This window comes from Brenneria izadpanahii (assembly GCF_017569925.1).
GTDB classification, from domain to species: domain Bacteria; phylum Pseudomonadota; class Gammaproteobacteria; order Enterobacterales; family Enterobacteriaceae; genus Brenneria; species Brenneria izadpanahii.
The window spans coordinates 1,321,568-1,379,238 of record NZ_CP050854.1; the positions used below are offsets into that span (position 1 = coordinate 1,321,568).

General features: G+C 53.8%; 51 protein-coding genes and 1 pseudogene (1 of these 52 cut by a window edge). 35 read left to right on the forward strand and 17 right to left on the reverse strand.

Going from position 1 to position 57,671, the window contains the following annotated elements; genetic code table 11:
• A pseudogene (lapD, locus tag HC231_RS05865) lies at positions 1-896 on the reverse strand (cyclic di-GMP receptor LapD); it reaches 1,049 nt to the left of the window's first position.
• 9 nt (positions 897-905) lie between these two features.
• Positions 906-1,592, reverse strand: a complete 687-nt coding sequence (gene lapG, locus HC231_RS05870; RefSeq protein ID WP_208230131.1) for a cysteine protease LapG — start codon at positions 1,590-1,592, stop codon at positions 906-908.
• A gap of 232 nt (positions 1,593-1,824) precedes the next feature.
• Here lapG and yfhb point away from each other — a divergent pair, with 232 nt between their 5' ends.
• Together yfhb and tadA are read left to right on the forward strand one after the other, a co-directional pair.
• A complete protein-coding gene (gene yfhb / locus HC231_RS05875) occupies positions 1,825-2,463 on the forward strand; it encodes a phosphatidylglycerophosphatase C (protein ID WP_208230132.1) in 639 nt (212 codons plus the stop codon).
• Positions 2,464-2,574: 111 nt separating this feature from the next.
• Positions 2,575-3,042 (forward strand): tRNA adenosine(34) deaminase TadA, encoded by a 468-nt coding sequence (tadA, locus tag HC231_RS05880; protein ID WP_246494795.1) that lies wholly within the window; start codon positions 2,575-2,577, stop codon positions 3,040-3,042.
• A gap of 120 nt (positions 3,043-3,162) precedes the next feature.
• Here tadA and mltF read toward each other — a convergent pair whose 3' ends face one another.
• Complete coding sequence (mltF, locus tag HC231_RS05885) at positions 3,163-4,608, reverse strand: membrane-bound lytic murein transglycosylase MltF (RefSeq protein WP_208230133.1); 1,446 nt, start codon at positions 4,606-4,608, stop codon at positions 3,163-3,165.
• A 351-nt stretch (positions 4,609-4,959) separates the two neighbouring features.
• On the opposite strand from mltF, the gene purL reads away from it, so the two are divergent.
• From purL to glnB, 5 genes are all read left to right on the forward strand, one after another.
• Complete coding sequence (purL, locus tag HC231_RS05890; RefSeq protein WP_208230134.1) at positions 4,960-8,844, forward strand: phosphoribosylformylglycinamidine synthase; 3,885 nt, start codon at positions 4,960-4,962, stop codon at positions 8,842-8,844.
• Positions 8,845-9,671: 827 nt separating this feature from the next.
• Positions 9,672-11,108, forward strand: a complete 1,437-nt coding sequence (locus tag HC231_RS05895) for a sensor histidine kinase (protein WP_208230135.1) — start codon at positions 9,672-9,674, stop codon at positions 11,106-11,108.
• A 3-nt stretch (positions 11,109-11,111) separates the two neighbouring features.
• Entirely contained in the window at positions 11,112-11,960 is an 849-nt protein-coding gene (qseG, locus tag HC231_RS05900; protein WP_208230136.1) for a two-component system QseEF-associated lipoprotein QseG, read from the forward strand.
• A 20-nt stretch (positions 11,961-11,980) separates the two neighbouring features.
• Positions 11,981-13,318 (forward strand): two-component system response regulator GlrR, encoded by a 1,338-nt coding sequence (gene glrR, locus HC231_RS05905; protein WP_208230137.1) that lies wholly within the window; start codon positions 11,981-11,983, stop codon positions 13,316-13,318.
• A 93-nt stretch (positions 13,319-13,411) separates the two neighbouring features.
• Positions 13,412-13,750, forward strand: a complete 339-nt coding sequence (gene glnB, locus HC231_RS05910; protein WP_048637865.1) for a nitrogen regulatory protein P-II — start codon at positions 13,412-13,414, stop codon at positions 13,748-13,750.
• 177 nt (positions 13,751-13,927) lie between these two features.
• Here the strand turns inward: glnB and paeY are convergent, their stop codons facing one another.
• Entirely contained in the window at positions 13,928-15,589 is a 1,662-nt protein-coding gene (paeY, locus tag HC231_RS05915) for a pectin acetylesterase PaeY (protein ID WP_208230138.1), read from the reverse strand.
• A gap of 526 nt (positions 15,590-16,115) precedes the next feature.
• Between paeY and glyA the strand changes: the two genes are divergently transcribed.
• The 4 genes from glyA (at position 16,116) to HC231_RS05935 (ending at position 20,476) form a co-directional block, all read left to right on the forward strand.
• Entirely contained in the window at positions 16,116-17,369 is a 1,254-nt protein-coding gene (gene glyA / locus HC231_RS05920; protein WP_208230139.1) for a serine hydroxymethyltransferase, read from the forward strand.
• 206 nt (positions 17,370-17,575) lie between these two features.
• Complete coding sequence (locus HC231_RS05925) at positions 17,576-18,724, forward strand: 3-phenylpropionate MFS transporter (RefSeq protein WP_208230140.1); 1,149 nt, start codon at positions 17,576-17,578, stop codon at positions 18,722-18,724.
• 16 nt (positions 18,725-18,740) lie between these two features.
• The gene (locus tag HC231_RS05930; protein ID WP_208230141.1) at positions 18,741-19,403 is read left to right on the forward strand and encodes a DUF1007 family protein; all 663 of its coding nucleotides are present in this window, start codon (positions 18,741-18,743) and stop codon (positions 19,401-19,403) included.
• Positions 19,394-20,476, forward strand: a complete 1,083-nt coding sequence (locus HC231_RS05935) for a nickel/cobalt transporter (RefSeq protein ID WP_208230142.1) — start codon at positions 19,394-19,396, stop codon at positions 20,474-20,476. The genes HC231_RS05930 and HC231_RS05935 overlap by 10 nt, the downstream gene beginning before the upstream one ends.
• A gap of 42 nt (positions 20,477-20,518) precedes the next feature.
• Here the strand turns inward: HC231_RS05935 and HC231_RS05940 are convergent, their stop codons facing one another.
• The 4 genes from HC231_RS05940 to suhB all read right to left on the reverse strand — a co-directional run bounded on the left by HC231_RS05940 (position 20,519) and on the right by suhB (position 24,535).
• Positions 20,519-21,310, reverse strand: a complete 792-nt coding sequence (locus HC231_RS05940; protein ID WP_208230143.1) for an ABC transporter ATP-binding protein — start codon at positions 21,308-21,310, stop codon at positions 20,519-20,521.
• On the reverse strand, positions 21,307-22,419 hold the full coding sequence (locus HC231_RS05945; RefSeq protein WP_208230144.1) for a FecCD family ABC transporter permease: 1,113 nt from the start codon (positions 22,417-22,419) through the stop codon (positions 21,307-21,309). The genes HC231_RS05940 and HC231_RS05945 overlap by 4 nt, the downstream gene beginning before the upstream one ends.
• Before the next feature lie 6 nt (positions 22,420-22,425).
• The gene (locus HC231_RS05950; RefSeq protein ID WP_208230145.1) at positions 22,426-23,562 is read right to left on the reverse strand and encodes an ABC transporter substrate-binding protein; all 1,137 of its coding nucleotides are present in this window, start codon (positions 23,560-23,562) and stop codon (positions 22,426-22,428) included.
• A 169-nt stretch (positions 23,563-23,731) separates the two neighbouring features.
• Complete coding sequence (gene suhB / locus HC231_RS05955; protein WP_208230146.1) at positions 23,732-24,535, reverse strand: inositol-1-monophosphatase; 804 nt, start codon at positions 24,533-24,535, stop codon at positions 23,732-23,734.
• A 119-nt stretch (positions 24,536-24,654) separates the two neighbouring features.
• Here suhB and trmJ point away from each other — a divergent pair, with 119 nt between their 5' ends.
• The 11 genes from trmJ (at position 24,655) to sseB (ending at position 33,708) form a co-directional block, all read left to right on the forward strand.
• Complete coding sequence (gene trmJ / locus HC231_RS05960) at positions 24,655-25,377, forward strand: tRNA (cytosine(32)/uridine(32)-2'-O)-methyltransferase TrmJ (RefSeq protein ID WP_208230147.1); 723 nt, start codon at positions 24,655-24,657, stop codon at positions 25,375-25,377.
• A gap of 133 nt (positions 25,378-25,510) precedes the next feature.
• The gene (iscR, locus tag HC231_RS05965; RefSeq protein ID WP_208230148.1) at positions 25,511-26,005 is read left to right on the forward strand and encodes a Fe-S cluster assembly transcriptional regulator IscR; all 495 of its coding nucleotides are present in this window, start codon (positions 25,511-25,513) and stop codon (positions 26,003-26,005) included.
• Between the two features lie 228 nt (positions 26,006-26,233).
• Positions 26,234-27,448: an IscS subfamily cysteine desulfurase gene (locus HC231_RS05970; protein WP_208230149.1), complete on the forward strand. Its 1,215-nt coding sequence runs from the start codon at positions 26,234-26,236 to the stop codon at positions 27,446-27,448.
• A gap of 24 nt (positions 27,449-27,472) precedes the next feature.
• The gene (gene iscU, locus HC231_RS05975; protein ID WP_172291599.1) at positions 27,473-27,859 is read left to right on the forward strand and encodes a Fe-S cluster assembly scaffold IscU; all 387 of its coding nucleotides are present in this window, start codon (positions 27,473-27,475) and stop codon (positions 27,857-27,859) included.
• Positions 27,860-27,876: 17 nt separating this feature from the next.
• A complete protein-coding gene (iscA, locus tag HC231_RS05980; protein WP_208230150.1) occupies positions 27,877-28,200 on the forward strand; it encodes an iron-sulfur cluster assembly protein IscA in 324 nt (107 codons plus the stop codon).
• 103 nt (positions 28,201-28,303) lie between these two features.
• Positions 28,304-28,822, forward strand: coding sequence for a co-chaperone HscB (hscB, locus tag HC231_RS05985; RefSeq protein WP_208230151.1), 519 nt, complete (start codon positions 28,304-28,306; stop codon positions 28,820-28,822).
• Between the two features lie 78 nt (positions 28,823-28,900).
• Positions 28,901-30,751: a Fe-S protein assembly chaperone HscA gene (gene hscA, locus HC231_RS05990; protein WP_208230152.1), complete on the forward strand. Its 1,851-nt coding sequence runs from the start codon at positions 28,901-28,903 to the stop codon at positions 30,749-30,751.
• A gap of 2 nt (positions 30,752-30,753) precedes the next feature.
• Positions 30,754-31,089, forward strand: a complete 336-nt coding sequence (fdx, locus tag HC231_RS05995; RefSeq protein WP_208230153.1) for an ISC system 2Fe-2S type ferredoxin — start codon at positions 30,754-30,756, stop codon at positions 31,087-31,089.
• Positions 31,090-31,104: 15 nt separating this feature from the next.
• The gene (gene iscX, locus HC231_RS06000) at positions 31,105-31,305 is read left to right on the forward strand and encodes a Fe-S cluster assembly protein IscX (protein ID WP_208230154.1); all 201 of its coding nucleotides are present in this window, start codon (positions 31,105-31,107) and stop codon (positions 31,303-31,305) included.
• A 209-nt stretch (positions 31,306-31,514) separates the two neighbouring features.
• Complete coding sequence (gene pepB, locus HC231_RS06005) at positions 31,515-32,810, forward strand: aminopeptidase PepB (RefSeq protein ID WP_208230155.1); 1,296 nt, start codon at positions 31,515-31,517, stop codon at positions 32,808-32,810.
• Positions 32,811-32,910: 100 nt separating this feature from the next.
• Positions 32,911-33,708 (forward strand): enhanced serine sensitivity protein SseB, encoded by a 798-nt coding sequence (gene sseB, locus HC231_RS06010; protein WP_208230156.1) that lies wholly within the window; start codon positions 32,911-32,913, stop codon positions 33,706-33,708.
• Between the two features lie 24 nt (positions 33,709-33,732).
• Here sseB and HC231_RS06015 read toward each other — a convergent pair whose 3' ends face one another.
• The 4 genes from HC231_RS06015 to HC231_RS06030 all read right to left on the reverse strand — a co-directional run bounded on the left by HC231_RS06015 (position 33,733) and on the right by HC231_RS06030 (position 38,522).
• Positions 33,733-34,518 (reverse strand): MurR/RpiR family transcriptional regulator, encoded by a 786-nt coding sequence (locus HC231_RS06015; RefSeq protein WP_208230157.1) that lies wholly within the window; start codon positions 34,516-34,518, stop codon positions 33,733-33,735.
• 123 nt (positions 34,519-34,641) lie between these two features.
• Positions 34,642-35,493, reverse strand: coding sequence for a 3-mercaptopyruvate sulfurtransferase (gene sseA, locus HC231_RS06020; RefSeq protein WP_208230158.1), 852 nt, complete (start codon positions 35,491-35,493; stop codon positions 34,642-34,644).
• Between the two features lie 91 nt (positions 35,494-35,584).
• Positions 35,585-36,946, reverse strand: a complete 1,362-nt coding sequence (locus HC231_RS06025; protein ID WP_208230159.1) for a 6-phospho-alpha-glucosidase — start codon at positions 36,944-36,946, stop codon at positions 35,585-35,587.
• 13 nt (positions 36,947-36,959) lie between these two features.
• Positions 36,960-38,522 carry a PTS transporter subunit EIIC gene (locus tag HC231_RS06030; protein WP_208230160.1) on the reverse strand — a complete coding sequence of 521 codons (1,563 nt, stop codon included), beginning with the start codon at positions 38,520-38,522 and terminating at the stop codon, positions 36,960-36,962.
• A gap of 369 nt (positions 38,523-38,891) precedes the next feature.
• Between HC231_RS06030 and ndk the strand changes: the two genes are divergently transcribed.
• From ndk to HC231_RS06085, 11 genes are all read left to right on the forward strand, one after another.
• Positions 38,892-39,323, forward strand: a complete 432-nt coding sequence (gene ndk, locus HC231_RS06035) for a nucleoside-diphosphate kinase (RefSeq protein WP_208230161.1) — start codon at positions 38,892-38,894, stop codon at positions 39,321-39,323.
• Positions 39,324-39,628: 305 nt separating this feature from the next.
• Positions 39,629-40,825, forward strand: coding sequence for a dual-specificity RNA methyltransferase RlmN (rlmN, locus tag HC231_RS06040; RefSeq protein ID WP_208230162.1), 1,197 nt, complete (start codon positions 39,629-39,631; stop codon positions 40,823-40,825).
• A 146-nt stretch (positions 40,826-40,971) separates the two neighbouring features.
• Positions 40,972-41,727, forward strand: a complete 756-nt coding sequence (gene pilW / locus HC231_RS06045; RefSeq protein WP_208230163.1) for a type IV pilus biogenesis/stability protein PilW — start codon at positions 40,972-40,974, stop codon at positions 41,725-41,727.
• A complete protein-coding gene (gene rodZ, locus HC231_RS06050; protein WP_208230164.1) occupies positions 41,717-42,688 on the forward strand; it encodes a cytoskeleton protein RodZ in 972 nt (323 codons plus the stop codon). Before pilW ends, rodZ begins: the two co-directional genes overlap by 11 nt.
• Positions 42,689-42,730: 42 nt before the next feature.
• A complete protein-coding gene (gene ispG, locus HC231_RS06055) occupies positions 42,731-43,852 on the forward strand; it encodes a flavodoxin-dependent (E)-4-hydroxy-3-methylbut-2-enyl-diphosphate synthase (RefSeq protein ID WP_208230165.1) in 1,122 nt (373 codons plus the stop codon).
• A 126-nt stretch (positions 43,853-43,978) separates the two neighbouring features.
• Positions 43,979-45,253 carry a histidine--tRNA ligase gene (gene hisS / locus HC231_RS06060; RefSeq protein WP_208230166.1) on the forward strand — a complete coding sequence of 425 codons (1,275 nt, stop codon included), beginning with the start codon at positions 43,979-43,981 and terminating at the stop codon, positions 45,251-45,253.
• A gap of 13 nt (positions 45,254-45,266) precedes the next feature.
• Complete coding sequence (locus tag HC231_RS06065) at positions 45,267-45,887, forward strand: YfgM family protein (protein WP_208230167.1); 621 nt, start codon at positions 45,267-45,269, stop codon at positions 45,885-45,887.
• Positions 45,888-45,897: 10 nt separating this feature from the next.
• Positions 45,898-47,076, forward strand: a complete 1,179-nt coding sequence (gene bamB / locus HC231_RS06070) for an outer membrane protein assembly factor BamB (RefSeq protein WP_208230168.1) — start codon at positions 45,898-45,900, stop codon at positions 47,074-47,076.
• A gap of 141 nt (positions 47,077-47,217) precedes the next feature.
• Complete coding sequence (der, locus tag HC231_RS06075) at positions 47,218-48,714, forward strand: ribosome biogenesis GTPase Der (protein WP_208230169.1); 1,497 nt, start codon at positions 47,218-47,220, stop codon at positions 48,712-48,714.
• A gap of 56 nt (positions 48,715-48,770) precedes the next feature.
• Positions 48,771-49,730 carry an AEC family transporter gene (locus HC231_RS06080; RefSeq protein WP_208230170.1) on the forward strand — a complete coding sequence of 320 codons (960 nt, stop codon included), beginning with the start codon at positions 48,771-48,773 and terminating at the stop codon, positions 49,728-49,730.
• A gap of 18 nt (positions 49,731-49,748) precedes the next feature.
• On the forward strand, positions 49,749-49,973 hold the full coding sequence (locus HC231_RS06085) for a zinc ribbon domain-containing protein (RefSeq protein WP_208230171.1): 225 nt from the start codon (positions 49,749-49,751) through the stop codon (positions 49,971-49,973).
• A gap of 658 nt (positions 49,974-50,631) precedes the next feature.
• On the opposite strand, the gene HC231_RS23845 is transcribed toward HC231_RS06085, so the two are convergent.
• The 5 genes from HC231_RS23845 to xseA form a co-directional block, all read right to left on the reverse strand.
• Complete coding sequence (locus HC231_RS23845; RefSeq protein WP_246494701.1) at positions 50,632-50,859, reverse strand: hypothetical protein; 228 nt, start codon at positions 50,857-50,859, stop codon at positions 50,632-50,634.
• Between the two features lie 25 nt (positions 50,860-50,884).
• Complete coding sequence (locus tag HC231_RS23850; protein WP_246494702.1) at positions 50,885-51,097, reverse strand: hypothetical protein; 213 nt, start codon at positions 51,095-51,097, stop codon at positions 50,885-50,887.
• A gap of 163 nt (positions 51,098-51,260) precedes the next feature.
• A complete protein-coding gene (locus HC231_RS06095; protein WP_208230172.1) occupies positions 51,261-51,599 on the reverse strand; it encodes a protealysin inhibitor emfourin in 339 nt (112 codons plus the stop codon).
• Positions 51,596-52,639 carry a M4 family metallopeptidase gene (locus tag HC231_RS06100; protein WP_208230173.1) on the reverse strand — a complete coding sequence of 348 codons (1,044 nt, stop codon included), beginning with the start codon at positions 52,637-52,639 and terminating at the stop codon, positions 51,596-51,598. The genes HC231_RS06095 and HC231_RS06100 overlap by 4 nt, the downstream gene beginning before the upstream one ends.
• Positions 52,640-52,740: 101 nt before the next feature.
• A complete protein-coding gene (gene xseA, locus HC231_RS06105; protein ID WP_208230174.1) occupies positions 52,741-54,123 on the reverse strand; it encodes an exodeoxyribonuclease VII large subunit in 1,383 nt (460 codons plus the stop codon).
• Positions 54,124-54,295: 172 nt separating this feature from the next.
• Here xseA and guaB point away from each other — a divergent pair, with 172 nt between their 5' ends.
• Together guaB and guaA are read left to right on the forward strand one after the other, a co-directional pair.
• On the forward strand, positions 54,296-55,762 hold the full coding sequence (gene guaB, locus HC231_RS06110; RefSeq protein WP_208230175.1) for an IMP dehydrogenase: 1,467 nt from the start codon (positions 54,296-54,298) through the stop codon (positions 55,760-55,762).
• A 156-nt stretch (positions 55,763-55,918) separates the two neighbouring features.
• Positions 55,919-57,496 (forward strand): glutamine-hydrolyzing GMP synthase, encoded by a 1,578-nt coding sequence (guaA, locus tag HC231_RS06115; protein WP_208230176.1) that lies wholly within the window; start codon positions 55,919-55,921, stop codon positions 57,494-57,496.
• Positions 57,497-57,671 lie beyond the last annotated feature (175 nt).

A 57,671-nucleotide genomic window follows, 5' to 3' on the forward strand; every position in this document is an offset into this window, starting at 1 on the left:
GGATGATCTGTCCGACGGAAGCCAGCAGCGCGTCGGTACGCTGCCCCCCAGCCGCTGATTCATGCCGGATAGATCCTGGATGCGGATCATAATCAGAAAGCCCGGTGATGTTTCGTCATCAGCGAGTTTATCTTGAAACTGGATATCGAAAGCGCGGCGATTAGCCAGACCGGTCTGCGCATCCAGGTAGGCTTCCTGCCGTAAACGTTCGCTGCGCTCGGCTTCTTCCTCAAATAGTGTTTTGAGTTTGCTGACCATCAGATTCATCGCCTGCGCTACCCGGCGGAACTCCGGCGTGCTGGGTAAATCGGGTTGGCTGAGAAACTCGCGGCGGGTGATCGCCAGCGACTGTTCCACTATATAATTCAGCGGGCGCAGCTGGCGGCGCAGCAATAACGCGCCGAGTAAAACCCCAAGCGTGGCGCAGCCGAGCAGCCAGATCAGCGTGGCGGAACTGCTTTTCCACAAACGGGTGATGGCGAACATGGGATGGCTGACCACTTCCACCTTGGCCGCCTGTTCCCAGCCACGCATGACGATTGCCTCGCCCGCGCCGGGCTGAAGGTTAACCAGTTGGACGAACCAGGCCGGAACATCGGGCACTTCCGGCGACGACATGCGTTCGAGCGTGACTTTATTGGTTTTTAAATCGCGAACGCGGATGCTGGAAAAGTAGCCGCTGTCGAAGATGGAGCTGACCATCAGTTCCACCATCGCCGGGTCGTCGATATTCGGCGTCAGGGATAAACCGAGCGCGGTCGCCGCATCCTGTGCATGGGAATGAAGCTGGTTATTATACTGCTCGCGAGAATTTTCCAGGCTGACAAAAAACTTCCGCTGAAAATAATCAGCACGAACAAGCAGATGGCTATCAGTAATTGTTTGTATAGAGACATAGCCTCATTCTACTCCTCAATTGAAAATCCCTCAGCACGCATTTTGGTCAATAAATCCTGCCAGCGTGAAAGTCGTTTGCTGTCGCCCACTCGTTTGTTGCCGCTTGCTCCCGGTAGCCATAATCCCTCCCCATTAAAGGAGTAAACCGGCAGCAAGTCGGTGCGCTGGGTCGCAGGTTGGATGTTGTTCGTCAGGTTATCCAGCACCAGTGGAATTGAAGTCGGCGTCGGATAATAGGTAAGCACCATATGGGCCTTGTTAAGACGCAGCGCCTTGACGTAAGTGATGCGCAGTTTGTCGCTTGCCACGCCTAAATGGCGCAAAGTGAAATATTTGGCGATAGCGTAATCTTCGCAATCCGCCGCGCCTTTGCGCAGCGCCTCTATGGGACTAGCCCAATAATCATCCTGATTCCATATGACGGTATCGTCGCGAAACAGCAAGCGTTCATTAAAAAAACGATTCACCGCCTCCAACTGTTTTTGTTCATCCGCATTACGCTGAGCCGTCAGTAATGCCTGCCATTCATTAATTCGCCGTCTGGCCTCTGGCGAAGCGGGACCGTAAAGCTGTTCCGTCCGCTGAGTAATAAGCGGGAAGTCCCAGTCTGCGCGCAGGTAGCCCGCCAGCAGTAGCAACAGACAGCAGATCAGAAAAAGCTTGTAATAGGATGCCCTAGGCAAGTGGTATTGCACGGATGTTTCTCTGTTTGCCCATCGGGCGCGCTTCGTCAGTCCGAAGACGAATCAATTAGATTTTAGATTATATATAGTTGCAGAATATCTTACATTCATAATGGCAAAAAACGATTACTATGGCGGCAGTACGACGTGAGGAAAACTAGAATAACGCGAATGACGCTTTATCAGCGATCTCACACGATGAAATACCCTCTTTATTTACTATAGCTCATTGAGGAGTGATGTTTTGAGTGACCAGCCAGACCTGCGCATTGTGTTTTTTGATTTAGACGGCACGCTGCATCAGCAGGATATGTTTGGTAGTTTTCTGCGCTTTCTGCTCAGGCGGTTACCGCTTAATCTTATTCTCGTTCTTCCATTATTGCCGGTTATCGGTTTTGGCTTGTTGGTTTATGGCCGCGCCGCCCGCTGGCCGATGAGCTGGCTGTTGTGGGCCATTACCTTTGGCCGCGATGAGGAACATCTGGTCCAGTTGGAAAAACAGTTTGTTAATGATTTCCGCCGCCAGGTAACGCCTTTCCCGCAGGTGCAGCAGCGGTTGACGGAGTATTTACAAGATACGCATGCTCAGGTTTGGCTGGTAACCGGTTCACCTCAACGTTTAGTTGAGCAGGTTTATCATGATTCCTCTTTTTTACCTGGCGTGCGGTTAATGGGGAGTCAGATAACGCGGCGCGGCGGCGGCTGGATATTGACGCTGCGTTGTTTGGGACAGGAAAAAGTCATTCAGATGGAGCAGCGTCTGGGGGCGCCGTTAAGGTTATATAGCGGCTACAGCGACAGCAAGCAGGATAATCCGCTGCTCTATTTTTGTGAGCACCGCTGGCGAGTGACGCCCAATGGCAGCCTGCAACAGTTGGAATAACCTTTCTCCGGCCTTGTTCAGACGCGCTCAATAGCTATAATGCCCGCCGCAAGGCGTTTAAAAACAGCGTAAGAGGAAATCGTGAGTCGCGAGTTGGATGATGAATATTGGATGCGTCACGCGCTGACGCTGGCCCAACGCGCTCAGGATGAAGGCGAAGTGCCGGTCGGCGCGGTGCTGGTTCTGGATAATCAGGCGATAGGCGAGGGCTGGAATCGTCCCATCGGGCATCACGATCCCACCGCCCACGCTGAAATCATGGCGTTGCGTCAGGGCGGGGCGGTACTGCAAAACTACCGTCTTTTGAGTACCACCCTGTATGTGACGCTTGAACCCTGCATTATGTGCGCCGGCGCGATGATCCACAGCCGCATCGGCCGTCTGGTTTACGGCGCGGCGGATGAAAAAACCGGCGCGGCGGGATCGCTGGTGGATATTTTGCGGCATCCCGGTATGAATCATCAGATAACCATTGATTCCGGCGTGTTGGCGGCGGAGTGTTCCGCAATGCTGAGCGCTTTTTTCCGTATGCGGCGTGAGCAGCATAAAGCAAGGCGCGCGGCGGAAAGAAAAAACTGATAATTCTCCCGCAGGCGGAAATCTCCGGCGGCATCGGGCCGCCAGCGGAAAAAACTTCCGCCTACTGACGCGAGAATGTTGGGAGATGGCGGGGAGGAAGGAAACCGCTGGCGGTATGCATCAGTCCGGTACACTATCCGGCGGAACGGCGGGATAACCCTGCGCCGATAACAGCTTCAGTTTTGCCCTGGCCTCTTTCTCCAGCAGATACCCTTCAAGGCTCACCATATAGCGACGAATGTTCTCCACGTAGTTATAGGCTTGCTGTCCGCGCGCATAACCGTAAGTGGTCTGCGCGTAGTAACGTTTCTGGCTAAGCATGGGCAGACGAATCTTTACATCGACCCAGCTATCAGGGTTGCCGTTCTGTTTGGCCGTCAGCTTACGGGCGTCCAGCAAGTGGGCGTATCCCATATTATAAGCCGCTAACGCAAACCAGATTTTCTCATCTTCGGGGATGGTATCGGGCATTTTTTGCATCATATGGGACATATATTGCGCGCCCCCGCGAATGCTTTGCTCAGGATCGAGGCGATCGGAAACCTCCAGGCTTTCCGCGGTATTGCGGGTAAGCATCATCAGCCCGCGAACGCCGGTCGGCGAGGTCGCCAGCGGATTCCAGTGCGACTCCTGATAGGAAATGGCCGCCAACAACTTCCAGTCAATATCCGTCGCATGTTTTTCAAATAACGGCTGGAAATCGGGTAATGTTTCGTCGATGGCGGAGAGGAATGTGGTGGTGTCAACGTAATCAAATTCGCCGACATGGCCCAAATACTTTTCTTCCAGGCGGGCGAGGGAGCCATCCTCAACGATACGGCTGAAAAAATCCAGCAACGCCGCCGACAGACTGTCATCGTGAGAGCGCCGCATATACCAGGTGACCGGCTCTTCATCGCTGAGATCGAAGGCGACGGCAAGCTGCGGATGAATCCGCTGCATTAATCCAACGGTTACCGAGTCCCCCAGCGTGTAGTCGAGTTTGCCGTCAGCGACCTGTTTCAGCAATTCTTGCGTGGTCAGATCGGACGCGGATTCCCAATTCAACTGCGGATATTTGTCCGCTTTCAAATCGCGTAGTGTGGAGATATATGCAGAACCCGACGTCACAGCCAGGCGTCCCTTTAATTTATCCATCGTTTTGGGCCGGGTATTCCCCAAACGATAAACCAACTGTTGTGAAACGGAATAGTAGGTCGGCCCGGCGCGAAAGCGCCCCAGACGCTCATGGTTGTAAATCAGTCCGGCCGCCAGTATGTCCGCATCGTCGTTATCCAGATCGTCAAACAGGTCGTCAAGATTTTTACGCGACGAAACCACCAGCTTGACGCCGAGATAATCGGCGAAACGTTTAGCCAGTTCATAGTCAAGACCTGTCGGGGCGCCGTTACTGATAGTGTGAGTCAATGGCGAATTGACGGTACTGATACGCAACTCACCGCGTGAGAGGATCTGTCTGAGCTGAACGTCCTGACTGCTGCGCCAGGGGATATTTGGCCATAAAGCCAGCGCCAGCAGTAACGCGATAACCCCAATGAAAAAATAATTTATCTTTAAACGCTTCAAATAATTGTCTCTCGGCGGCTTGCCAGCCTATTTTTATTGCGGCCATTTTTTATGGCGGGCTATCCTGCCCTCCACCTTTACGGGCCGTCGCAAGCGAAGTTTACAATCGCGCTCGGCGATTTTTTATACGAAAACTCCCAGAGTCGGGGCATTTTGCGTAACAAAACCGCAGTGTGCAACTTTTATTGATTTGCTTAATGATCAATCAGTGTCGTAACGTGATGTTTCACAATAGCGACGCAAACGGTTTCGTCCTGAGAAAGGATTCTCTATAATGACGCGCGTTTCCCCCCTGTAGCGCCCAACGATTGCACCGCTGTCAGTGCATCGAAGACGAGAGAACTTTAGATTATGGAAATACTGCGTGGTTCACCTGCTTTGTCGGCTTTTCGTATTAATAAACTGCTTGTCCGGTGCAAAGAGCACTTTTTGCCGATTAGCGATATCTATGCCGAATACGTGCATTTTGCCGATGTCAATGCGCCACTGAACAACGATGAACTGGCCAAACTGACGCGATTGCTGAAATATGGCCCCTCTCTCGCTGAACATGAGCCGCAAGGCCGTTTGCTGTTGGTGACTCCCCGTCCCGGTACGATTTCCCCGTGGTCTTCCAAAGCGACCGATATCGCGCGTAACTGCGGATTGAGTAAAGTTTTACGTCTGGAGCGCGGCCTGGCTTTTTATATTCATGCGCCGACGCTGAGCGATGACCAGTGGCGACAACTGGGCGCGTTGCTGCATGACCGCATGATGGAAAGCGTTTTTGATGAAATGCAGCAGGCGGAGCAGCTATTCTCGCATCATCAACCCGCGCCGTTAAAACGTATTGAGATTTTGTTGCGCGGCCGTCAGGCGCTGGAAGAGGCGAATATCCGGTTGGGGCTGGCTCTGGCGGAAGATGAGATCGATTATCTGCTGGAGGCGTTCAATAAGCTGGGCCGTAACCCGACGGATATCGAGCTTTACATGTTCGCACAGGCGAACTCCGAACACTGCCGTCATAAAATCTTTAATGCCGACTGGGTGATAGACGGTGTGGAACAGCCGAAGTCGCTGTTTAAGATGATTAAGAACACCTTTGTCCATACGCCGGAATACGTGTTATCAGCCTATAAGGATAACGCCGCGGTTATGGAAGGTTCCGCCGTTGGCCGCTTCTATGCCGATACTCAGGGAAACTATGATTATCATCAGGGCGAAGCGCATATTCTGATGAAGGTGGAAACCCACAACCACCCGACCGCTATTTCACCCTGGCCGGGCGCGGCAACCGGCTCCGGCGGCGAAATTCGCGATGAGGGCGCGACAGGGCGCGGTTCTAAACCCAAGGCGGGCCTGGTCGGCTTCTCCGTATCAAACCTGCGTATTCCCGGTTTTGAACAACCGTGGGAAGAGGATTTCGGCAAGCCCGATCGTATCGTCAGCGCGCTGGATATCATGACTGAAGGCCCATTGGGCGGCGCGGCGTTTAATAATGAGTTTGGCCGTCCTGCGCTGACCGGATATTTCCGGACTTATGAAGAACGGGTGGACAGCCATAACGGTATGGAACTGCGCGGTTATCATAAGCCCATCATGCTGGCGGGCGGTATCGGCAATATTCGCGCCGATCACGTGCAGAAAGGCGAAATCAGCATCGGCGCCAAATTAATCGTGCTGGGCGGTCCGGCCATGAATATCGGGCTGGGGGGCGGGGCGGCATCGTCAATGGCTTCCGGCCAGTCTGACGCCGACCTGGATTTTGCTTCCGTTCAGCGCGATAACCCGGAAATGGAGCGCCGTTGTCAGGAAGTGATCGATCGCTGCTGGCAGTTAGGCGAACAGAATCCGATCCTGTTTATTCACGACGTGGGCGCCGGCGGTCTATCCAACGCCATGCCGGAACTGGTTAGCGACGGCGGCCGCGGCGGCCGTTTTGAACTGCGCGACATTTTGAATGACGAACCGGGCATGAGCCCGCTGGAAGTCTGGTGCAACGAGTCGCAAGAACGTTATGTATTGGCTGTCGCGCCGGAACAACTGGCGCTGTTTGATGAGATCTGCCGTCGTGAACGCGCGCCTTATACGGTGATTGGCGAGGCGACGGAAGAACAGCATCTGACGCTGAACGACCGCCATTTCAATAATCAGCCAATCGACCTGCCGCTGGATGTTTTGCTGGGCAAAACGCCGAAAATGCTGCGTGATGTTGAACGCAAACAGGTGGAGGGCGCCCCGTTAAAACGCGATGGCATTTATCTGGCTGAAGCCGTCGAGCGTGTGCTGCATCTGCCGGTGGTGGCGGAAAAAACCTTCCTGATTACCATTGGCGACCGTTCGGTTACCGGCATGGTCGCCCGCGATCAAATGGTCGGCCCGTGGCAGGTGCCGGTGGCCGACTGCGCGGTAACGACGGCGAGCCTGGACAGCTATTACGGTGAAGCGATGTCTATTGGTGAACGCGCGCCCGTGGCGTTGCGTAATTTCGCCGCATCCGCGCGCCTGGCGGTCGGCGAAGCATTAACCAATATTGCCGCGACCCATATCGGCCCGCTGACTCGCGTTAAGCTCTCGGCAAACTGGATGGCGGCAGCCGGTCATCCGGGAGAGGATGCCGGGCTTTACGATGCGGTGAAAGCGATTGGCGAAGAGCTTTGTCCGGCGCTGGGATTAACGATCCCTGTCGGTAAAGACTCTATGTCGATGAAAACCCGCTGGCAGGAAAACGGGGAAGAGCGAGCTATTACCTCGCCGATGTCGCTGGTGATTTCTGCTTTTGCCCGTGTGGAAGACGTTCGTAATACGGTGACGCCTCAGTTGCGTACCGATCAGGACAACGCCTTATTGCTGATCGACCTGGGCGCTGGGCGCAAAGCGCTGGGCGCTACGGCGCTGGCTCAGGTTTATCGTCAGTTAGGCCAAAAAACAGCGGATGTTCACGATGCGCAACAGCTAGCCGGCTTCTTTAACGCCATGCAGCAACTGGTGGCGGATAAAGCGCTGTTGGCCTATCACGACCGTTCTGACGGCGGTTTGTTGGTCACGCTGGCCGAGATGGCATTTGCCGGCCACTGCGGCGTGAATACTGATATCGCTTCGCAAGGCGACGATACGCTGGCTACGCTGTTCAATGAAGAACTGGGGGCGGTTGTCCAGGTTCCTGCTTCGCGTCGGGCGGAGGTGGAAAGCGTATTCGCTCAGCACGGCTTGGCGGACTGTGTCCACTATCTTGGCCGGGCCGAAGAGGGCGCCCGCTTTATTATTACGCGTGGCGAGGAAGTGATTTACCGCGAAAGCCGCAACACCATGCGTACCTGGTGGGCGGAAACCACCTGGCAGATGCAACGACTGCGCGATAATCCGCAGTGCGCCGATCAAGAACATAGCGCCAAACAGGATGACAGCGATCCCGGCTTGAATGTGGCGCTAACTTTTGCGCCGCAGGAAGATATTGCCGCGCCTTATATCGCCAGCCAGGTCCGTCCGAAAGTGGCGGTATTGCGTGAGCAAGGGGTTAATTCCCATATTGAAATGGCCGCTGCTTTCCACCGCGCCGGTTTTGACGCCGTCGACGTTCATATGAGCGATCTGCTGGCGGGCCGCCGGGATCTGAACGATTTCCATGCGCTGGTTGCCTGCGGCGGTTTCTCTTATGGCGACGTACTGGGCGCGGGTGAAGGTTGGGCGAAGTCCATTCTTTTCAATCCTCGAGTTCGCGATGAGTTCGCGGCGTTTTTCCAGCGTCCGCAGACGTTGGCGTTAGGGGTATGTAACGGCTGCCAGATGATGTCGAATCTGAGAGAGCTGATCCCCGGAGCCGAACTCTGGCCGCGTTTCGTCAAGAATAAATCGGAGCGTTTCGAAGCCCGCTTTAGTCTGGTGACGGTCGAGAAGAGCCCGTCGTTGTTTATGAACGACATGGCGGGTTCGCGTATGCCTATCGCTGTTTCACACGGCGAAGGTTTGGTTGAGGTCCGCGATGGCGCTCATCTGGCCGCGCTGGAGCAGCAAAGCCTGGTGGCGTTACGCTATGTGAATAACTATGGTCAGGCGACGGAAAATTATCCCGCCAACCCGAACGGCTCGCCAAACGGCATCACCGCGGTGACCAGCGCCAGCGGCCGGGCTACGGTCATGATGCCGCACCCTGAGCGGGTATTCCGCACGGTCAGCAACTCCTGGCACCCGGAAGAGTGGGGGGAAGACGGCCCATGGATGCGTATGTTCCGCAACGCGCGTAAACAGCTGGGGTAACGTCAGCTTGAGTAAAACCGCAAGGGGCCTTTGTTCGGCCCCTTCGGTCTGATGCGCTACGCCATCGTTCTCCCTATCCTGGGCTGTCGATGGCGGCTTTGTATATCCTCGTTCCGCCCAATCTCTTTTAGCAATGAATCGATAACTGGAGCCTGAGAGCGATATGAGGGGCTTTCACCTATCTGTCGCAAAAGCACGACAGGCGCCATTTTCGATGTCGCCAAATGGTGACAATTAATTCATTGATTTTTAAAGGTGTAATTTATTTTCTGCGGCAATGTCGTTTTTTAACGACAGAATGGCGAGTCGCGTGGGTAAATCGGCGGGTTACGGCGCATAACTTACGTGCTGATAAAAAAGTAACAATAAAAACAACTTAAAAATCATATTGACGGTTTCTGTCTTTCAAAAGTGGCACAGATAGTGCTAATGTATATGAGTTGCTCATTCAACTGGTTATGATTGCGCTGCTGATTGGCAGAGACTTTCGCTCATAACACCCGGAATGACGCCAAAAGAAAAGGTGCCTATCGTCCAACAGATCGATAACAGTACGCGAAAGCTGACTTTATCAAACATCGGGCGACACGTTGAGTGAGGCACCACCTATTCAGTTCCGCGGTCAGAAGAGCAATATCTTCTGACCGCGCAATGCTTTAACATCCAGTCCGCACGCCTCTCCTGTTGATGATCATCCTTGCTGCTTAGCCTGCGTTTTTTTGCTTTGGCGTTACTTTCGTATTGGAATGCGGCGCGCATTCAGTAGGGGAAAACGTTGAACTTTTATATTACTCGATTAGCATCAGAGCGGAACGATAGGTAACGAGATGATTTCCTTGAAACGATGGCGTTTATTCCCGCGTTCTCTGCGGCAGTTGGTCATTATGGCGTTTTTATTGGTGCTGTTGCCTTTATTGGTGCTGGCTTATCAAGCGTATCAAAGCCTGGATACGCTTAGCGAGCAGGCCGCAGAGATCAACCGCACGACGTCGAGGGATGCCCGGCGAAGCGAGGCGATGACCAGCGTAGCATTGGCTATGGAGCGTAGCTATCGCCAGTACTGCGTGCTGGATGATCAAACGCTGGCGAAACTCTACCAGGACCAGCGTAACCAGTATTCCCAAATGCTGGACGCGCACGCTTCCGTCTTACCCGATCAGCGCTATTATCAAACGCTGCGTCAATATTTAACCCAACTGACAGAATTACACTGCCACAATAGCGGTCCCGACCAGGCTGCATCCGCGCTGTTGGAAAATTTCTCCCGCGCAAATGGACAAATGGTTCAGATGACGCGCGAAGTGGTGTTTTCCCGTGGACAACAATTGCAGCAGGCGATTGCTGAACGCGGTCATTTTTTCGGTTGGCAATCGTTATTGCTGTTTCTGGTGAGTCTGTTGCTGGTCTTCCTGTTCACTCGAATGATCATCGGTCCGGTAAATGGCGTCGAGCGGATGATCAATCGTCTGGGGGAAGGGCGGTCTTTAGGGAATACCAGCACCTTTAAAGGTCCGCGTGAAATTCGCTCGTTGGCGCAGCGCATTATCTGGCTGAGCGAACGGCTTTCCTGGCTGGAGTCGCAACGGCATGAATTTCTCCGGCATATTTCCCATGAGTTGAAAACGCCGCTGGCAAGCCTGCGGGAAGGTACGGAACTGCTGGCTGATGAGGTAGTAGGTCCTCTGACGCCCGATCAGAAAGAAGTGGTGTCCATTCTGGACAGCAGTAGCCGGCATCTGCTGCAATTGATTGAACAGCTACTGGACTATAATCGCAAACTGGCGGATGCGCCGACGGAGCTGGAACGGGTCGAAATTGAAGAAATTGTCGATATCGTCGTATCGTCCCATAGTTTGCCGGCCAGAGCCAAAATGATGCATACCGATATTAAACTGGAAGCTGAATTCTGTTGGGCGGAAACGACGCTATTGATGCGTGTAATCGACAATCTCTATTCCAATGCGGTGCACTATGGCAAGGAATCCGGTAACATTTGGATCTATAGCCGTCTGACGGGTAATCGGGTTCAGATTGAGGTCGCCAATAGCGGCACGCCGATTCCCGATGCGGAGCATAGCATGATTTTCGAGCCCTTTTACCAGGGAAGCCATCAGCGTAAAGGCGCGGTAAAAGGCAGCGGGTTGGGGTTGAGTATCGCCCGGGATTGTATCCGCCGAATGCACGGCGAGCTAAGCCTGATATCCGTTGACTATGCAGATGTCTGTTTTCGTATTGAATTGCCATTAACTTCCGAGAATGAATAAATAATGAACGCATGGTTCGCCGCTCCTTTTCCGCTGCGCATTTGGTTTTCCGCCATGTTCGATGCGTCTTTCAGCCGTATGTTAAAGACCGTGGTGATGCCATCCTTGCTGTTATTGACGATATCGCTCCTGACTGCTTGTAACAATAATGCGGGGGGAGGCATATCGGCATATGGCCTGGAAAACCTAACGCCGAAAGAACAGGTCACCGATTATCGCGTGGCGCAGTGCGAGCATCTCTGGCAAGTGAGCGATCGGGAAGCCATGGATAACGCGCTGTACTGGCTGAGGGCGATGGATTGCGCCGGCCGGTTGACCCAGGCGCAGGCGCGGGAAGAGGCGCAGCTAGTGGCGGGCGGCGATTGGGAGAGCGCTTTCAAACAGGGCATTTTGCTGGATAATGCGGGCATCACGCCGGCGGAACGTCGGCAGATGTTGGAGAAGATCAATTTATTCCGCCTCGATTTTCCTGCGGCATTGCGTCCGCTGATACAGACCTGGCGCGACAGACAAACGCTGTTTCTGGCTTTATCCGATGAGCGCTTACGCTATAAGCGATTGCAGGAATCTACGGATAAACAGCTGGAGTCACTGCAAACTCAGCAAGAGCACCTACAATATCAGCTTGAGACGACAAGGCAGAAGCTGGAGAACCTGACGGATATCGAGCGCCAGCTTTCGACCCGTAAGCAGCTATCCGGGGAGATGCCTGATAACGAGCCCGATCATCGCAATAATGCGGGCGCGGGGCGTGATAGCTCGCATAGCGCCATACCGCCGAAATCGGATGCGGAACCGGCAAAAGCGGATCGGACTTACACGCCGCCGGCTGAATCTGATACAGATAAATAGACGAAGGAGCCGAAAAACCAATGACAGCCCGGAAAGCGGCGAATTTGTTACTGGTGGACGACGACCCCAGCCTGTTAAAGCTATTAGGGATGCGTCTGACCAGCGAAGGTTTCAGCGTAATGACGGCGGAAAGCGGTCAGGAAGCGTTGCGCCTGCTAGCCAAAGAGCAGTTCGATCTGGTGATTAGCGATCTCCGCATGGATGAGATGGACGGTATGGCGCTCTTTTCTGAAATACAGCGCTATCAACCGGGAATGCCCGTTATTATTCTGACGGCCCATGGTTCTATTCCTGACGCGGTGGCGGCAACCCAGCAAGGGGTGTTCAGTTTCCTGACTAAACCGGTCGATCGCGACGCCTTATACAAGGCCATTGATGAAGCCCTGGCTTTATCCGCGCCGGTCGGGGATGAAGGCTGGCGTGAAACCATTGTAACCCGCAGCCCGTTGATGCTGCGCCTGTTGGAGCAGGCCAAGATGGTCGCTCAGTCGGATGTCAGCGTGTTGATTAATGGCCAGAGCGGTACCGGGAAAGAGGTGTTGGCCCAGGCGATTCATGCCGCCAGCCCGCGGGCGAAAAAAGCGTTTATCGCCATCAACTGCGGCGCGCTGCCAGAGCCGCTGTTGGAATCGGAATTATTCGGTCACGCTAAAGGCGCATTCACCGGCGCGGTCAGCAGCCGGGAAGGGCTTTTTCAGGCGGCTGAAGGCGGCACGCTGTTTTTGGATGAGATTGGCGATATGCCGATTTCTTTACAGGTCAAACTGCTGCGGGTTTTACAGGAGCGTAAAGTACGCCCGCTGGGCAGCAACCGCGATCTGGATATTGATGTGCGGATTATCTCCGCCACCCATCGTGATTTGCCTAAAGCCATGGAAAAAGGCGAATTCCGCGAAGATCTCTATTATCGGCTGAACGTCGTCAATATGAAGCTGCCCGCTCTGCACGAACGGGCGGAGGACATCCCGCTATTGGCCAATCATCTGCTGCGTGAGTCGGCCGCCAGGCATAAGCCCTTTGTGCGATCTTTCTCAACGGATGCCATGAAGCGGTTGATGACGGCAAGCTGGCCGGGTAATGTCCGGCAACTGGTTAATGTGATTGAACAGTGCGTTGCGCTGACCAGCGCCCCGGTGATCGGCGAAGCGTTGGTCATACAGGCGCTGGAAGGTGAAAATACCGCGTTACCGACGTTTGTCGAGGCCCGCCATCAGTTCGAATTGAACTACCTGCGTAAACTGTTACAGATAGCCAAAGGCAATGTCACTCAGGCGGCGCGTATGGCGGGGCGTAACCGGACGGAATTTTATAAACTGCTGGGGCGTCATGAACTGGACGCCAACGATTTTAAAGAATAGTGCTAATAGATTGTAGGTTTGGATTCTGACAATCTTTTTGTTTTTGCTGATGCCCGGCTTTGGCCGCAATATAGGTGTTACTAAGGTTCTTCGATGAAAAAAATTGATGCGATTATTAAGCCGTTCAAACTGGACGATGTTCGTGAGGCGTTAGCTGAAGTGGGCATCACCGGGATGACGGTAACGGAAGTGAAAGGGTTTGGCCGTCAGAAAGGCCATACCGAGCTTTATCGTGGCGCTGAGTATATGGTCGACTTTCTGCCCAAGGTGAAAATTGAGATCATTGTGGGCGATGATATTGTCGATACCTGCGTGGAAACCATCATGCATACGGCGCAGACCGGTAAAATCGGTGACGGCAAAATCTTCGTCTTTGATGTCGCCCGCGTCGTACGTATCCGTACCGGTGAAGAAGATGAAGAAGCGATCTGACTGAGCCCCAATTCCGCCATCCCCGCATCAGTGGGCGGGGATCTGCTTTTGCCGGTAGTTGGCCGCCGCCGGAGGCGTCCGCTAGCGCGGGCATGACCGGCGGGAGGTTAAAACTTTATGATTATCGCCGCTTTCCTTATCTAATCAGCAAGATGCATGAATAATGGATGCTTGGGATTATTTCTTGCCACTGCCGATAAGTTTGTCCGCCAACGTTTTTAACTCCGGCGTCTTGCGGATCGCCTCCGCGATAATTCCTGAAACGGCGACGGCGCCTTTTTTCTGGAAGTTCGTGGGATCCGGTTTAGCCGCACTGCCGATCTGATTACGGTAGAAAGGGTAATGCGCCGGATCGGCCGCCAGCCAGTACTGCTTCCAATGATTGCTATTTCCCTGATTAGCCAGCGCGATCGTCGCCGGTTCTATGTCCAGTAGAATGACCTTATTGGCTGCGGCGGTATTTTTAATGGTTTGGCTGTAGTCGCCAACGAACGCGTATCCGCCTTCGGCATTCTGCGTCGTAAAGTGATTATGCACGACGGGCGTGCCGATTTTGCCGTCGGCTGTACGGACTCGGGTCGTCGGTGTGAGCAATACCGGCGTTAACTGATGCTGGCGGGCGAAATTAATATAGCGTTCCAGCGAGGTCTGAAACGACATGTCGGACTTACCCGGAGGGGACTGCGTTTTTCCCGCCGCGTCATTGGGATACGTGCATAAGTTGGCGACATCGGCCGCGCCGCGTTCTGGTCTGGCGCTATCGCAATTCTGGTCATTGTGACCCATTTGGATGAAAAGGAAATCGCCCGCTTTCATCAGCGGCTGCATCTGGCGAAACCAGCCTTCGTAGAAATAATCGCGTGAACCGCGCCCGGCGCGGGAACCATTAACGACTTTTACTCCGCTATCGCTACGGAACTGCTGTTCAAACACTTGACCCCATCCCATACGCGGCAAGCGGGCCTTTTCATAAGTCGCCGCGGTAGCGTCTCCCACCAGGAAAATCCGGGTCTGCGCTTTCTGGATCGCATCCAGATGCTGGCGGGCAAATTGATAATCCAGAGGTTCATAGGCGCCTTGTCCGTATAGGCCCGCGATTGGCCGAAAAACGCTGTCGGTCAGCACGGTATGTCCCGAATAGCCGGTGTTATTGTCATAATCACGATTGTGGTTAATCACATTGATAATTTTGCTGACGGTGTCTTGCTGGACGGCGGGGTAGGTCAGCGGATCGAAACGCGCGGGCGCGGCAACGCCGGCCTGTTTCAATGCTGAATTAAATCCCGTGTGGAAAGCGGCATACGCCTTTTTCAAGGCGGCGTTATCCAGCTTTGGCGGCGTCGCGTCGTCAGTCAACTGCTGCGGGCCGATATAACCCGCGGCGACGGCAACGTCAGAGACGATACGGTCGGTCAACGGATTGATATTGATAATATTATCATCGCCGGATTGCAGCGTAGGAGCCAGCGCATTCAGGCAAATCGCCCGAGGAACATTGTCGAGCTGGCAATTGGTGCCGCCGGATTCGATGGCCAAAAGGCGCAGCGGTGATGATAATCCTGACACATCAATATGATATTTCCCTTCTTCATCGGTTTGCGCCTGTCTGCGTTGGCCCTGCTGATCGCGGATAATGATGATTGCGGGCAGGTGAATTTCACGGTGTGTTACGCGGCCCGTCAGGGTGGTTTTATCTTCTAGCTTAATGCTGGCTAATGTTTCGATAGCGCTTTGTTGTTTTGTATTTTGCGCGGCGGCGGATGATGCGGCGTGTGCCAGTAACCAGGGTGAGGAAAATAATATTGCGAAGGCCATACCACCAGAAAAACGTTTTAACATGATAAGACATATCCTTAGTTACAAGAATCAAAAGCACTTTTTATGTGTTCTACACGCCGCTAAAGGTTTTACAGGGCTAACTGTCGTTAACAGGCTGAGGGCGTTTATTATGCACCTAAATTTGTTAAGGATGATGTCTAAATTCCTTAAAAATATGGCGTTATTATTAAGTTAAAATGAAGTTCGCTTCTCATTAACGCCGGCTGTTTTTTGATCGGCGTCTTTTATCGCCGTCACGGCGAGACTGAAGCTTATTAATCTGTGATCTACATCGTAGACGGCTTAGTTTGTACTGCGGTTGCCGTATCATCATGAAGAAAAAATAGGTTGAAAATGAAGAAAACTCCGCTTTCCCTTCAATGGGGAAAACCTTCTCAGCCCTTGCGCCGTCTGTAGCTAATCGTTTGCGTAAAAACCTATGTCAAGACCTATCTTCATTAGGGAGAAACGGTTTACACTATAGGCCAGTGCCCGAACGGGTGATTATTTTTTAATCTATTTAAGTTAGCTGAGTCAGGAGATGCGGATGTTAAAGCGTGAAATGAACATTGCCGATTATGATGCCGAGCTGTGGCAAGCAATGCAGCAAGAAGTCGTGCGTCAGGAAGAGCATATTGAACTGATTGCATCGGAAAACTATACCAGTCCGCGCGTTATGCAGGCGCAGGGTTCTCAGCTAACTAACAAATATGCTGAAGGTTATCCGGGAAAACGTTACTACGGCGGTTGCGAATACGTCGATGTGGTTGAACAACTGGCCATCGATCGCGCTAAGGCGCTGTTCGGCGCAGATTACGCTAATGTTCAGCCGCACTCTGGTTCTCAGGCTAACTTTGCAGTTTATACCGCACTGTTGCAGCCGGGCGATACCATTCTGGGTATGAATCTGGCGCACGGCGGTCACCTGACTCACGGCTCTCCGGTAAACCTGTCCGGTAAACTTTACAATGTCATCCCTTACGGTATCGACGAAAGCGGCAAGATCGATTACGACGAGATGGCGGAGCTGGCCCGTACCCATAAACCCAAAATGATTGTTGGCGGTTTCTCCGCCTATTCCGGCGTGGTGGATTGGGCGAAAATGCGCGAAATCGCGGATAGCATCGGCGCTTATCTGTTTGTCGATATGGCGCACGTCGCCGGTCTGATTGCGGCGGACGTTTATCCGTCCCCGATCCCGCATGCCCATATCGTGACGACGACGACGCACAAAACGCTGGCAGGTCCGCGCGGCGGTTTGATTCTGGCGAAAGGCGGCGACGAAGAGCTGTACAAGAAACTGAATTCCGCCGTCTTCCCGGGCGGACAGGGCGGCCCGCTGATGCACGTTATCGCGGGTAAAGCCGTCGCGCTGAAAGAAGCGATGGAGCCTGAATTCAAAACTTATCAACAGCAGGTAGCGAAAAACGCCAAAGCGATGGTTGAAGTGTTCCTGTCCCGCGGCTATAACGTGGTTTCCGGCGGAACGAGCAACCACCTGTTTTTACTGGATTTAGTGAACAAGAATATCACGGGTAAAGAGGCAGATGCCGCGTTGGGCCGCGCCAATATCACGGTTAACAAAAACAGCGTGCCAAACGATCCCAAGAGCCCGTTCGTTACTTCCGGCGTGCGTATCGGTACGCCTGCGGCGACCCGCCGCGGCTTTAAAGAAGCTGAAGTTCGCGAACTGGCCGGCTGGATCTGCGACGTGCTGGATAACATCAATGACGAAGCCGTTATTGAACGTACTAAGCAGAAAGTTCTGGATATCTGCGCCCGCTTCCCGGTTTACGCATAATCCATAGATCTTCCCCTGATTGCTGCTGTTCGGGGAGTCGCTTAAAACGCCGGCCATATGCCGGCGTTTTTTATGATGAGCTATATTCCTTTCCTTCACCTTGCGGATCGCCGCTACGCAGCGTTGAAAATCGCGCCCGGCGGTTTTTTTGGCATTGCGTCGATCGCCGCTCTCTGACAGAGTAGCCAGCCAGAGAGGGAGAACCCATGGTATTGCGATCAACACGTTGGCTGGCGTTAAGCTACTTCACTTACTTTTTTTGTTATGGCGTTTTTCTGCCGTTCTGGGGCGGCTGGTTGAAAGGCGAGGGATTGTCCGCCGAATCCATCGGACTATTGCTGGGGGTTGGTCTGGTAGCCCGTTGCGTCGGCAGCCTGGCGATTACGCCCAGCGTGAAGGATCCATCGAAACTGATTCTGGCCTTGCGGATATTAGGGCTGCTGACGCTGGCGTTATCTGTCGGCTTTTGGTTAGGCAATGCCTGGCTGTGGCTCATGCTGGTGATGATCGGCTTTAATCTATTTTTTGCTCCGTTGGTGCCATTGACGGATGCCTTGGCGGCAATCTGGCAACGGCAAATCGTCATGGATTATGGCAAGGTTCGGGTCTGGGGATCGATCGCTTTTGTCATCGGTTCCGCCGCAACCGGCGAACTGGTGGCCGTCTGGGGGCATCCGGCGATTCTGGCGATCCTGAGCGCCGGGCTGATTGCCATGCTTCTGGGCATGTTGTTCCGACCCAGCGTGATGCCGGAAGCGGCCGAACCCGCAGCGCGGTCTGCGGCCGTAACGCCCTGGAAAACGCTATTTCGGGAGCCGTCGGTATGGCGTTTCCTGCTGTGTGTGTCCTTGCTGCAAGGGGCGCATGCGGCATATTACGGTTTCAGCGTAATTTATTGGCAGAACGCGGGATATTCCGCGGCGATTATCGGTTATCTCTGGTCGTTGGGCGTGGTGGCGGAAATCATCATTTTTACCTTTAGCCAGCGTTTATTCCGGCGCTGGAACGCCGGAAATCTATTACTGCTTTCCGCCGTTTGCGGGGTAGTGCGATGGGCGCTGATGGGGTCTACGGTGGCGCTTCCCTGGTTGATTGTGATACAGATATTGCACTGCGGAACCTTCACCGTTTGTCATCTGGCGGCGATGCGCTTTATTGCGGCCCGCAACGATGGCGAAGTCTTACGTTTGCAAGCCGTTTATTCAGCCTTGGCGATGGGCGGAAGCATTGCGGTGATGACGGTGGTTTCCGGCTTTCTGTTCGAACATTTACAGAGCGGAACCTTTTGGGTAATGGCGATGCTGGCCGTTCCGGCGCTGTTTGTGCGTCCTTCCGTCAGCCGGCGGGCTGCCTGAAATGCGTGGGGAGTGAATGCTATATTTTAATGTTTTGATTCGCTGGTGCAGACGTATCATGCTGTTGACGGCGGGCATAGCGGTTAGCGGCCAGCCGGTTTTCGCCCATCCGCATAGCTTTATTGATATGCAAACGACCGTCGAAAGCCAGAACGAACAGATTACCGGTTTGCGCATGCAGTGGACCATGGATCCCATCACGTCGGCCGATCTGCTTTACGATGCCGGCAACGCGGAAAAAAATTCCGAAATATGGAAGAAACTGGCTGCGGAAGTAATGGCGAATGTGTTGGGCCAGCACTATTTCACCGATATTTATCGGGATGATAAACCGGTGAAGTATGCGCCGATGCCGACGGAGTATCGTCTTTCCCGCAAAGGTAATCAGGCCGTGCTGGAGTTTGTATTGCCGCTGGCCCATCCGCAGTCATTGGCGGGGAAGCCGCTGCTGATCTCCACCTATGACCCAACCTATTTTGTCGATATGTCCTATGAGAATGATAAAGCGATAAAACTGGCTCCCGCGTTAGCCTCGCGTTGTAAAACCACGCTGATGACGCCAAAGCCTGATACTGATTTACAGTCTTACGCGCTGTCTCTGGATAAAGCCGATGCGCCGGATGAGGATATGGAACTTGGCAAGCAGTTTGCCCAGCAGGTGACGTTGCAATGTCATTGAATATAAGCGATGCCGTGAGTCAAAAATCATCCGTCGGCCGATTGATCGGGTTGTGGCCGCTGTGGCTGTTTTTACTTCTGCTGGTGCTGGCTTTACATTGGGTGATTGCCTATTGGCCGCAGATCGTATTGCAAAGCGCCGTCTGGCAGAAGTCGCTGCACCAGCAGATGTCGCGCTTGTTGCAGATGGTTGCGGCAGAACCGCATCGCGCCGGGCTGGGCCTGATGGCGTTTAGCCTGGTTTATGGCGTATTGCACGCCATCGGCCCCGGACATGGCAAAGTGGTCATTATGACCTACCTTGCCACTCATCCCTCGAAGTTGAAAAGCAGTCTTAAACTGACCTGCGCCGCATCGCTGGTTCAGGGGGGAATGGCTGTGCTGCTGGTTACGATCGTGCTGGGCGTTTTGCAGCTATCCAGCCGGACATTACACAACAGCAGCTTCTGGATGGAGAAGGGGAGCTTTATCCTGATCGCCGTGCTGGGAGCGCTACTCTGCTGCCGGGCGCTGCAACGGTTATCGGCCACTGTTCGTCGCAGAGCGAAACCTGTCGCCATTCTGCGTTTAACGCCGATCGGCCAGCATGATGCAAAATTCAAAATTCCTGTTGGCGTTAGCGCGATCAACAGCGGGCATCACGCTGATCTCCGTCAACATAACGGGTGTGGATGCGGCCATCGCCATCTTCCCAGTCAGGAGGAGCTTAATCAGGACGGCAACTGGCGCACGCGCTTGATGATCGTTTTGTCCATGGGATTGCGACCCTGCTCCGGGGCGATACTGGTATTGCTGTTTTCTAAAGTAATAGGCGTATTTCTTTGGGGGATCGCCTCTGCGCTGGTGATGGCATTAGGAACGGCGCTCACCATTTCTACGCTGGCGCTGCTGGTATTTTACTGCCGCCGGATGATCGAACGGTTGGGCGGTAAGAGTACGCCATCGATCTGGCGGCGCGTTGCCGGATCGCTGTTGTCGTTGGCCGGAGGGCTTATCTTGCTCGGCAGCGGCATTCTACTGTATTTGAGCGCACAGCCGGCGATGATGGGCGGCATTCGTCCTTTCTCCGGTTGATATCAGGATACCGGCCGCCGCTTGCCGCCGGTATCCCTGCGATTAACTATCCGGTTCGTTCACCAGGCCGTCGATAATCACCTGCGGAATGCCCTGCGAACAGCGTTCAATTCGGCCTTTCACGCCATAGACCGTCGCCAAACTCGCCGGACTGATCACATCGGCGGGGGCGCCATCCGCGATCAAATTACCGTTTTGCAGCATCAGCGCGTGATCGCCATGGCGTAGCGCAATGTTGATATCGTGCACCACGACCACCGTGATAATGTCCCGTTTGCGCGTCTCTCTGCGTACCAGATCCATGACATGAAACTGATAGTTCAAATCCAGCGCGCTCAGGGGTTCATCCAGCAATAACAGCGAAGGCTGGCGAATTAACGACTGCGCCAGCCCGACCAGCTGTTTTTGCCCGCCGGAAAGCTGATCGAGATAGCTTAACGCCAGATGCTCAATACCCAGCTGTTTCAACAGCGTCATCACTTCAGCCTGGCTTTCGGCGTTATGGCGGCCGCCGGATGCCCGTTGGGCGACGATAATGGATTCGAGCACGTGCAGGTGCACGCCCGCCGGCAGCGACTGCGGCAGGTAAACCACTTTTTCCGCCCGTTTGGCGAACGGCAGTTGCATCAGATTACTGTCATCCAGCCACAGTTCGCCCTCAGAGTGGTTCAGCCCGGCCATGGCCCGCAACAGCGTAGACTTGCCGCTACCGTTGGGACCAAGCAGGACGGTGATCTTGCCGCGTGGTAGTAAAGGTACGGACAGATCGCGAATTACCTGCCGTTTTGGATAGCCGGTGCGGAAATGAGAAATGTGTAATCCTTGCTGGCTCATACACTCCCCCGATGGCGCAGAATGATGCTGAGAAAGAACGGTACGCCAACCAGCGAGGTGACGATCCCGACGGGAATAATCACGCCGGGGATCATATTTTTCGAAGCAACGGAAGCGAGCGACAGCACCAGCGCTCCGAACAGCGCGCTGGCGGGCAGATAGAAACGGTGATCTTCGCCGAATATCAGACGGGCGATATGGGGCGCGACCAGGCCGATAAAACCGATGGGGCCGACAAAGGCGACCGACACCGCGGAGAGAATACTGATGCGCAGCAGCGTCGCCAGGCGCAGACGCCGGACGTTAATGCCAAAGCTGACGGCGCGATCTTCACCCAGCCGCAATGCGGTAAGTTTCCAGGAGCTCATCAGCGATAGCGGCATCACGGCAGCCAGAATAAGCAACAGAATGCCCAGTTTCTCCCAGGATGCCCGCGCCAGGCTGCCCATGGTCCAGAAAACCAATCCTTGCAGCGTATCTTCGTTCGCAATGAACTGCAGCATGGAAACCAGCGCGTTAAAGGTAAACACCAGCGCGATGCCAAACAGCACGACGCCGGACGTGGCGACCTGCGTCCAGCGCGTGATGCCGTCCAGCAACAGCGCGGCCAGCAGGGCGAAAAGAAACGCGTTGGCGGAGATGAACCACTGCGCCGGAATGCCGGGAATGCCGATACCCAGCACGATGGCGAGAGCGGCCCCAAACGCGGCGGCGGACGATACCCCGAGCGTAAAAGGGCTGGCCAGCGGGTTATTCAGAATGGTTTGCATCTCGGCGCCGGCCAGACCGAGTGAAAGTCCGACGGCTATCGCCATCAGGGCATAAGGCAGACGAATATCCCAGACGATCACCCTGGTGCCCGCATCGGCGCTGGCGGGATGCATCAGGGTTTGCCACAACACGTCGAGCGTCAGTCCCGATGGACCCATGGTGAAATCCAGCAATAAAGAGCCGATGATTGCCGCAATCAACAGCGTGATGGCGGTCACCCGGCGGCGAATTATATGGCGATAGCTGCTCATCACATTATTTCCGGAAAGGCCGTTTCCGGAAAGCGTTTCGGCTGCGCGAGTCGTGTCGGCTATCTTCGAGTCAGTTGTTACGCTCATAAACGCTTACTCAGACGGTTTCCAAAAATAGATGAAATCGCTGCCGGGCAAAGCAGTGAAATGACGCATGACATAACGGTAGTTCTCATCCGGGTCGAGCGCAGAAAATTGCTGCGGATAAATCGCTTTTGCCAGATATTCCATGCCAATAATATTGAACGGGTTATTATAGAACTGGTGATAGATTCCGTATGCCCGTTTTTGCCTAACGGCCGGAATTTGGTTAACCCCGGTGCGATTTAGCAATACGCCGGCCTGCTCATCAATGCTTTTTTCGTCGGCGCCGAGACCAAACGGCAACGGATTAACGCTGCCGCCGCCGCTGTTATTACCCCGTTTGGCGCCGGTCATGACGTAAACATCGGGTTTCATGCTGATGAGTTTCTCTAATGAGACATACCCGTTAGCGCCGGGCAGCAAATCGGAGCCGATATTCCGCGCCCCGACCGCTTCCACCAGCCCGCCCCAGCCGTTATGGGCGTGGCTGAAGCAGCAGGAGTCCGAACGCCCGGCCCAGGCTTCGACAAAGACGTTAGCCTTGGCCGGCAGCGCCGCCGTCTGTTTCTGTATCGCCGCGAGGTGCTGGCGATAAAAATCGGTGTAGGCTTTGGCATTCTCTTCCTTGTTTAACACTTTTCCCAGCAGATCAATACTGGGGGCGGTGTTTTGGACAGGGTTAACCTCATAATCCACGAATACCACCGGGATGTTAAGCGCTTTCAGCTTGTCGATAACGCCGTTGCCCGCCAGGGTCGGTTTAGAGCGCAACTGGGCGATCATCAGGTCCGGTTGTTTTGACAGCACGCTTTCCAGCTCAACTTCTCCCATGTCGCCAAGGCCCATATCCATAATAGCGTCGGCTTCCGGCCATTTATCCTTCATCAGCGCCCAGGTCGCTTTATCCGATTTTCTCGGCTGGTTATTCCAGGCAACCAGACGCTGAAACGGGTTATCTCTGTCGAGCAGCGCCAGCGACATGATATCGCGGCCATCCTGCAGAACGATGCGCTTGGGCTCCTGTCCGATTTCGATTTTTTGTCCGGCCATATCGGTAACGGCAAGCGGATATTGCGTGGCGTGGCTGGTGAAGGGGAGGGTTAGCGCGGTGGTCAGCAAAAGACCACACAGTATTTCCTTGTGCATTGTCATTATCCTAATGTCGCCAGTTATTGAAGAGCAATGATTTTAATAACCATTATCATATGTTCGCGGAATTATCGTGCGGATGGAAGAGCAAACGGAGCAGAAATAACTAAAAAAAGCATGCCAGCGCGAGGCTGGCATGATGCATTCCGGGGAGCGGGGAAAGGTATCAGCGCTTCAACGCGTCGCTTAATTCGTCGCGGATGGCCGCCAGTATGGATTTGACGACGCGCGGATTACCTGCGACCAGATTACCGGAAGAGAGGTAATTGTGGCCGCCGGTGAAATCGGTAACGATACCGCCGGCTTCACGAACCAGCAGTTCGCCGCCGGCAAAATCCCAAGGTTTCAGGCCGATCTCAAAGAATCCGTCAACGCGGCCGGCGGCGACATAGGCCAGATCCAGCGCGGCGGAACCCGTGCGGCGAAAATCCGCGCACTGGGTAAACAGCGCTTCGATGATTTTGATGTAGTTTTTAGCGTGCTGTTTGGCTTTGAACGGGAAACCGGTAGCCAGCACCGTGCCATCCAGATCGCGGGCGTTGCTGCTGCGCAGACGATAACCGTTCAACTGCGCGCCCTGGCCGCGGGTGGCGGTGAATAGTTCATTGCGCATGGGATCGTAAACAACGGCGACTTCAGTACGGCCTTTGATGCGGACCGCGATGGATACCGCGAAGTGCGGCAGGCGTTTGATAAAATTGGTGGTGCCATCCAGTGGATCGATTACCCATTGCACATCTTTATCTTCGCCTATCAGCTCACCGCACTCTTCGCCAATGATGGTGTGCTGCGGATAAGATTTACGGATGACTTCAACGATTAGGCGTTCGGCATCCCGGTCAACGTTGGTGACAAAGTCATTATTGCCTTTTTGACTGGCTTCTACGGCGTCGGGAGTTTCGTAATTCTTAGCAATTAAATTACCGCCTTTACGCGCAGCGCGTATAGCGATATTGAGCATCGGATGCATGGTATCGTCCACTAGAATGTTAAAGAACAGAAAGCGGCGCGTATTATAGCAGGGGAAAATGAAAATATCTAAGTTTGTGTTAGAATCTTCCGATTTCCTCTTCGTATTATCGAGTCCGCATGTTACACAATATTCGCGTTGTTCTGGTTGAAACGTCCCACACCGGCAATATGGGATCGGTCGCCAGGGCGATGAAAACTATGGGGTTAAGTAAACTCTATCTGGTTAATCCGCTGGTAAAACCTGATTCACAAGCGATAGCCTTATCCGCCGGAGCCAGCGATGTGATCGGCAACGCCACCCTGGTGGAGACGCTCGATCAGGCTCTTGAAGGATGCAGCCTGGTCATCGGCACCAGCGCGCGTTCACGCACTTTACCCTGGCCGATGCTGGAGCCGCGCGAATGCGGCGTTCGCAGCGCGCAGGAAGCGGAACATGCCCCCGTCGCCCTGGTTTTTGGCCGGGAGCGCGTAGGGTTGACCAACGATGAATTACAGAAGTGCCATTATCATGTTGCCATCCCCGCCAATCCGGAGTATAGCTCACTCAATCTGGCGATGGCCGTACAGATCCTGGCGTACGAAGTGCGCGTCGCTCATCTGGATCGCTTGCAGGCAGGCGAGGAAGAGCATGGCGAAACGCCTTACCCGCTGGTGGACGATCTGGAGCGTTTTTACCAGCATCTGGAGCAGACGTTGCAACAAACGGGTTTTATTCGGCAGGCCCATCAAGGGCAAGTGATGAATAAGCTACGCCGGCTGTTTACCCGGGCTCGGCCGGAAAGTCAGGAGTTGAATATTCTGCGCGGTATTTTGAGTTCGATTCAGAAAAATAACGGCTAACGGCGGTTGAACAATACTTGAGTGAATTACTGGGTTAAATAGTTGACTAAAACACTCGGGAATGTCAGACTCGGATTCTGTTTCGCCAATACATGTTTTTATAATACATGTTTCATCTACAGGTACCACTATCATGAGACTGACATCTAAAGGCCGTTATGCCGTTACCGCCATGCTTGATGTGGCGCTGCATTCCAAAGAAGGCCCGGTTCCGCTGGCGGATATCTCGGAACGCCAGGGCATTTCGCTCTCTTATCTGGAGCAATTATTCTCGCGTTTGCGTAAAAACGGGCTGGTTGCCAGCGTGCGCGGCCCTGGCGGCGGTTATCTGCTGGGTAAACATGCCAGCGAGATTGCCGTCGGCACCGTGATTTCCGCCGTAGACGAATCAGTGGACGCAACGCGTTGCCAGGGGCGCGAAACCTGTCAGGGCGGCGAGCGTTGTTTGACGCATACGCTATGGCGCGATCTGAGCGATCGAATCACAGACTTTCTGAACAACATTACGTTGGATGAGTTGGTCAATAACAAAGAAGTACAGGACGTTGCGGATCGTCAGGAAACGGATACGCGCCGCGCCGCCAACGGGCGCCTGCAGGATACGATTAACGTTAATCTGCGCGCCTGATATAACGCGCCGCGTATTTTAAACGCCGCGCAACGACGGGCAGGGTAGCCCGTCGATAAAAATCGGGAATGATTATAAACGCCGCGCAGCGGCGGCCCGTCGTAATAATTTCCGAAAAGAATTTTTAACAACGCATCGCGTTGGCTCGAAGAAAATATACGGGCGCAATAGCCCGTTATAAACAAGACGCTTTGCACGTTTTGATGTGATGTACGGAGTTTATGAGCAATGAAGTTACCGATTTATCTGGACTATTCAGCCACCACGCCGGTTGATCCGCGAGTGGCTGAAAAAATGATGCAGTTTTTGACCCTGGACGGTACTTTCGGCAACCCGGCCTCTCGCTCCCACCGTTTTGGCTGGCAGGCGGAGGAAGCCGTCGATATCGCCCGTAATCAGATTGCAGAATTGGTGGGCGCGGATCCGCGAGAGATTGTATTTACTTCTGGTGCGACGGAGGCGGATAACCTGGCGATTAAAGGCGCCGCTAACTTCTATCAGAAGAAAGGCAAGCACATCATCACCAGCAAAACGGAACATAAAGCCGTGCTGGATACCTGCCGTCAGTTGGAGCGCGAAGGGTTTGAAGTCACCTATCTGGCGCCGCAGCGTAATGGCGTTATCGATCTGAAAACGCTGGAAGCCGCAATGCGTGACGACACCATTCTGGTTTCCATCATGCACGTGAATAATGAAATCGGCGTGGTGCAGGATATTGCGACGATCGGCGAAATGTGCCGTAGCCGCGGCATCGTGTTCCATGTCGATGCGACCCAAAGCGTGGGCAGACTGCCTATCGACCTGAGTCAGTTAAAAGTGGATCTGATGTCTTTCTCCGGCCATAAGATGTATGGGCCGAAAGGGATCGGCGCGCTGTACGTTCGCCGTAAACCCCGTATTCGCATTGAAGCGCAGATGCACGGCGGCGGCCATGAACGCGGCATGCGTTCCGGCACATTGCCGGTACACCAGATCGTCGGCATGGGCGAAGCGTATCGCATCGCTAAAGAAGAGATGGACGCTGATATCGCTCATCAGCGTGCGCTGCGCGATCGTCTGTGGAACGGCATCAAAGATATCGAAGAAGTCTATTTGAACGGCGATCTTGAACAAGTCGCGCCCAACATCCTTAACGTCAGCTTTAACTATGTTGAAGGCGAATCGCTGATCATGGCGCTGAAGGATCTGGCCGTGTCGTCCGGTTCCGCCTGCACCTCAGCCAGTCTGGAACCTTCCTACGTATTACGTGCGCTGGGTATGAACGATGAGCTGGCGCACAGTTCGATCCGTTTCTCTTTGGGGCGTTTTACCACCGAAGAAGAGATCGACTACGCCATTGAACTGGTGCGTAAATCTATCGGCCGCCTGCGCGAACTTTCTCCTCTGTGGGAAATGTTCAAGCAGGGCGTGGATATCAGCAGCATCGAATGGGCGCATCATTAATTCGCAGGATAGAGGACGACGATTATGGCTTACAGCGAAAAAGTAATTGATCACTATGAAAACCCGCGCAATGTAGGATCGTTCGACAATGCCGATCCGAGCATCGGCAGCGGTATGGTTGGCGCGCCGGCCTGCGGAGACGTTATGAAGCTGCAAATCAAAGTCAATGATGAGGGCATCATTGAAGATGCGCGCTTTAAGACTTATGGCTGCGGCTCCGCTATTGCGTCCAGTTCGTTGGTTACCGAGTGGGTGAAAGGTAAATCGCTTAACGAAGCCGAGGCGATTAAAAATACGCAGATCGCGGAAGAGCTTGAGCTGCCGCCGGTGAAAATCCACTGCTCTATTCTGGCGGAAGATGCCATCAAAGCCGCGATTGCGGACTATAAAAGTAAACGTGAAGCCAAGTAGCTTACTGGGGGTATTGTATGTCGATTTCCCTGAGCGACAGCGCTGCGCAACGAGTAAGCGCCTTTCTGGCTAACCGCGGCAAAGGCATTGGTCTGCGCCTTGGCGTGCGGACGTCCGGCTGTTCCGGTATGGCCTATGTGCTGGAATTTGTCGATGCCGTGAATGCGGATGACGTAGTGTTCGAAGATAAAGGCGTTAAGGTCATTATTGACGGTAAAAGCCTGGTTTATCTTGACGGCACGGAGTTGGATTTCGTCAAAGAAGGGCTAAACGAAGGCTTTAAGTTCAATAACCCTAACGTTGCCAGCGAATGCGGTTGCGGCGAAAGCTTTAATGTTTAATCACTTCCCTGGGTGATGATCGGGCATTGCTGTTTCTTCCGGCTAGCGGCCGGGAGAAACGGCGGCAAATGACGGCGATTACCCAGAACCCTCAGAGCGCGCTATGGATTACTTTACTTTGTTCGGGCTGCCGATTCGCTATGATGTGGATGGCGGCCTGCTTGCCTCCCGCTTTCAGGAACTGCAACGGCAGTTTCACCCCGATCGTTTTGCTGCTAGCCCGGAAAGAGACCGAATGCTGGCATTGCAGCAGGCCGCGACAATCAATAATGCTTATCAGGCGTTGAAACATCCGCTGAAACGCGCGGAGTATATGCTATCTTTGCACGGTTTCGATTTAAGTAACGAACAGCACACGTTGCGTGATACCGCGTTTCTGATGGAGCAGCTCGAACTACGCGAAGAGTTGGATGCCATTGAGCATCGCTCCGATGCCGAAGCGGCGCTGGCTGAATTCGCCGGCCGGGTGCAGGCTATGCTGGTTAAACGCAGCGGGCAAATGCGTGACGAACTGGATCGGGAAGCGTGGGAAGACGCCGCGGATACCGTGCGTAAGCTGCGTTTTTTAGACAAGCTCCAGCAGCAGGTTGAACAACTCGAAGAACAATTGCTGGATAGGTAGGTTTTTAATTCGGTAGGGAAGGGGCTGTGTTAACCACGGCGCGTATTTTTCCCGCCGGCCAATTGATGGAAGCTCAATATGGCCTTATTACAAATTAGCGAGCCGGGCCTCAGTGCGGCGCCGCATAAGCGGCGTCTGGCCGTCGGCATTGATTTAGGCACCACCAATTCCCTGGTTGCCACCGTGCGCAGCGGCGAGGCGCAAACCCTGACGGACGGCGAGGGACGGGATCTCCTGCCGTCCGTTGTCTACTATCATGCCGAAGGGCATGAGGTCGGTTGGGCCGCCCGCGAAAAGGCGTCCGGCGATCCCGCCAATACCGTCAGTTCGGTAAAACGCATGATGGGACGCTCTCTGGCGGATATCCGCCAGCGTTATCCTCATCTTCCCTATCAATACCAGATCAGCGATAACGGTCTGCCGTTAATACAAACTTCGGCGGGGAGCAAGAATCCGATTCAGGTTTCGGCGGATATTTTGTCCGCGCTGGCGCAGCGCGCGCAGGAAGCGTTAGACGGCGCGCCGGACGGCGTGGTGATCACCGTTCCCGCCTATTTTGACGATGCGCAGCGTCAGGGCACCAAAGACGCCGCCCGTTTAGCCGGGCTGCATGTTTTACGCCTGCTTAATGAACCTACCGCCGCCGCCATCGCCTACGGGTTGGATTCCGGTAAAGAAGGCGTAATAGCCGTTTATGATTTGGGCGGCGGAACCTTTGATATCTCCGTTCTGCGTCTGAGCCGCGGCGTGTTTGAAGTCCTGGCGACCGGCGGCGATTCGGCGCTGGGCGGCGATGATTTCGACAACCTGTTGGTGGAGTGGCTGCGCGAGCGGGCGGGCATCGCCTCCCGTGACGATCACCAGTTGCAGCATGCGCTGCGTGAGACCGCCATTCAGGCCAAGATTGCGTTAAGCGCAGCGGAATCGGTTCGCGTTGACGTGGCGGGTTGGCAAGGCGACGTTACGCGCGCGCAGTTTAACGCGCTGATCGCCCCGTTGGTTAAGCGTACGCTGTTGTCCTGCCGTCGTACCCTGAAGGATGCGGGCGTGACGCCGGATGAAGTGCGGGAAGTGGTGATGGTCGGCGGTTCGACCCGCGTGCCGCTGGTTCGCGAGCAGGTCGGCGAACTTTTTGGCCGAATCCCGCTGACGTCCATCGATCCCGATAAAGTGGTGGCGATCGGCGCCGCCATTCAGGCCGACATTCTGGTGGGCAACAAGCCGGACAGTGAAATGCTGCTGCTGGACGTCATTCCGCTTTCGCTGGGACTGGAAACGATGGGCGGCCTGGTGGAGAAGATCATACCGCGCAACACCACGATCCCGGTCGCCAGAGCGCAGGAGTTCACCACCTTCAAAGACGGACAGAGCGGGATGATGATCCATGTTTTACAGGGTGAACGAGAGCTGGTTCAGGATTGTCGTTCGCTTGGGCGCTTCACGCTGCGTGGTTTGCCGCCGTTACCCGCCGGCGGCGCGCATATTCGCGTTACCTTTCAGGTCGACGCCGATGGTCTGTTGAGCGTAACGGCCATGGAGAAATCGACGGGCGTGGAAGCCTCCATTCAGGTCAAGCCGTCTTATGGGCTGAGCGATACGGAAATTGCGGCCATGATTAAGGATTCCATGCTGAACGCGCAGGGAGATGTGAGCGCCCGGATGCTGGCCGAGCAAAAGGTTGAGGCGGCCCGCGTATTGGAGAGCTTGCAAAGCGCGTTAGCCGCCGATGCCGATTTGCTGGCCGCCGATGAAAAGGCCGCAATCATTGCCGCGTCCGAACATTTACGGCAGATGATGTCGGGAACGGACGCGCCGGCGATTGAGGCCGCAATAAAAATAGTCGATCAACAAACCCAGGAGTTTGCCGCCCGTCGAATGGATGCTTCTATTCGCCGCGCGTTGGCGGGACACTCTGTGGACGAGGTTTAAACATGCCTAAGATTGTCTTTCTGCCTCATCAGGATTTGTGTCCTGAAGGGGTAGTTTTGGAAGCGGAACGCGGGGAAACTATTTTGGATGTGGCCCTGCGCAACGGCGTTGAAATTGAGCATGCCTGTGAAAAATCCTGCGCTTGCACCACCTGTCATTGTATTGTTAGAGAAGGCTTTGATTCTTTAGCGGAAAGCACGGAAGACGAAGATGACATGCTGGATAAGGCGTGGGGGCTTGAGCCTGAAAGCCGGTTAGGGTGTCAGGCGCGTGTGGCGAATGAAGATTTGGTCGTTGAAATCCCCCGCTACACGATTAATCATGCTCGTGAACACTAACAGACAGGAGTGGCTATGGGATTGAAATGGACGGACAGTCGCGCGATTGGCGAAGCGCTTTACGATCAATATCCTGATGTCGATCCGAAAACCGTCCGCTTTACAGATATGCACCAATGGATTTGCGGCCTGGAAGAGTTTGACGACCTTCCCGATGCCTCCAATGAAAAAATTCTGGAAGCGATCCTGCTGGTTTGGTTAGATGAAGCGGATTAATTGACCACGCGGGCTGCCTGACGGCGGCCCGTTATTTTTGTGCGATGGCGCAAAGGTAGTCTATACCCAATAGATTTCGAGTTGCAGGAAGGCGGCAAGCGAGTGAATCCCCAGGAGCTTAGATAACTAAGTGACTGGGTGAATGAGGGCAGTCAACGCACCTGCAACTTGAAAGATGAAGGGTATAAAGAACAATCTGGAGCAGAATTATGACAAGCGAAGCTATGCTGGTATCACTCTCCAATCAACCCGCTGATGCGCGCTGGGGAGAGAAAGCGCCGTTAAGCGCGAACGATAAGGGATTTACTATCCACCTGAACGGGACGTCGCCGTTAGCGACCATCCAACGAGCGGCGCGTAAAATAGACGGACAAGGCATCAAACATGTCGAATTGTCCGGCGAGGGCTGGGATCTGGAAAATAGCTGGGCGTTCTGGCAGGGATTCCGCGGGCCGAAAGGGAAACGAACGGTTGAATGGGCCGAACTGAACGACGCCGACAGGAAAGAGCTGGACGATCGCCTCAAGATCGTAGACTGGGTACGCGATACGATCAATCTGCCGGCGGAAGATCTGGGGCCGGAGCAGTTGGCGACCAGAGCGATCGATCTGCTGTGCGATGTCGCGGGCGAAGCCATCAGCTACCGGATCACCAAAGGCGACGATCTGCGCGAACAGAACTATGCCGGTATTCATACCGTGGGCCGTGGATCCGATCGTTCTCCGGTGCTGCTGGCGCTGGATTATAACCCGACGGGTAACCCGGATGCGCCGGTGTTCGCCTGCCTGGTCGGCAAAGGCATCACTTTTGACACCGGCGGTTACAGCCTGAAGCCCAGCAGCTTTATGGATTCGATGAAGTCGGATATGGGCGGGGCGGCGACGGTGACCGGCGCGCTGGCGCTGGCCATCGCCCGCGGGTTGAAACAGCGGGTTAAGATGTACCTGTGCTGCGCCGATAATATGGTCAGCGGCAATGCATTCAAACTGGGCGATATTATCCGCTATCGCAACGGCAAGAGCGTTGAAGTTATGAATACCGATGCGGAAGGGCGTCTGGTTTTGGCTGACGGCCTGATCGACGCTTCCGAGCAGAATCCGCAACTGATCGTTGACTGCGCGACCCTGACCGGCGCGGCTAAGACGGCGCTGGGTAACGATTACCACGCCTTGTTCAGCTTTGACGACGCTCTGGTCGCCGAGTTGCAGCAAAGCGCCAAACAGGAAAGCGAACCGTTCTGGCGTTTGCCGCTGGAGGAGTTTCACCGCAGCCATTTGCCTTCAAACTTTGCGGATTTAAACAATGTCGCCGGCGCGGCCCATAGTGCGGGCGCCAGCACGGCGGCGGCGTTTCTGTCGCATTTTGTGAAGAATTATCAGCAAGGCTGGCTGCATATTGACTGCTCCGCCACCTATCGTAAAGGCGCGGTGGAACAGTGGGCGACCGGCGCTACCGGGCTGGGCGTGCGGACGCTGGCGAATTTGCTGCTGAGCAAATCCAAGTAGTTCAGACGTCGGCGAGCGGTATTGCGTTCACGGAACGTACCGATAAACGAAACCGGGTTGACGCCCGGTTTTTAATGTCAACGATGGGTTGAGGATCGATATGGATTTTTCACCGCAAAACAAACTGGAAGAGATTCTGGTGCTGGCGGCCACTGAGCCGGCGCACCGGCCGGAGTTTTTCAAGGAACTGATGGACGCCACGGTATTTATACTCGGGCAGACTGACGACCCCGCTGAGGGAGAGAAGAAAGTTTTGCATGCGGGGAGTAACGTCCAAATTCAACACTGGGAAAAAGCCGATGGTTCTTCAGCCATTCCTTTTTTCTCTTCGCTGGAAGCGTTGCAACAGGCGATCGCTAGAGAAGAGTCGTTTTTAGCGTTGCCTGCGCGTTCGCTGTTTGAATTGACGCTGGGCGCTACGTTGTTTCTCAACCCGAATCTTCCCTATGGCAAAGAATTCCTGCCGCAGGAAGTGGAACATATGCTTTCCGGCGAAGGTCATGGGTTTGTGCAGCAGCGGGTGGTTGAAGAAGAGACCGAAGTATTGCTTGGCCAGCCGGCCGAGATGCCGGTACAGATGATCGATTCGCTGACGCAGTTGTTTACTAAATACCGCAATGTCCGCCGGGCGTTTTTGGCCCAGATTCACGAAGCCGGAGAGCAGGAGCCCCATTTGTTAATCGGTCTGGAAGTCGATACCGATGATGTGGACGAAGTTATTCGCGCCGCCGGCAGCGTCGCCAGCGATACCGTATCCGATGAGCGTCCTATCGATTTGTGTCTGGTGAAGGAGGGCGAGCCGGGCGTCAGCCATTATATGATGAAACATACCACGCCTTTTTATGAGCGTAAGTGGGGCAGCTTTCTGCGCGATTTTAAAGGTTCGGGAAGGGCTTAATAATATAGACGCGGCGGCGGATTATCAGTCCGTCGTTGTGGCTTGTAATAATAAGAGATCGATCAGCATCACCAGATTGGATTCAAACGAACTGATCTCTCCCGCTTCCGCCGCATAATGCACGGCATCGTCATACAGTTGAAAATGCAGATCGGCTAATTCCCCCAGCGTATTTAATGATGCGCGGGTAAATGCAATGACGGTCATTCCGATATTTTTGGCGATGCGCGCCTTATCCAATACCTGCTCGGTTTCGCCGCTGCGCGATATTGCAATAAACACCTGATATTTCGGCGCATTGCTTAGGAAAATGCCTCTGCTGTCTCCCAGTCCGGAGGAGAATGCGTCTTTACCCAGAATTTGTAGTTTTTTGGCCAGATATTCGGCGAAAAGATGGGAAAATCCCGCGCCGTAGAGAAAAAAATGGCTTTCATGGCGCAGTATGCGGCTGAACGAAGCCATATCCTCGGCGCTGATATAGGAAAAAGAGCGCTGATAATTATCGATAAAGCGCTGGAAGGCCGCCGGAACATGACGCGCAACCGGTAACGGCGCTGAAGGCGGCGAAACGCGCGGGCTGCCGGTCAATAACTGTTTGCAGTGATAGATAAACTCACTGTATCCGCTAAAGCCGATTTTCTGACATAGCCGCATAATGGTCGCGGTCGACACATAGGTCTGCTGCGCCAGTTCGCGAACCGTTATTTTCCCCACCATTGATGAATGTTCGGCAATAAAGGCCAGCACGCGATATTCGGCGCGGGTTAAATCCTGACCGTGCTGCATCAAAGGGGCTAGCCGATTATCCATGCTCGTTGCTCCAGATATATTCGCGACAACCGGTGAATAACGCGACGCTTCATTTTAATGCCGTTCGTTAAGTCTGGATCTACTCGCTCCGTAACTTCAACCGCGCGGCATGCTTCATTCGGTTTAATCCAGCGTAATCGGAAGATCGTCCCGCCCGCCCCATTCGCTCCAGGAGCCGTCATACAGCGTGACATCCCGCACACTCAGCAGCGTCAATGCCAGAACGACTACGGCGGCGGTAACGCCGGAACCACAGCTGGCGACGACCGGCCGGTTTAGATCCACGCCATAGCTACGCAGGATCGTTTCCAGTTCGGCATTGGATTTCAGCGCGCCGTCGGCGACCAGATCGCTCCAGGGAACGTTGAGACTGCCGGGAATATGGCCGCGGCGCAGGCCCGGACGCGGTTCGCCGACTTCCCCGCTGAAACGGGCCGCCGGACGGGCGTCAATAATCTGCGCGGAGGCGCTGCCGATTATCGCCAACACGTCGTCGCGCCGGCGGATGGCGGTCGTATCCAGCCGGGCGGAGAAAGTCTGCGGCGGACGTTCGACGTTTCCCTGTTCCAACGGCAGGTTTTGATGTTTCCAGCCGGCCAATCCGCCGCTCAGAATTGAAATCCGCTTAACGCCGCAGATATGCAGCATCCACCAGGCGCGAGGGGCGGAAAATAGATTGCCTTCATCATAAATGACGATATGTTGCCGATCGTTGACGCCGAGTTTGCTCATCGCGCGGGAAAAGTCTTCGCTGGCGGGCATCATATGGGGCAGATTGGTACGATGGTCGGATAAGGTTTCAATATCAAAAAAGACCGCGCCGGGTAAATGCCCGGAACGGTATTCGGCATGAATATCGCGAGTGGTTTCGCCCGGCGGCAACATGCGGGCATCAATGAGCGTGATATCGCTATCGTCAAGGTGTCCGGCAAGCCAAGCGGCGGAAACAAACAGTTCGGATGAAGATGCTGACATAGAGCCCCCCGCAAGGGCTGAGGAATTCAGCCCCGATGTGAAATGATGGCGGACATTGTCAGCGATTTTATCCGTCCCGACAAGTAGGCGCTTACTGCTCGACGCCGTTCTTATAGGCTTGCTTCAACTGCGGCCAGTACTCGCTATTGGCCGCGATCATCTCATCAAGAATGGCTTTGGCGTGTTGCATGGTCGGCACGGTACGGTTAAGGGTAAAAGCCTGCAACGCTTTCTCGTAGCTGCCCTCTATGGTCGCTTCAACCAGCAGTTGTTCCGAAGCCAACTGTTGTTCCAGCAGCGCGCGGTGAAACTGCGGCACATTGCCCATGCGGACCGGTTCCGGCCCTTGCGCGGTAATGTAGGCCGGCACTTCCACCATGGCGTCGTAAGGCAGGTTGGCGATCGCGCCCTTGTTTTCCACAATCACCAGATGACGCTGGCGCAGGTCAAAAGCCAGCGAGCAGGCGACATCGACAATGAACGCGCCGTGTACGCCGACATGGAAGGCATCGGGCAGAATACCGGTCTCTTTATAACTGGCCGCGGCGGCGAACAGTTTCTTCTCGCGTCCGTCCATTACCTCATTGGCGCGGGTGTAGTTTGGATCCTGATGTTCAACGATGTCGTTAGGCATCAGGTAATACTGTAAATAAGGGTTGGGGACGAACTGCGGAAAATGATCCATGATCGGTTTAATGTTGCGCCAGGTTTTGACCCAGGATGGATCGGCGTGCTGCGGGTCGGTATCGGCCGCATCGGCGGTCAACAGACCGTATTGCGCGATATGCTGACGCAACTCCGGCAGGCGATCGACGCCATCGACCAAAACGCGGGTAAACCAGCCGAAATGGTTAAGGCCGAAATAGTCCACGGTGATCTCTTCGCGCGTCACGCCAAGTACGGCGGCGATATTACGCATTGCGGCAACCGGCATATCGCAGATATTCAGTACCCGGGCCTGAGGGCGCAGACGGCGGATCCCTTCGGCAACAATCGCCGCGGGATTGGAATAGTTGACGATCCAGGCGTCTTTATGCGCATAACGCTCGACCAGATCGATCAGCTCGACCATCGGTAGTATCGTCCTCAGCCCGTAGGCCAGTCCGCCGGGGCCGCAGGTTTCTTGTCCGACTACGCCGTGGCGCAGGGGGATTTTTTCATCCTGCTCGCGCATTCTATATTGGCCGACGCGCATCTGGGCAAAGACAAAGTGCGCGCCGCTGAATGCCGTTTGCGCATCGGTGGTGGTGGTAAAGATGATTTCTTCGCTGTGATCGCGGATCACTTTTTCGACCACCGGGGCAATGGTCGCCTGACGCTCGCCGTCAATGTCGTATAAGCGTATTTCCGCCAGCGGGAAATCGGCGAGACGCACCATCAGACTCTTTACGATGCCTGGCGTATAGGTGCTGCCGCCGCCGGCGATGGTCAGAATGAACGGGGGTTTGATCATAAACTGTCTCCTGTTAAAGCGCGTTTTCAACTGCTTCGCGTATCGTTTTGACATGAAGCCCGTATACCACCTGCACGTTGTTGCCCTGACGGATAACCGCTTTGGCGCCGGTGGCTTTAAGCTGCTGCTCGTCGACAATGGCGGGATCGATGACCGTGACCCGCAGGCGGGTATAACAGTTATCCACCACGTCGATATTAGGTTTGCCGCCGAGCCCGGCGATGATGGTTAAGCCGACAAGATGGCTATCGTCTTTGAGCTGCTGTTGGGTCTTTTCCTGATATTCCGTTTTGGAATACAGGCGGGTTTCCTCTTCAGCGGATTCGCGCCCCGGCGTCGGCATATCGAAATAGAGAATCAGGAAGCGGAAAACAAAGAAGTAAATGACGGACATGATTAATCCGACCACGATGTACATCGGCCAGTTGGACTTTTCGATGCCCAGCGGCAGGTTGTACAGCAGGAAGTCGATGACGCCGTTGGCGCCGATGGCATGAACGCCCAGCACATAGAACAGCATCATGCCGAGTCCGGTGAGTACGGCATGAACGACAAACAGCAACGGCGCGACGAATAAGAAGGAGAATTCCAGCGGTTCGGTCACCCCCAGCAGAAAAGAGGTAAAGGCCGCGGGGATCAGAATCGCTTTGGCGGCCATGCGTTTTTCCGGCTTGGCGGTGACGTACATGGCCAGCGCCGCGGCTGTCAGGCCGAACATTTTACTGATCCCGCGCGCATCCCAGGCGACGGTAGGGCTGAGCTGTTTTACGCTCTGACAGGCCATCTCGGCGAAGTAGATGTTACGCGCGCCCTGGTACAGATTGCCGCAGACTTCCGCGGAACCCCCCAGTTCGGTGTACAGGAATGGCGTATACACCAGATGGTGTAATCCGGTCGGGATCAGAATACGTTCAAGGAAACCGTAGATGGCGACGCCGAAGGGGCCGGCGCCTTTGATGGCGAACGCCAGATGGGTAATGCCCTGTTGGGCGAACGGCCAAAGGGCGCTCATAACGAAGCCGAGCGCGATAGCCAGCGGAATCGCCAGGATAGCGACGAAGCAGTGGCCGGAATAGATCGCCATGACGCCGTCGAACTGTTTACTTGAATAGCGGTTATACAGATAGCCGGCAAACGCGCCGATCAGAATACCGGCGAAAACGCCCATCTCCAGTACCTGAACGCCCAGAACCATGCCTTGTCCGGCGGCCCGCATCTCTGCGGCAGGCACCAGTTTGCCCTGTAGCTGGAGCGTAATGTTCATCGCGTTGATGAAGATGATAAAGGTCACCAGACCGATCAGCGCGGCATAGCCTTTGTCGCGCTTGGCCAGTCCGATGGGGATGCCGACAGCAAACACCAACGCCAGATTAGCCAGTATCGCGACGGCGGATTTAGACACCAACTGGCCGAAATCCTGAATCAGCGGGTGATTGAGAAAGGGAACGTAACCTGCCAGATTGCCGTTGCCGAATAGATTGCCAAAGGCGATAAACAGCCCGACGATGGGTAAAATCAGCACAGGTCCATACAACGATTTGCCAAAATTCTGTAAGGCATTAACCGCTCTTTTCATTATCAGCCCTCTTGGTGGCTATTATTAAGTGGGTACAGTGAGAGGCTAGCAGCGAATGAAAGATAATTTCTAGTTATCTTGTTGTTTTAAAAACAAATAACGCATAGTGTTACATGTAACCCTCAGAACTGTGATCGCTGATGATTTGTTATGGATTTTCAGTTCCGCCGGGGAAAAGGAATACGGTAGGAGAAGATCGAAAATTAAGGGAGATAAAGGTAGGGGAGAAGATAATATTTTTTTAATAAAATGTTATTTCTCTGATAGGCAAGCGGTTCCCGTCCCCCTATAATCTGCGCCACTTTTATTGGCCAGAATTACTATTCTTTCAATCCGGCCGCCATCTGACAGTTATTGAACGAGGTCAATATGACGATAGAACGTACCTTTTCCATCGTGAAACCGAATGCGGTGGCAAAGAACGCCATCGGTGCGATTTATGCGCGTTTTGAAAGCGCGGGCTTTAAAATTGTTGCAGCCAAAATGCTGCATTTGACCCGCGAACAGGCTGAAGGCTTTTATGCCGAACATCAGGGCAAGCCGTTTTTTGACGGGCTGATATCGTTCATGATATCGGGTCCGATCATGGTGCAGGTGCTGGAAGGCGAAAACGCGGTTCAACGTAACCGCGACATCATGGGCGCCACGAACCCGGCTAACGCGCTGGCGGGTACGCTGCGGGCCGACTATGCTGATAGCCTGACGGAAAATGCGGTGCACGGTTCAGACTCCATTGAATCCGCGCAGCGCGAAATCGCGTATTTTTTCAGCGCTGACGAGATCTGCCCGCGTAATAGCTAGTCAGAGCGATTTTAAACGTCGCCTGCGACGGCCCGAAAGGGTGATGGGCAGGAAGCCCATCATAAAAAATCGCCGGGAGCGATTTTAAACGTCGCCTGCGACGGCCCGAAAGGGTGATGGGCAGGAAGCCCATCATAAAAAATGCGGCGATAGTAGCTTAGCCGTTTTAAACTTTGTACAATGCGGCGCCCCGGTGAGCCTGCGCTTGTCCGGGGCGTTTCTTTATACCCAGCATCTTGAAATCCATTGGGTATGCTATTCTTCTTACCGTGCCATAACGTGTAACAACGAGGCCAAGAGTTCTTATGTCTGAACAAATCGTGTCTGAACAAACCGTATCCGAATTTTCGCCGGCGTCCGCCGCAGCCCCCCTATCCGCCAAGACGGGGGCGGAAAAAGTCAACCTGCTGGATCTTAACCGTCCGCAAATGCGGGAGTTTTTTACTTCATTGGGAGAGAAACCCTTCCGCGCCGATCAGGTAATGAAGTGGATCTATCACTATTGCTGTGACGACTTCTCCCAGATGACGGACATTAACAAGGCGTTCCGTACCAAACTACAACAGGTCGCCGAGATTCGCGCGCCGGAAGTGGTGGATGAACAGCGCTCTTCCGATGGCACCATCAAGTGGGCGATTCTGGTCGGCGGCCAGCGGGTGGAAACCGTCTATATTCCGGAAGAGGACAGGGCGACGCTGTGCGTCTCTTCTCAGGTCGGCTGTGCGCTGGAGTGTAAATTCTGTTCAACCGCGCAGCAGGGATTTAACCGTAACCTGCGCGTGTCTGAAATTATCGGCCAGGTATGGCGCGCGGCAAAAATTATCGGCGCGTATAAAGTCACCGGCCAGCGGCCGATTACCAACGTGGTTATGATGGGAATGGGAGAACCCCTGCTCAATTTGACCAACGTGGTGCCGGCGATGGAAATTATGCTGGATGACTTCGGCTTCGGGCTGTCGAAACGGCGCGTCACGCTGTCGACGTCCGGCGTGGTGCCCGCGTTGGATAAGCTGGGCGACATGATCGATGTGGCTTTGGCTATCTCCCTGCATGCGCCAAACGATGAAATCCGCAACGAAATCATGCCGCTTAATAAGAAGTATAATATTGAAACGTTCCTGGGAGCGGTGCGGCGTTATTTGGAAAAATCCAATGCCAATCAGGGACGAGTGACGGTGGAATACGTGATGCTGGACCATATCAACGATGGTACGGAACACGCGCACCAATTGGCCGAATGTCTGAAAAACACGCCTTGCAAGATTAACCTGATCCCGTGGAACCCGTTCCCCGGCGCGCCTTATGGCCGCAGTTCCAATAGCCGCGTCGATCGTTTTTCCAAAGTGCTTATGGAATATGGTTTTACCACCATTGTGCGCAAAACGCGCGGCGACGATATTGATGCCGCCTGCGGTCAGCTTGCCGGTGAAGTGGTGGACAGAACCAAACGTACGTTGAAGAAAAAAATGGCGGGTGAACCTATCTCGGTTAAAACGGTCTGACACCTAATGGTTTGGGTATGAAAGTAATAATGCTTTTGCGAGCTTACTCATATTCAGCTCACTGATGGATGGCTGCGGTCGTGCGCGGATTAAGGTAACATAATCGCCGGTAATCTGGCTGGGACGACAACGGAAGGACGTCAGGCGTGACACGACAGTTAAGACAGGGAAAAGGACGGCGGCTGGTTTTCGTCGCCGTATTGTTGGCGGGGTGCAGTCAGTCGCCCCATGAGAAGGGCAATCCGGCGGCGCAAACCCGTTTGCAGTTGGGGTTGGAGTATCTGGCGCGCAATAATCTTGACGCTGCTCGCCAAAATCTTGAAAAAGCGCTGCAAACCGCGCCGCAAGATTATCGTACTCAACTGGGGATGGCGCTTTATGAGCAACGGATAGGTGAACATCAGGCTGCGGAAAAGCGTTATCGGCTGGCGTTGAAGCTGGCGCCGGAAAACGGCGGGGTAATGAATAATTACGGTGCGTTTTTGTGTGGTTTAGGGCAGTATGTAGCGGCGCAGCAACAGTTTAGTTCGGCTGCTCAACTCCCCGATTACCATCAGGCTGCCGATGCATTGGAGAATGCAGGATATTGTTTTTTCAAAGCCGGGCAGAATGATAATGCGCGCAGCGTATTAAGCCGGGCACTGAAGTATGATCCTAAGAAAGGCGTCATGCTGTTAACAGAGGCGGATAAACGGTTCTCTGCCGGAAAATACGAGCAGGCTCAATCGCTTCTGGATGTTTATCAGCATATTCTCCCGGACAGTGCCGAGAGTTTATGGTTACAGATTCGTTTCGCCGCGTTGGCGGGTCATGATGGCGATATTGAACGTTATGGCAGATCGCTGGCGCGAAGTTTTCCACAATCTAAACAGTACCAGCAATTCTTAGCTAATGAATACTGAAGCCACTCAAGATAATACAGCATCAACTATTCCCGGCGAACGTCTTCGTCAGGCGCGTGAACGCCTGGGATTGACTCAGCAGATCGTCGCCGATCGTTTGTGTCTTAAGCTTTCGATTGTACGTGAAATTGAAGAAGGCAATGTGTCAGCCAATCTGGCGCCGACTTTTTTACGCGGTTATATCCGTTCCTATGCGAAGTTGGTTCATGTGCCGGAAGGCGAATTATTACCCATGCTGGATAAGCATGTGGTTCCCAAAGCCTCTAACGTCGCGCCTATGCAGAGCTTCTCCCTGGGGAAAAGCCGTAAGAAACGAGATGGCTGGTTAATGACCTTCACCTGGCTGGTGGTCATCATCGTGCTGGGGTTGACCGGCGCATGGTGGTGGCAGAATCACCAGGCGCAACAGCAGGAAATTAACAGTATGGTCGATCATGCCACTTCGATGCAGGCGCAGAGCGAGGGGCAAGAGGTGCCGTTGATGGATAACTCGGAGTCAACGGATCTGGCGGCTTCCAACGCGGCGCCTTCTTCACCGGCGGATGTGCCGGCGAATACGGAAAGTTCAGCGCCTGAACAACATACTGAATCCGTGCCTGCCCCGGCTGCGGCCCCGACCCCCGCGCCGTCCGCTCCCGCGCCGCAGCCCGCGACGAGCGATATGAGCCAGAACGCGATAACGCCGGCCGCGCCAGAGCATGCCCCGGTTGCCGAATCGCAAGCGCTGGTGATGAGTTTCAATGCCGATTGCTGGCTTGAGGTGACGGATGCCAGCGGAAAGAAACTGTTCAGCGGGCTGCAACATAATGGCGGCTCTTTGAATCTGAGCGGTCAGGCTCCTTACAGTTTGAAAATTGGCGCGCCTGCCGCGGTACAGATTCAATTTCAAGGTAAGCCGGTCGATTTAAGCCGGTTTGTAAGAAGCAATCAGGTTGCACGTCTGACGTTGGCGGCGGAATAACTTAATCGCTACCTGTGACGTTGCAATTGTGGAGAAGAAGTAATGCATAACGCTGCACCCATCACCCGCCGGAAATCAAAACGGATTTACGTCGGCAAGGTGCCTATTGGTGATGGCGCGCCGATTGCGGTGCAGTCCATGACCAACACCCGAACCACTGATGTTGAAGCGACGGTTAATCAAATCAAATCACTGGAACGCGTCGGTGTTGATATTGTGCGTGTTTCCGTTCCAACCATGGATGCGGCGGAAGCGTTCAAGCTCATTAAACAGCAGGTGAATGTCCCGCTGGTGGCCGATATCCATTTTGACTACCGTATTGCGTTGAAGGTAGCGGAATACGGCGTCGATTGCCTGCGTATCAATCCGGGCAATATCGGTAACGAAGAGCGTATCCGCTCCGTTGTCGACTGCGCGCGCGATAAAAATATCCCGATACGTATTGGCGTTAACGGCGGATCGCTGGAAAAAGATTTGCAGGAAAAGTATGGCGAACCAACGCCGGAAGCTCTGTTGGAGTCCGCCATGCGCCACGTAGATATTCTCGATCGTCTCAATTTCGATCAGTTTAAGGTCAGCGTAAAAGCATCCGATGTTTTTCTGGCGGTGCAGTCTTACCGACTGCTGGCGTCGCGTATCGATCAGCCGTTGCATCTGGGGATCACCGAAGCCGGCGGCGCGCGCAGCGGGGCGGTTAAGTCGGCGATTGGGCTTGGTCTGCTGTTGTCGGAAGGGATCGGGGATACCCTGCGTATTTCGCTGGCGGCCGATCCGGTGGAAGAGGTTAAAGTTGGGTTCGATATTCTGAAGTCGCTGCGTATTCGCTCGCGCGGCATCAATTTTATCGCTTGTCCGACCTGCTCACGGCAGGAGTTTGATGTCATCGGCACCGTGAATGCGCTGGAACAGCGTCTGGAAGACATTATCACGCCGATGGATGTGTCTATCATCGGTTGCGTGGTTAACGGGCCGGGCGAGGCGCTGGTTTCCACTATCGGCGTGACAGGCGGACATAATAAGAGCGGCTTCTATGAGGACGGCGTTCGTCAGCGTGAACGTTTTGATAATGAACAGATGATCGATCAACTGGAAGCGAAAATCCGTGCCAAGGCTTCCATGATGGATGAAAGCCGGCGCATTACGGTAAATCTGGTTGATAAATAACCGTGCCGGCGCGGCCGCCCGCAAAAAGACGACTCTTGAACCCGATGGGGATCCTTCGCATTGAAGATGCTATGCCGATCCCCCTATAATCGGGTTTATTTTTTGAAAAATGCATAGAGAACAGACGTGGCAAAAAATATTCAAGCCATCCGCGGCATGAACGATTACCTGCCGGCCGATACGGCGTTGTGGCAGCGTATTGAAAACAGCCTGAAACAGGTGCTCAGCAGCTACGGCTATAGTGAAATCCGTACCCCTATCGTTGAGCAAACATCGTTGTTTAAACGCGCCATCGGCGAAGTGACCGATGTGGTTGAAAAAGAGATGTATACCTTTGAGGATCGTAACGGCGATAGTCTGACGTTGCGCCCTGAGAATACGGCGAGTTGTGTTCGCGCCGGTATTGAACACGGTATTCTCTACAATCAGGAACAGCGTCTGTGGTATTGCGGGCCGATGTTTCGCCATGAGCGTCCGCAGAAGGGGCGCTATCGCCAGTTCCATCAGATGGGCTGTGAAGTCTTCGGCTTGCAGGGGCCGGACATTGACGCCGAACTGATTCTGATGACGGCGCGCTGGTGGCGGGTGCTGGGTATTTCGGAGCATGTCAGCCTGGAGTTGAATTCGATTGGTTCGCTGGAAGCGCGCGCCAACTATCGTGAAGCGCTGATTGCGTTTCTTGAACAGCATAAAGACCAGCTTGATGAAGATTGTCTGCGTCGCATGTATACCAATCCGCTGCGAGTGCTGGACTCTAAGAACGCTCAGGTGCAGACGCTGCTGGATGACGCGCCGGTGCTGACCGATTATCTTGATGACGAATCCCGCATCCACTTTGAATCATTGTGTGAACTTTTAACGCAGGCAGGTATCCCATATACCGTTAATCCGCGTTTGGTTCGCGGCCTGGATTATTATAACCGCACCGTTTTCGAGTGGGTGACCAACAGTCTGGGCGCACAGGGCACGGTTTGTGCCGGCGGCCGTTATGACGGTATGGTTGAACAACTGGGCGGACATGCCACGCCATCCGTGGGTTTTGCGATGGGGCTGGAGCGTTTGGTTCTGCTGGTGCAGTCCGTCAATCCTGAGTTTAAGGCGCTTCCGGTCGTTGACGTCTATCTGATTTCGTCGGGCGACGGCACTCAGATTGCCGCGATGAAACTGGCTGAGACATTACGTGATGCGTTGCCGCAATTGAAACTGATGACCAACTATGGCGGCGGCAATTTTAAAAAGCAATTTGCCCGGGCCGATAAATGGGGCGCTCGCATTGCGCTGGTCCTCGGTGAAAACGAAGTCGCCGCGGGTCAGGTAGTGATTAAAAACCTGAGTAATGGCGAGCAGGATACATTGGCACAGGCTGACGTTGCGGCAAAATTGGCAACGTTACTGGATTGAGGAGAGATACACCGTGGAAGCCTATACCACAGAGAATGAGCAGGTTGATGCGTTACGTCGTTTCTTCACGGAAAATGGGAAAGCGTTAGCTGTTGGTGTTGTGCTTGGTGTCGGCGCACTGGTTGGCTGGCGTTTCTGGCTGAATCACCAGAACAACAGCGCAATGGCGTCATCTGCGTCATATCAGCAAATCACCGATCGCCTGGCGGAAGGTAAAGCTGAAGACGTCGCATCGGCGGAGAAATTTTCCGCTGAGAATAAAAATAATTATGGTGTGCTGGCATCGCTGGAGCTGGCTCGTCACTATGTGGATCAAAAGGATTTTGCTAAAGCGGAACAACAGCTGGTGCAAGCTCAATCCCAAACTAAAGACGCCGATCTGCTCTCTCTGGTGAATTTACGCCTGGCGCGAATTCAACTGCAGGAAAACAAAGCGGATGAAGCGCTGAAAACGCTGGATGCCATTAAGTCGGATGGTTGGGTTGCTCTGGCTGCGGAAGTCCGTGGCGACGCCCTGGTCAGTAAAGGGGATAGCCAGGCTGCGCGCGAAGCTTATAACAAAGGTCTGGCCGCTAATCCACCGCAGGCGCTGCAAGCATTCCTGCGTATGAAACTGAACAACCTGTCCAGCTAAGAGGAATTCCATGCAATTGCGTAAAACACTTTTGGTAGGACTGGTGTCTGCTGCCCTGCTGAGCGGATGTTCGCTGTTTAACAGCGAGGAAGATGTCGTCACTATGTCTCCATTGCCGACGGTGGAAAATCAGTTCACGCCGACCAAGGTTTGGAGCCGTTCGGTAGGTAGCGGCATCGGCGAATTTTATTCCAATCTGCATCCTGCCTGGCAGGACAACCACGTATTTGCCGCCGATCGCAAAGGGACGGTGAAAGCGTTGGATCTGGATAGCGGCGCGGAAATCTGGCATACCGATCTGTCTGAAAAAGCCGGATTTTTCTCCCGGACGCCGGCGTTATTATCCGGCGGCGTAGCAGTGGCGGGTAACCATGTCTACGTCGGCAGCGAAAAGGCACAGGTGTTTGCTCTGAACGCCGAGGACGGCACGTTGGCATGGCAAACCAAAGTGGCTGGCGAAGTGCTCTCACGTCCGGTGAGCAGCGACGGCGTTGTGCTGATTCATACCAGCAACGGCATGTTGCAGGCGTTGGATGAAGCCGACGGCGCAATAAAATGGACGGTTAACCTGGATATGCCGACGCTTTCGCTGCGCGGCGAATCGGCGCCGACCACCGCGTATGGCGCGGCTATCGTCGGCGGCGACAACGGGCGTGTGAATGCCGTGCTGATTAATCAGGGGCAGTTAATCTGGCAGCAACGTATTTCGCAGCCGAGCGGAGCCACGGAAATCGATCGCCTGAACGATGTCGATACCACGCCGGTTGTTGCGGGCGAACTGGTCTATGCCCTGGGCTATAACGGCAACATGACCGCGCTGGACCTGCGTTCCGGTCAAATCATGTGGAAACGGGAACTGGGGTCGGTGCATGATTTCATCGTCGACGGCGACCATATTTATCTGGTGGATCAGAATGACCGCGTTGTGGCATTGAACACCAATGGCGGCGTGAACCTATGGCGTCAGAGCGATCTGCTGCACCGTAATTTGACGGCGCCGGTGCTGTATAATGGTTACCTGGTGGTGGGTGACGCGGAAGGCTACCTGCATTGGTTGAATACGGCGGATGGCCGTTTTGTCGCTCAGCAGAAAGTGGATAGCTCCGGTTTCCTGAGCAAGCCGGTGATCGCCAGCGATAAGCTGCTTATCCAGGCGAAAAACGGTGAAGTTTACGCATTTACCCGCTAGTTAAAAGCAGAACGTTTGGATCGCTGCCACCGCAGGTGATCCCCCAACGGCTCCTGACAGCATCAGGGGCCGTTTCGTCTTTTATCGTCGGCAAGTGTGCTTGCTGTAACGTATTGAAACATAAGTAATGAGGTTGTAACAATGATACCTGTCGTCGCGCTGGTCGGACGTCCGAATGTGGGGAAATCCACACTGTTTAACCGTCTAACGCGTACGCGTGATGCTTTAGTGGCGGACTTCCCTGGGCTGACGCGCGACCGTAAATATGGTCGTGCGGAAGTGGAAGGCCATGAGTTTATCATCATCGATACCGGCGGGATTGATGGCACCGAAGACGGCGTAGAAACACGCATGGCCGGGCAGTCGCTGATGGCGATTGAAGAGGCCGATATCGTATTGTTTATGGTGGATGCCCGGGCGGGGCTGATGCCGGCCGATCAGAGTATCGCTCAACATCTGCGTAGCCGACAGAAAGCCACGTTTCTGGTGGCCAATAAAACGGACGGCATCGATCCCGATACCGTCATCGGCGATTTTTATTCCCTGGGTATGGGGGAAATTTATCCGATAGCCGCTTCTCACGGCCGCGGCGTAACCTCGTTGCTTGAAAAGGTGCTGTTGCCGTTTGCCGAGGAAGAGCCGTCGTCTGAATCCGTTGAGCTGACGGAAGAAGAAGAGAATGCCGCTTATTGGGCGGAACAGCTTGCGGATGAGCAAGCGGCGGATGACGCTCAAGCCGAAGAAGACGATTTCGATCCTGAGTCGTTGCCGATCAAACTGGCGATTGTCGGCCGCCCCAACGTGGGTAAGTCCACACTGACCAACCGTATTCTGGGTGAAGAACGGGTGGTGGTTTACGATATGCCGGGCACAACGCGCGATAGTATTTATATCCCGATGGTGCGTGATGAGCGCGAGTACGTACTGATCGACACCGCCGGGGTGCGTAAACGCGGCAAGGTAACCGATACGGTCGAAAAGTTCTCGGTGATTAAAACGCTGCAGGCGATTGAAGATGCCAACGTTGTGATGCTGGTCATCGATGCCCGCGAAGGGATCTCCGATCAGGATCTCTCACTGCTGGGCTTTATCCTCAATAGTGGGCGCTCACTGGTGATTGTGGTCAACAAGTGGGATGGCCTTTCGCAGGAGGTGCGCGAGCAGGTCAAAGAAACGCTGGATTTACGCCTCGGTTTTATCGATTTCGCCCGCGTTCATTTTATCTCCGCTCTGCATGGCAGCGGCGTGGGCAACCTGTTCGAATCGGTGCTTGAAGCCTATTCCTGTGCGACTCGCCGGGTTGGAACCTCAATGCTGACCCGCATCATGCAAATGGCCGTTGATGACCATCAGCCGCCGCTGGTTCGCGGCCGCCGGGTGAAGCTAAAATATGCGCACGCGGGCGGTTATAACCCGCCGATTGTGGTAATCCACGGCAATCAGGTGAAAGATCTGCCTGATTCCTATAAACGCTATCTGATGAACTACTATCGCCGTTCATTGCAGGTTATGGGAACGCCGATCCGCATTCAGTTCAAAGAAGGGGAAAACCCCTTTGCCGATAAGCGCAACACCTTGACGCCTAATCAGTTACGCAAGCGTAAGCGTCTGATGAAGCACATTAAAAAGAGCAAATAACTCGATCAGGGCGGATATGAGACGCGCCCCGGCATTACTAAGTCACAAGGGAATTTATGTCTTGGGAAAACTGGAGTTTTGCGTTTAACGTTACGGTGCCTAACCTATTGATGCTGTTGCTTGGGGTTGCGCTACGTAAGCTGAAAATACTGAATGACGATTTTTGCGATTCGGCAATGCGTTTGGTTTTTAATGTATCGCTGCCTTGCCTGCTGTTTTTCAGCGTCGCCGCCAATCATCAGCCGATTATGGAACAATTGCCGCTGGTGATTTATGGCGTTGTCGGTACGCTGCTAACCTATTTATTGTTGGAGTTCGCCGCCATTTATGTCGTCAAAGAGCCGACCGAGCGCGGTATCTTTGTGCAGGGCGGATTTCGTTCCAATACCGGCATCATGGGGTTGGCGTTCGCCATGAGCGCCTACGGCAACGAAGGGGTCGCTATTGGCTCCATGTATCTGCTGGTAACCGTGATTATGTTTAACGTGCTGTCCGTTATTACGCTGACGCGCAGTTTAAAGCGGACAGCCGACGGGCGGGGGATCGGCACTCTCGCGTTGCTGAAGGGCATTATTACGAATCCGCTGATTATCAGCTTGCTGCTAGGGCTGTGCTATTCGAAGAGCGGCTTACCTATGCCCTCGGTGATTCAGCAGACCGGGAGCTTTATTGCCGCGTTGTCGCTGCCGTTGGCGCTATTGTGCGCCGGCGTCAGCCTCGACTGGCGTATGATTTTTCGTTCATCCAACGTGGCGGCGCTCTCTTCATTGGCTAAACTGCTGATCGTGCCGGGTATTCTGACGCTGGGCGGCTGGCTGGTCGGTTTTCGGGGCGTCACGCTTGGGGTGATTTTTTTGTTTTCCGCCACGCCTACGGCCGCAGGCAGCTATGCCATGACCCGGGCAATGGGCGGTAACCCGACGCTGGCGGCCAATATTATTGGCTTAACCACCGCCGGTTCGTTCTTTGTGATCGCGCTGGGAGTCTATTTGTTACGTTCGCTTGGCGTGATTTAGCTAATCGCAGGAGGAAAAGTGGAAGTCGTCTGTCCGCGCTGTCATGGCGTAATGAATTGGAAAAATGACAATCGTTTCTATTGCCCGCACTGTCAGCAGGACTATCTGCGTGAAGCGCGTTGTCCTGAATGTCAGCAACCGCTGCAAGAGTTAAAGGCCTGCGGTGCCGTAGATTATTTTTGTCAGCATGGGCATGGGTTGATTTCAAAGAAACGTGTGGTGTTTTCGCTGCATGAACGATAGTCGGTGAAGTGAATAGTGATGCGTTGCAGCAATATGCGCTTTTATCTTTCGAGGTTTTTTTTCCTGCTTTTCCTCCATTGATAGGTTATTTTCGCAATCCTTTTACTTCGACAAAAATAGACGAAAATATAAAATGATGATGAATTCATTAGTTTGAAAGAAGTATATAGTAAAAATATAATAATAACAGGAGTGAAAATATGCGAGATCAATCCTTTATGAATATACATGTTAATATTATAGATGCAGCTTAAAATACCCAGAAATAAAGATGTAATGTAAAGCTTCTCTAATGTTACCAATCCAATATTGTAACCTCGTGGAATGTAATGCGTGATCATAATAAGAGGTGTTATATAATAAAAAATGAGTGTGATAAAAGTGAAACCAAAATGAAGGCCATGATTGCTTTTATCACTAATAAATAGATCTGATAACGTTGTTGTATTTATTACTGCAACAGGGAGTAATAAAAAAACAGACAGTACTACTGTTAATGGTGTTACTGGTGGAAGCGCATTTTTTTCTTCAAGGAAAAAATTTTCTAATTTTTTTCCTGAGCGTCTGTAAAGCGCGGGATTCTTATCTCTAATCTCCTTTTCAATATCCCTTCCGTGACTGATTAATTCATTAAAATTCTTTCCTAGTTTTATCTTCATTATTTTAATACCGGAATGGATTGAATGACGCTAACCGCATAATTAGTGCTTTTTAACAGATTGTCCGGATTCCTTATAGTGCCACTTAAAGCGCTTCCGGCGAAAGCTGCAGTTCCTGTCAATGCATCATTAAGTTGTTTTTTCAATGTATTTTGAATGTCTGAACTTGGGAATCTTTTAGGGAAGATGCCCATCTTTATTGCTGTTTTTATTTGTGCATCTGTCATTCTTGGATTTTCTATTTTTATTAGCTCAAATGTCAACCTTGCCCTGTCCTGACGTGGAATTCAAATATCGCTGGTGGCCGTCAGCATAAATAATTCCTGCCTGATTAAAGTCTCTTGTACAGTCCAGGGCATTCGCCAACGCGCGGAAATCAAAATCAGCGCCTGACAGATTACCCGTCCAGCGGGACAAGTCATAGTCGGGCAAACCACCTTCGGCGAGGGAAGAGATCAACGGCATTTTTATGCTCCTTCATATTAAATAAATGCCAACAACTCGAAATTTATTGAGTATATAATCGTTAAAAAACAGGTAATTGCTTTCTTGAGTGTTTAATGGGTAAACAATAGCGCGCCAGATGATATGTAGGCAACTAGAAAATTCTTGTGCTGATTTAACGGTGTTATTTGCCTTCGCGCCATAGGGTGGTGAGTTCCGGCGGCGCCAGATCTTCCGGGACCAAAAACTCTTGCTCAGTACGGTGTGTTTTCTCTGCGGAGGAAAAAGAGATATGAATGCGGTAATAAAACTGGTCGCCGCGTCCGGGTGAATCAGGTTTTCCTGGTTCTCGCGCCTGCGGCAGAGCATGGCGGATAGCGGCGCAGATGCGTTCCCGCTCTGACTCCGGCAGGTTGGATAGCGCGAAACGCCGCAGCCCGTTCAACTTGGGTATCCAGGCAATACCGCCTTCACGCGCCAGTTCCACAATAGCGTCGTCGGTAAGCTGCGGCAGATTCTTCATAATCCCCCCATTGCGGACACGACGCCCACTTTTTCCCAGGATTGTTTGACAATATCAGCGACGGATTGGTCAAAGCGCTGTGCGGCATGCTGAATAGTGAACCGGGAGAACACTTCAAAGTCGGCGTTTTGCGGCAGCGATTTATCACACAGCGTGTCGTACCATATTCTGCCCGCCTTTTCCCAGGAGTAACCGCCAAGTTCGGTTGCCGCCAGATAGAATGCCCGGTTTGGTATACCGGAATTAAGATGGACGCCGCCGTTATCTTCTCGGGTATTAATATAGCCGTCCATATGAGAAGGTTGCGGATCCCTGCCTAACAACAGATCGTCATACGCGGTTCCCGGTTGCGACATTGAACGCAGGCCGGTGCCGTGGATCCCTTCCGCCAGCAGTTCCTCGCCGATCATCCAGTCCGCCTGTTCCGCGGTTTGTCCACGGTGGAATTGTTTCACCATTGAGCCAAAAACGTCGGATAACGATTCGTTCAGCGCGCCGGATTGTCTTAGATATATGAGCCCCGCTTCACTCTCAATCACGCCATGCGTTAACTCATGCGCCACAATATCAATGGCGATGGTGAAGCGGTTGAAGATTTTGCCGTCGCCGTCGCCAAATACCATCTGTTGTCCATTCCAGAATGCGTTTTGATACTCTTGACCGTAGTGGACGGTTCCGGTCAACGTTAATCCCTGGTTATCAAGGGAGTTGCGCTGGAAGGCTTGCCAGAAGAAATCATAGGTGACGCCAAGATAGTCATAGGCTTCATCGACGGTGATATCGCCGTTGCTGTTTTGGCCCTCTTTGCGTACCAGTTTGCCCGGCAACTGCTGCTGGTTTTCCGCATCATAGATTTCGCGATAAGCCTGGCCCGCGGAGGACAAGGCATGGGGCGCAGGTCTGGGATGCGTGCTGACCATCAGCGACTGGACGTGCATCAGGGTTTGTTGGGCGCAACGGCGCTGATCCTCGGAACCATTGGCAATAATGCGGTGCAAGATATAGGGAGGGATCACGCTGTGAATCGGCCTGGACTTCATACCTTTGTCTCCTTGAAGAAGGTGGCTATTGGCAATGCAGACGATCGAAAAGAGTGACGATTAATAATTTACCAAGGTAAGTATAGCTTAGTAGTGTATTACTATATTTTGCGGCGTTTGACTATTGATGCTGTCGCTTTTTCCGGCATCAGCGCGGTGACCTGGCTTTCAACCCAACCATCTTGCAGACGGGTTTTCAACGTATCACCCGGCGCGGCTTGTGAGATATTCTTCAGCACCCGGCCATCCGGCGTGGTCGTCACGTTGTAGCCACGCGCCAGCGTCGCCAGCGGGCTTACCCCTTCCAGGTGCGAGCAAGCGACGCCCAATCTTTGCTTATGCTGATTAAGCTGACGTTCAACGGCATGCTGCATCTGATACTGCAACTGTTGTAAACGTTGTTGCGCGCGATGAATCTTCGGCTGCGGTTGCTGCTGTATCAGACGCTGTTGTAAACGTTCGCTTCGGCGCGACAACTGTTTGAGCTGCAACTGCATTCCTTCATCCAGCCGCTGGCGCAGTTTAACAAGTTGAGTCTGCTGGCGCGCCAGGCGCAACTGCGGATGCTGCTGCTGTAAACGGTGATGCAAACGGGTAAATTCACGGCTACGTTGGGCGAGGAAGTAATCCATCGCCATTTCCAGCCGCTGGCGCTGGGATTGTAGCTGGCGGATCAGTTCGAGCTGATTGCGGCTGACCAGTTCCGCTGCGGCTGATGGCGTAGGCGCGCGCAGATCGCCGACGAAATCGGCGATGGTGACGTCGGTTTCATGACCGACCGCGCTGACGATGGGAATGCGGCTGGCGAAAATAGCCCGTGCGACCCGCTCATCGTTGAAACTCCATAAATCTTCCAGCGATCCGCCGCCGCGGCCCACGATCAGAACGTCACACTCTTCGCGCCGGTTGGCCAATTCAATTGCGCGGACAATCTGTAGCGGCGCTTCAGCGCCCTGCACCGCGGTGGGGTAGACCACCACCGGCAGTGAAGGATCGCGGCGTTGCAAAACCTGTAAGATATCGTGTAGAGCGGCGCCGCTGGCCGAAGTAATGACGCCGACCCGTTTGGCCGGGCTCGGCAGCGCCTGCTTAAACTGTTGATCGAAAAGTCCTTCCGCGGCGAGACGCTGCTTTAATTGCTCAAACTGCTGTTGCAGCAAGCCATCGCCCGCCGGCTGCATACTTTCCGCCAGCAGTTGGTAATCGCCGCGTGGCTCATACAGCGTAATCGAGGCGCGTATCAGCACCTGCTGGCCGTTTTGCGGGCGAAAGGTGACGCGGCGGTTGCTATTGCGAAACATGGCGCAACGTACCTGCGCGCGCTCATCCTTCAGCGTAAAATACCAGTGGCCGGAGGAAGGCTGGGAAAAGTTGGATATTTCACCGGAAAGCCATATCTGACCCATCTCCATTTCCAGCAGTTGCCGAACCGTCTGGTTTAGACGGCTAACGGTGAAAATTGCAGAAGAGGGGAATTGAGACATTGTGAGCCAGATCAAATATTAAAACAGTGACTTAATTGATCGATACTACCTGCATGTAAAAGGTAATCAAGCATTTTTTTTAAAAAACACTGGAGACAACCGGTTACGCTCTGTATAATGCCACGGCAATATTTTATCTGTTCTTCACATCCACCTTGGTGAGATATTGCCCATGCTACGTATCGCTAAAGAAGCACTGACGTTTGACGACGTCCTCCTTATTCCCGCTCATTCGACTGTTCTGCCTAATACGGCTGATTTAACGACTCAACTGACGAAAACCATTCGCCTGAATATTCCTATGCTGTCCGCCGCGATGGATACCGTAACGGAATCTCGTCTGGCGATTGCGCTGGCGCAGGAAGGCGGCCTTGGCTTTATTCATAAAAATATGTCCATTGAACGTCAGGCTGAAGAAGTTAGCCGCGTAAAAAGACATGAAAGCGGCGTCGTTGTGGATCCTCAGACCGTAACGCCGACCACCACGCTGCGTCAGGTAAAAGAACTGACCGAACGTAACGGCTTTGCCGGTTATCCGGTGGTTGCCGAAGGCAATGAACTGGTTGGCATCATTACCGGCCGTGACGTGCGTTTCGTCACCGATTTGGATCTGCCGGTCAGCGCGGTGATGACGCCGAAAGAGCGTTTGGTAACGGTAAAAGCCGACGAAGCCCGTGAAGTGGTTTTGCACAGAATGCATGAGAAGCGCGTTGAAAAAGCGCTGGTGGTGGATGATGAATTTCACCTGCTCGGCATGATCACCGTAAAAGATTTCCAGAAAGCGGAACGTAAGCCCAACGCTTGTAAAGATGAGCATGGCCGTCTGCGCGTTGGGGCTGCTGTCGGCGCCGGCGAGGGTAACGAAGAGCGTATCGATGCGCTGGTTGCCGCCGGTGTCGATGTGCTGCTGATTGACTCTTCGCACGGTCATTCCGAAGGCGTGTTGCAGCGTATCCGCGACGCCCGCGCCAAATATCCGAACCTGCCGATTATCGGCGGTAACGTGGCGACCGCCGCAGGCGCAAAAGCGTTGGCGGACGCCGGCGTCAGCGCGGTTAAAGTGGGTATCGGTCCTGGTTCCATTTGTACTACCCGTATTGTTACCGGCGTGGGCGTTCCGCAGATCACCGCTATTTCCGATGCGGTCGCCGCGCTGGAAGGCACCGGTATTCCGGTTATCGCCGACGGCGGTATTCGTTTCTCCGGCGATATCGCTAAAGCCATCGCCGCCGGCGCCGCTTGCGTGATGGTGGGCTCCATGCTGGCCGGTACCGAAGAATCTCCCGGCGAGATCGAACTGTATCAGGGGCGTTCTTTCAAATCCTACCGCGGTATGGGTTCGCTGGGCGCGATGTCCAAAGGCTCCTCCGACCGTTACTTCCAGAGCGACAACGCGGCGGACAAACTGGTGCCGGAAGGTATCGAAGGCCGCGTAGCTTATAAAGGCCGCCTGAAAGAAATCGTCCATCAACAGATGGGCGGCCTGCGTTCCTGCATGGGCCTGACCGGCTGCGGAACGATAGACGCGCTGCGCACTCAGGCCGAGTTCGTACGCATCAGCGGCGCGGGTATTCAGGAAAGCCATGTTCACGACGTTACCATTACCAAGGAATCACCGAATTATCGAATGGGTTCATAAGGTGATTACAGGCTGATTTAATTCGTTAAACCCGGTAATATTCACCGGGTTTAATTACTTTTAGCTTTTATATCCGGTGGATTTCAAGGGGCAGGCGGTCTACGCATCTGCAATCTGAAAGACGAAGGGTATATTCGTATTTGGAATACGTTTCCCATGACAGAAAACATTCATCAACACCGCATTCTTATCTTGGATTTCGGCTCGCAATACACACAGCTGGTTGCACGACGTATTCGTGAACTGGGCGTTTATTGCGAACTTTGGGCATGGGATGTCACCGAAGCGCAGATCCGTGAATTCAATCCTAACGGGATTATCCTTTCCGGCGGCCCGGAAAGCACCACCGAGTTTAACAGCCCGCGCGCGCCTGAGTATGTTTTCCAGGCTGGCGTGCCGGTTCTGGGCGTATGCTACGGCATGCAAACCATGGCTATGCAGTTGGGTGGTCATGTGGAAGGCTCCAGCGAGCGCGAGTTTGGTTACGCGCAGGTTGAGGTTAAAACCGACAGTATGTTGGTGAAGGACATTCAGGATGCGTTGAGCGCAACTGGCGCGCCGCTGCTGGATGTTTGGATGAGCCACGGCGATAAAGTGACCGCCATCCCCGCTGGTTTTGTCACGGTCGCCAGTACCGATACCTGCCCGTTCGCCATTATGGCTAACGAAGAGAAACGTTTTTACGGCGTACAGTTCCACCCTGAAGTGACGCATACCCGTCAGGGATTGCGCCTGCTTGAACGTTTTGTGCGCGATATCTGCCAGTGCGAAGCCTTATGGACGCCGGCTAAAATTATCGACGATGCGGTTGCCCGCATTCGCCGGCAGGTCGGCGACGACAAGGTGCTGCTTGCCCTGTCCGGCGGGGTGGATTCTTCCGTTACCGCGATGCTGCTGCAACGCGCGATCGGCGACCGCCTGACCTGTGTTTTCGTCGATAACGGACTGCTGCGCCTTAACGAAGCCGAGCAGGTGATGGAGATGTTCGGCGACCACTTCGGGCTGAATATTGTGCATATCGAAGCGGAAGAGCGCTTCCTGAGCGCCCTGGCTGGCACCGACGATCCGGAAGCGAAACGTAAGATCATCGGCCGCGTTTTCGTTGAGGTATTTGATGAAGAAGCCATCAAGCTGACCGAAGTTAAATGGCTGGCGCAGGGCACCATCTACCCGGATGTGATCGAATCCGCCGCATCCGCAACCGGTAAGGCGCACGTCATTAAATCTCACCATAACGTCGGCGGTTTGCCGAAAGAAATGAAGATGGGTCTGGTCGAACCGCTGAAAGAGCTGTTTAAAGACGAAGTGCGTAAGATCGGGCTGGAGCTGGGCCTGCCGTACAACATGCTTTACCGTCATCCGTTCCCAGGGCCGGGCCTTGGCGTACGCGTGCTGGGCGAAGTGAAGAAGGAGTACTGCGACCTGTTGCGTCGCGCCGATGCGATCTTCATTGAAGAACTGCATAAGGCCGAGCTGTACAACAAGGTCAGCCAGGCATTTACCGTCTTCCTGCCGGTGCGTTCCGTTGGCGTAATGGGCGATGGCCGTAAGTACGATTGGGTTGTCGCCCTGCGCGCGGTGGAAACCATCGACTTTATGACCGCGCACTGGGCGCATCTGCCGTATGAATTCCTCGGCCGCGTCTCCAACCGAATCATCAACGAAGTGGACGGCATCTCCCGCGTGGTTTACGACGTATCCGGCAAGCCGCCGGCAACGATTGAGTGGGAGTGATATACAGCCATTTATCAATCACCAATAACGAACTCATTTAAAATATAACCCGCTGTAATTAGCGGGTTTTTTAACTCTCTACGATAGCGTAATGATTGGTTTAAGCATCCTCTTTCTGCCGACTTTTCCTGCAAGACCTTCATTGATGCGGGCAGCGTAATTAAACGGGGGGTAA

Coding starts and splice junctions, on each gene's coding strand:
- tadA (WP_246494795.1), top strand. CDS start 2,575: ATGCGTCACGCGCTGACGCTGGCCCAACGCGCTCAGGATGAAGGCGAA.
- purL (WP_208230134.1), top strand. CDS start 4,960: ATGGAAATACTGCGTGGTTCACCTGCTTTGTCGGCTTTTCGTATTAAT.
- HC231_RS05895 (WP_208230135.1), top strand. CDS start 9,672: ATGATTTCCTTGAAACGATGGCGTTTATTCCCGCGTTCTCTGCGGCAG.
- qseG (WP_208230136.1), top strand. CDS start 11,112: ATGAACGCATGGTTCGCCGCTCCTTTTCCGCTGCGCATTTGGTTTTCC.
- glrR (WP_208230137.1), top strand. CDS start 11,981: ATGACAGCCCGGAAAGCGGCGAATTTGTTACTGGTGGACGACGACCCC.
- glnB (WP_048637865.1), top strand. CDS start 13,412: ATGAAAAAAATTGATGCGATTATTAAGCCGTTCAAACTGGACGATGTT.
- paeY (WP_208230138.1), bottom strand. CDS start 15,589: ATGTTAAAACGTTTTTCTGGTGGTATGGCCTTCGCAATATTATTTTCC.
- glyA (WP_208230139.1), top strand. CDS start 16,116: ATGTTAAAGCGTGAAATGAACATTGCCGATTATGATGCCGAGCTGTGG.
- HC231_RS05925 (WP_208230140.1), top strand. CDS start 17,576: ATGGTATTGCGATCAACACGTTGGCTGGCGTTAAGCTACTTCACTTAC.
- HC231_RS05930 (WP_208230141.1), top strand. CDS start 18,741: ATGCTATATTTTAATGTTTTGATTCGCTGGTGCAGACGTATCATGCTG.
- HC231_RS05935 (WP_208230142.1), top strand. CDS start 19,394: ATGTCATTGAATATAAGCGATGCCGTGAGTCAAAAATCATCCGTCGGC.
- HC231_RS05940 (WP_208230143.1), bottom strand. CDS start 21,310: ATGAGCCAGCAAGGATTACACATTTCTCATTTCCGCACCGGCTATCCA.
- HC231_RS05945 (WP_208230144.1), bottom strand. CDS start 22,419: ATGAGCGTAACAACTGACTCGAAGATAGCCGACACGACTCGCGCAGCC.
- HC231_RS05950 (WP_208230145.1), bottom strand. CDS start 23,562: ATGCACAAGGAAATACTGTGTGGTCTTTTGCTGACCACCGCGCTAACC.
- suhB (WP_208230146.1), bottom strand. CDS start 24,535: ATGCATCCGATGCTCAATATCGCTATACGCGCTGCGCGTAAAGGCGGT.
- trmJ (WP_208230147.1), top strand. CDS start 24,655: ATGTTACACAATATTCGCGTTGTTCTGGTTGAAACGTCCCACACCGGC.
- iscR (WP_208230148.1), top strand. CDS start 25,511: ATGAGACTGACATCTAAAGGCCGTTATGCCGTTACCGCCATGCTTGAT.
- HC231_RS05970 (WP_208230149.1), top strand. CDS start 26,234: ATGAAGTTACCGATTTATCTGGACTATTCAGCCACCACGCCGGTTGAT.
- iscU (WP_172291599.1), top strand. CDS start 27,473: ATGGCTTACAGCGAAAAAGTAATTGATCACTATGAAAACCCGCGCAAT.
- iscA (WP_208230150.1), top strand. CDS start 27,877: ATGTCGATTTCCCTGAGCGACAGCGCTGCGCAACGAGTAAGCGCCTTT.
- hscB (WP_208230151.1), top strand. CDS start 28,304: ATGGATTACTTTACTTTGTTCGGGCTGCCGATTCGCTATGATGTGGAT.
- hscA (WP_208230152.1), top strand. CDS start 28,901: ATGGCCTTATTACAAATTAGCGAGCCGGGCCTCAGTGCGGCGCCGCAT.
- fdx (WP_208230153.1), top strand. CDS start 30,754: ATGCCTAAGATTGTCTTTCTGCCTCATCAGGATTTGTGTCCTGAAGGG.
- iscX (WP_208230154.1), top strand. CDS start 31,105: ATGGGATTGAAATGGACGGACAGTCGCGCGATTGGCGAAGCGCTTTAC.
- pepB (WP_208230155.1), top strand. CDS start 31,515: ATGACAAGCGAAGCTATGCTGGTATCACTCTCCAATCAACCCGCTGAT.
- sseB (WP_208230156.1), top strand. CDS start 32,911: ATGGATTTTTCACCGCAAAACAAACTGGAAGAGATTCTGGTGCTGGCG.
- HC231_RS06015 (WP_208230157.1), bottom strand. CDS start 34,518: ATGGATAATCGGCTAGCCCCTTTGATGCAGCACGGTCAGGATTTAACC.
- sseA (WP_208230158.1), bottom strand. CDS start 35,493: ATGTCAGCATCTTCATCCGAACTGTTTGTTTCCGCCGCTTGGCTTGCC.
- HC231_RS06025 (WP_208230159.1), bottom strand. CDS start 36,946: ATGATCAAACCCCCGTTCATTCTGACCATCGCCGGCGGCGGCAGCACC.
- HC231_RS06030 (WP_208230160.1), bottom strand. CDS start 38,522: ATGAAAAGAGCGGTTAATGCCTTACAGAATTTTGGCAAATCGTTGTAT.
- ndk (WP_208230161.1), top strand. CDS start 38,892: ATGACGATAGAACGTACCTTTTCCATCGTGAAACCGAATGCGGTGGCA.
- rlmN (WP_208230162.1), top strand. CDS start 39,629: ATGTCTGAACAAATCGTGTCTGAACAAACCGTATCCGAATTTTCGCCG.
- rodZ (WP_208230164.1), top strand. CDS start 41,717: ATGAATACTGAAGCCACTCAAGATAATACAGCATCAACTATTCCCGGC.
- ispG (WP_208230165.1), top strand. CDS start 42,731: ATGCATAACGCTGCACCCATCACCCGCCGGAAATCAAAACGGATTTAC.
- bamB (WP_208230168.1), top strand. CDS start 45,898: ATGCAATTGCGTAAAACACTTTTGGTAGGACTGGTGTCTGCTGCCCTG.
- der (WP_208230169.1), top strand. CDS start 47,218: ATGATACCTGTCGTCGCGCTGGTCGGACGTCCGAATGTGGGGAAATCC.
- HC231_RS06080 (WP_208230170.1), top strand. CDS start 48,771: ATGTCTTGGGAAAACTGGAGTTTTGCGTTTAACGTTACGGTGCCTAAC.
- HC231_RS23845 (WP_246494701.1), bottom strand. CDS start 50,859: ATGACAGATGCACAAATAAAAACAGCAATAAAGATGGGCATCTTCCCT.
- HC231_RS23850 (WP_246494702.1), bottom strand. CDS start 51,097: ATGCCGTTGATCTCTTCCCTCGCCGAAGGTGGTTTGCCCGACTATGAC.
- HC231_RS06095 (WP_208230172.1), bottom strand. CDS start 51,599: ATGAAGAATCTGCCGCAGCTTACCGACGACGCTATTGTGGAACTGGCG.
- HC231_RS06100 (WP_208230173.1), bottom strand. CDS start 52,639: ATGAAGTCCAGGCCGATTCACAGCGTGATCCCTCCCTATATCTTGCAC.
- xseA (WP_208230174.1), bottom strand. CDS start 54,123: ATGTCTCAATTCCCCTCTTCTGCAATTTTCACCGTTAGCCGTCTAAAC.
- guaB (WP_208230175.1), top strand. CDS start 54,296: ATGCTACGTATCGCTAAAGAAGCACTGACGTTTGACGACGTCCTCCTT.
- guaA (WP_208230176.1), top strand. CDS start 55,919: ATGACAGAAAACATTCATCAACACCGCATTCTTATCTTGGATTTCGGC.